The organism is Pleurocapsa sp. FMAR1 (assembly GCF_963665995.1).
Classification (GTDB): Bacteria; Cyanobacteriota; Cyanobacteriia; order Cyanobacteriales; family Xenococcaceae; genus Waterburya.
Genome location: NZ_OY762512.1, coordinates 1 through 57,671 on the forward strand (window position 1 = coordinate 1; position 57,671 = coordinate 57,671).

Consider the following 57,671-nt stretch of genomic DNA (forward strand, 5'->3'; position numbering starts at 1 on the left):
TTCTCTAACGATTTTACGTGCTAGCTGATGACCATGTTCAGCAATTTGACGTACTTGAGCATCAATGCGAGATGCTACTTCTTCAGAATATTCTGCACGAGAGGTTAGACCAGCACCCAGGAATACTTCATTACCTTGTTGTCCACCCAACGCCACAGGACCGAGGTCACTCATGCCGTAGATAGTGACCATTTGTCTTGCCATTTCTGACACCTGCTGCAAGTCACCACCAGCACCAGTAGTTACTTCATCGTTACCAAAGATTTCTTCTTCGGCTGCACGACCACCCATAGCACCAGCAATTCTTGCCATTAGCTGTGAGCGACTGATTAAGCCTTGTTCTTCATTTGGTGTAAACCAAGTTAAACCTTGAGCCTGTCCACGAGGAATTAGGGTTACTTTTTGTACTGGGTCGTGGTCTTTGACTAAAGTACCCACGATCGCATGACCAATCTCGTGATAAGCAATTAACCGCTTGCTTTTACCATCGGTTAAAGGAGTACCCTCCATACCAGCGACAACGCGATCTACCGCATCATCAATTTCAAGAATGGTAACAGCTTGTTTGCGTCTTCTAGCAGTTAAGATGGCTGCTTCATTTAGCAAGTTGGCAAGGTCTGCACCAGAGAAGCCAGGGGTACGACGAGCGATCGCATCTAAGGAAACTTCGGGAGCAATTTTTTTATCACGAGCGTGAACTTCTAAAATTTCTAGACGACCTTTAATATCGGGGTTATCTACCATTACCTGACGGTCAAAACGACCAGGACGCATTAAGGCAGAATCTAAAACATCGGCACGGTTAGTAGCAGCGATAATAATAATCCCTGTATTACCCTCAAAACCGTCCATCTCCGTTAGCAGTTGGTTGAGAGTTTGTTCCCTCTCGTCGTTACCGCCACCAATACCAGCACCCCGCTGACGACCCACTGCGTCAATCTCATCAATAAAGATTAAGCAAGGAGCGTTTTCTTTGGCTTTTTTAAATAAATCCCGCACACGAGATGCACCTACGCCGACAAACATTTCCACAAATTCAGAACCAGAGATGCTAAAGAAAGGAACAGAAGCTTCACCAGCGATCGCTTTTGCCAAAAGAGTTTTACCAGTTCCAGGAGGACCGATTAACAATACCCCTTTAGGAATTTTTGCCCCAACTGCGGTAAATCTTTCGGGCTGTTTTAAGAAAGTAACTACTTCTTGTAGCTCTTCTTTGGCTTCGTCAATACCCGCCACATCATCAAACATGATGCCTGTTTTGGCTTCCATTTGGAACTTAGCTTTGGATTTCCCAAAGTTCATTGCTTGTCCAGGACCACCAGGCATACTGTTGGAACGACGGAATAAGAAAAACAATGCTCCAATTAAAATTATTGGAAACAGAAGATTACCTAAAAGTCCCCATACTGCACCTTCATTACCAGTCGGATGATAATCGAAGTTAATATCTGCATCGCGCAACTTGGTAATAAGTTCAGGGGAGTTAGCAGGTAGGTCAACTCTTAGCTTTTGAATGCGGTTGTCAAGTTCTGGGTCAATCGCATCGACAATTGCCGTTCTCCCATTTTCGTACAGTTCTACCGAAGAAACCCGCCCTGAATTGAGATAGTCTAGGAATCGTCCGTAGGTCATACGAGTGTTAGCAGTATTGCCATTTAAGCCACTGCTAGCAGTTGGTGCGGAAAAAGTTCCCTGCCAAAGGAAAAATCCGACTACCAATAAAGGTAATGTCCAAAGTAATACAATTCTCCACGAAAAATCTTTCATAAGTTAAGTAATGTTCTAAATTGAATATTTTTAAGATTATTTTTTGCTCTTTAGCAGAAATGCTTCGTCGCACGGTGTATACGCTACTTCCATTTTTTCACAACTTTACTAAGATTTTACTGCTCAAGTTATTCTTATTTTAGTGGTGTTATTATTTTTGGCGAACAGTCAGTCAATCATTTAGTGCATCTTACTTTGGTAATGCAAAGCGTAAACGCCTTTTCTCTGTCAAGTTTCTTTGCTTTGTATTATCTCTAGCTTAACTAAATTTAACATAATTCTCATTTTTAAGGCAAAATTTATCACAAAATTACAAATCGGCATAAACATTTTGCACTCTAGAAGACATTTTTGAGAATTAAATTTGAGAAAGTGTGTAATTCAGATTTGCTGTAATAAAATTTTGGATAAGGATTGAACTAAGAAAGCTTGTGCTAGTTCCACACTAAAATATGAAGCTTAAAAGTAAAATTTTGCTGGGCTATGGCCTGTCTTTGGCTTTAGTTATCTTAGTCGGTGGTTGGGGTGTAGTTAATCTGCGTCGCTTGGGTAAAGCTAGCGAAGCAATTTTAAAAGAAAACTACCGCAGTATCCTGGCAGCGGAAAATACTATTGATGCACTTGAGCGACAAGATAGTGCAATTTTATTATTTCTCTTGGAAAATAAAGAACAAGGTGGTCAGCAGTTTCGGAACAACCAAATCGAATTTCTCAAGTGGTTAGGACGAGCAGAAGGTAACATTACCATTCCAGGAGAGGGAAAAATCATTGCTAGCATTGAAGAAGCTTATCAAGATTATCTAACGGCTTTCTTTAGACTACAGCAGCAGAACAACCCAAATACCGAAGACTACTACGAAAGAATCGTACCTATTATTGAACAAATACGCGATCGCTGCGCTCAACTGCGGAATATAAATCAATCAGCAATGGAAGCAGCTTCAGCCAACGCTCAACAGGTATCGAGCCAAGCGATTTGGTCGATGGCGATCGCTGGGGCTACCGCAGCAGGAATTAGTTTGGGATTTAGTTTGCTATTAACCCGTCGCATCGTTCAACCCCTGACAGAAATGACTACTGCTACAGAAAAGATTGCTAGGGGTGAGTATGATATTGCACTCCAGGTTAAATCCGAAGATGAATTAGGAGTGCTGGCGCGAGAAATAACTACCATGAGTCAAAAACTCAAGGCATTTCGCGATCTCAACGTGGGTAAAACGATCGTCGAGAAGCAGCGTAGCGAAGCAATTGTCCAGAGTATTGCCGACGGCATTATTGTCGTCGATAGCGAACTTAGAATTATAGCGATCAATCCTATTGCAGCCAGTATTGCCAATGTTAAGTCAATGCTGGCGACTAATAATCATTTTCTGGATGTCTTTGATAATCGCCAACTGTATCAACATCTTAGACATACTGCCGAAACAGGAACACCTCCCCAGTTAGAAGACGATATTTTAACGGTTGAGCGAGAAAAACATACTCTGTACTATAAGTTTGCTATCACCCCCGTAATTAGTGAGACAGAAAAGACGATTGGAGCAATTTTGTTGTTGCAGGATGTCACTAAGCTCAAAGAATTGGATAATCTTAAAAGCGAGTTTGTGGCTACGGCCTCTCATGAGTTACGTACTCCCCTGACGGGAATGGCAATGAGCCTCAATTTACTTGCAGAAACCACAGAAAATAAGCTCTCTGAGTCAGAATCAGAACTATTAGACGCCGCAGTCGAAGACGTGGAAAGGTTGCGTAGTTTGGTTAACGATCTGCTGGATTTATCTAAGATTGAGTCGGGAAAAATAGAGCTAGACTTTATAGATGTTGAAGTTAACTTTTTGTTAGATAAAGCAATTTCCGCTTTGCAGATACAGGCAAAACAAAAAGAAATAACCCTAGCAAAGCAATCTCTATCTGAGGAGATACGAGTAAAGGCAGATGCCAATAAAATTATTTGGGTATTAACTAATTTAATTGCTAATGCACTGCGCTATAGCGAAGCAGGAGAAGAAATTAAAATTGGTGCAACGTCTAGAAATAGCTGGGTAGAAATATTTGTTACCGACAAGGGAGCGGGTATTCCTTTAGAATTTCAAAGTAAAATATTTGATAAATTTGTTCAGGTCGAAACCGAAAAAGATGTCGGTGGTAGTGGTTTGGGTTTAGCTATTTGTAAGGAAATGGTTCAAGCTCATGGAGGTAGAATATGGGTAGATTCTACTGTTGGTCAAGGAAGCACATTTACCTTTACTTTACCAATCAGTCACGGAGAATAAAATTATAGGAGAGCAAACTAATGTCGCAGGCAAAAATTCTGGTAGTTGATGACGACAAAAACATTAGACGTACCGTGAGTATGGCGTTAGAGTCTCTTGATTATTTTGTACATACGGCATTTGATGGTAAAGATGCCATGTTGCAGTTAACCAACGAGCAGTACGATCTGATTATTACCGATCTGAAAATGCCTGGGATGAACGGCATGGAACTGCTGCAACAGGCGATCGCCAAATATCCTGAGATTAAAATTGTCTTGATCTCCGCTCACGGCACGGTAGATAATGCAGTAGGAGCTATGAAACTAGGCGCAGTAGATTTCTTGCAAAAACCTTTTACGCCTAAAGAACTAAGAAATCTAGTTCATAATGTTTTAGAAACAGAATCAACTGAAGCAGAGTCAGTATCAGAATATAAAGCTAGTTTAAAAGCTGCTAGAAACTCAGCTAGAAAACGAGATTTTGATAATGCGATCGCTCAAACAAAAAAAGCGATCGGTTCAGATCCCGCTAAACCCGATGCCTTCGATTTTTTAGGACAGCTACAGGAAACTTTGGGAGATTTTGCTAGCGCAATCAAAAACTACCGCGTTGCTATAAGTTTAGATCCTACCTATCAATCTGCAAAAGATAATTTAGATAGAGCCACCAGTAATTCTAGTAATAGACCAAGCCTTTGATGAGGAAGTAGAAAGTAAAAAGTAGGAAGTAGGAAGTAATAAAAACTTTATTTGCCAAAAAAATTTAGAAAATATCGGATAAGTCCATAGTCAATCCTGGTAATATGTCTTCGCCAGATAAGTTGCTGGGATTACTAATTAGTTCTTTATCTTCGCCGAGGCGATATATTTCTACTTCTTTGGCATCGGGATTGATTAACCAACCTAATTTTACACCGCAGTCTAGATACTCTGCCATTTTCTGTTGAGTGGTTGACAGGTTGTCGGTAGGAGACAGTAACTCAATAACAAAATCAGGATCTATCGGTGCAAAGCCTCTTTTCTGTTTATCGCCCAAACTATTCCAGCGATCGCCTGCAATCCAGCTAACATCAGGAGAACGAATTGCACCATTTGATAACCTGAAGCCTGTAGAAGAATCAAACACTACTCCTGTTTTTGACTGCCGATTCCATAATTCAAATTGAAACGCCAGGTTCAGGTTTTTTTTTCCGCTTTCGCTTCCTGTTGGCGACATGATAATTAGTTTTCCATTAGTATCGGTTTCAAATCTAAGATCGGGATTTTCTCTACATAGTTGTTCTAGAGAGCGATCGCTAATTGAGTCAGTGAAGGCTTTTAGGTTAAGGGTATAAGTCATATCATTTAACGTTGAGCATTTATCAAAACATTATAAGTTGGAGATTTTAAGAGCGATCGCTGATTGTATCAGGAAAAGCTTTTATTTTGTGGTTTTACTGGCGAGCAACTTTAGTTTAATAGTTCTTGAAGAAAGCTATTCAATTTTGATTGAGGTTTAAATAACCTTATATTTCCTTTTTCACACCCTGTCGCTAGCATTTTGCTGTTGGGACTAAATGAAACTGTTTGTATTGCTTCACCAAAATCTATAGTAGAGATTAATACTCTGGTGTCTAACTTCCATAGTTTCAAAGTTTGATCCTTGCTACCACTGGCTAAAATTTTGTTGTCTGCACTTATAGCGACAGAAGTAACCTCATCACTATGCCCCTCCAGGGTAGCTACCTCTTTTCCTGTATCAACTTGCCAAATTTTGATAGTCTTATCTTTGCTACCGCTAGCAATCAATTTACTATCGAAGCTAAAAGCTATTGAATAAACTCCACCAAACCAATCAGAGTGACCTTTTATAGTAACGCTTCTATTTTCTGATAAAAACCATAGCTTAACCGTTTTGTCATTAATATCACCGCTGCTAGCTAAAATACTTCCATTAGGGCTAAACAAAACGGCGACAACATTATCTGTGTGTCCTGTTAAAGTGCAGACTTCTTTGCCTGATTTTAACGACCAAAGTTTGACTGTTTCATCATCGCTTGCAGAAGCAATCAACTTGCCATTAGGATGAACAGCTACTGAATTTACTGCTTTTTGATGACCAGTGAAAGTGTAAGTTAGTTTTTCAGCCTGTAAAGACCAGAGTTTAATTGTTTTATCTTCTTCTGCACTAACTAGCGTTTTATTATTTCGATTGAAAGCAATACAATTAGCGTAATCTGATTCAAAAAAGATTGTATTGACTAATTTTCCTTTTTCTAATTGCCAAACTTTTATAGTCTTATCCTTACTTGAGCTAGCCAAAAGTTTACCGTTGTCGCTAAAGCAAATAGAATTTATTCTTTTAGAATGCGCTTGAAAATTTAAACCGTGTATTAATTGATTAACAGTCATTATCCAAATCTTATAAGTCATGTAAAAATATAATTCCCTTAAAACTTGAATAACTAACAAATTTAATGCCTAAACCCCATATACTCTAAAAACCGTAGTTTTTATTCTTCTGGTTCAAGATATTTTTTGACCTATAGGCTTATTGCTAATTGAATTGGTAAAGGCTTTGAGATTAGAGGTACAAATTATCTCATTTATTTTCAACATTCATGACTATTAGCAATTTAATTAACTTTATCGATCGCCATACAAATAATGGTGCTATTTATCCAAATGAACCTTGGGGTGAGGAAGTCGGAGTTAAAGAGGAAGGTATTGCATTTGTACGTTCGTTTTCTACTGGTGATTGGTTGGCTTTACGTAATTTGAATTTAAAAGAAAAAAGCAATTTTTGGATTGAGTGTTTAATTCATCTTCTTGATGAAGCTTATACAGAAGAAGCAAGACAAATGATAATTAATATTGCGTTGACTGGTACAGAAGAGAATTTTTTCGATGCCATGGAATGTATTCGGAGTTTTAGGCGAGACGTTGATATATACACTTGGTTGAAGCTTAAGAATCGTGCTTCACAAATATCGAGTAGTAGATTAAATAATAAATCTAATAACTGTTAACTATTAGGAAAATGAATTACTAAAACAGAAGTGGTAGATTAAGAACGAGCAACTGCCTCTGCTAGTTTCCCTACAGTAGATTTGCTATTAGTTCTTTGATTAGAAGTATTGGTTGCTAAAATTACGAGGTCGTTGCGATGAATCTTGCCACATACCTGCCTGACAAAATTTGCCTATAACTGAGCAATGAAGGCATCTTGGAAGCATTGACCTTAACTAGTTTATCGCGAACATCCTCTAGATTTCAGGCGCGTTCGGCTTTTACTGATACGGGATTTACGACGGCAGAATCAGAGGCAATAGTTAAGCACCCCCTACGGCGACGTATCATTATGTGGCTGATGTTTTTAGGTAATGCAGGATTTATTACCGTTATCTCTTCTTTAGTTCTAACTTTTGTTTCCACCTCTTCCCCTGGAGATGGACTATCTCGCTTGTTTTATCTGCTAATTGGCATTGGGGTTTTGTGGCTATTGGCTACTAATCGCGCTTTTAACCGCATTTTAACTCGTCTGGTGAGAAAAGCTTTACGTCGCTGGACGGATCTAGATTTGCAAGATTATGCTCGTCTTTTGCATTTGAAAGGAAAATACAAGGTGATAGAAATTGAAAGAGTTACGATTAGCAGATGAAGGAATTGCTGTTTTGGGTATTGAAAGACGCGATAAGTCTTTCGGCATGACTCCGCAACGCATTTACATTGGCGCACCCTATGGAGATACCTGTATCTATCCTGGGGATATTTTAATTGTTTACGAACGCAAGGCCGCTTTGGTAGAGTTAGATGTCCGTCTAGAAGGTATTGAAGGGGAACAAGCGCATCAAAAAGAGTAATCCAACAACAAATTCAGCAACAGCAAAATAACTATAATAACCAGGCTGTGAAATAGAAAAGCGCAGTAAGAGAAATTAAACCTTAATTACTGATTCTAAAATTGGCTAAGTATTTAAGTATTTTGGCGAATAGAGATCGCTTGCTAGACTTTTTTTTCATTCTTTCAAGAGAGTCTTTAAGATATTCACGTCTCTTGTCCAAACTTAATACAAGAACCAATGCCAATAAAGCTACTTGAAAAGGGAACATAGAAAACACTATTGTTTGTGTAGTCAAATATGGAATGAATTAAAGGAAAAGCAAAATATTCTCCATTGTTCATAATAGTTTTTGGTTTGTAAGCTATTAAAAATTGTTTGCGCGTGTTTTTTAAATTCTTCTTTGTGTTTACCTTTAATTTTATCTGCTTCAATATCTATCAATTTGACGATAGCTATCTCACGTAATTGCTGTTCTATTCTTGTCATATTCGCATGAAAATTATACAAATAGCTTTAAATATTCAAAGCTATTTACAATAAAGATATTGATTTTACTACTAATAAATTAAAAACTATGGAAAAATATTGAAATATTACTACAGCTTAATATATCTCAGCATTTTTAATAATTAGTGGTGATGCAGAAATTGAAATTCAACTAGAATACAAATTCTGGATTTTCATGTTTGCCGTTTATTTAATTGTCATACCCGATCGTTTCGCAGCCAGAACCTATCAATCTCTACCCATCTAATCTCTATCCTTGTGCCGATTTATTTTTTAAATCTCATTGCTACCGTTTGATAAATCAATCTAACTTTGGTGGCAATATTTTACTTTTAAGAGTTTATTTCCAATGGCATCTCAATACATCGTTGTGGTCGGATGTGGGCGTTTGGGGTCGATTTTAGCTTCTCGTCTCAGCAGTCAGGGTAATAGCGTAGTGGTAATCGATCCTCACGAGAGTTCTTTTAACAATTTGAGCAGCGATTTTAGCGGATTTCAGATTACTGGTGACGCTTCTGAGCTCGAAATATTACGCAGTGCCAAAGTCGAGCAAGCAGACTGTTTACTTGCCGTTACCGATAAAGATAATATCAATTTGATGGTGACACAAATAGCAAAACAAGTATTTCAGACTTCGATCGTTTTGGCGCGGGTTTTCGATCCTGCACGGGAAAAGATTTACCGCGACTTTGGTATCGCTACTATCAGTCCGACACAGCTTTCTGCCGATGCTTTTATGGCTAATCTTCCTAGCTAAATTAAAAATATATAAACCATGAAAATTATCCTAATCGGCGGGAGTAAATTAGCTTATTTTCTAGCCAAACAGTTTGCCAGCAAGAATTACTACACCACTATTATCAATGCAGATTTAGAAGAAGCCAAGACCTTATCACGGAGTTTAAAAGCAACCGTCATACATGGAGAAGGCAGCGATCCTGCTACTCTCTCTGAAGCTGGTGCATATCAGGCTGATGTGGTTTTATCTTTGACGACTCAAGATGAAGATAATCTGATTGCCTGTCAAATTGCTCAAAAAGAATACGGCGTGCCTCGTACCATTGCTCTAGTTAACGATCCTGAAAATCAGCAAATCTTTGAAAAACTAGGTATTACCGTTGCTTTTTCGGCTACCCAGATTATTGCTAGCTTAATCGAACAACAAACGGCTACAGGAGATATTCAAAACTTACTGCCTATAGCAGATGGGAAAGTTAACGTAACCGAGATTGCACTAGAAGCAGATAATCCAGTAGTGGGTAAAACTATTAATGATGTACAGCTTCCCAATGGTACTTTGATTGCCTGTATTCTGCGACAGGGTGAGGTAATTGTTCCTAGTGGGGAAAATAGTCTACAGGCTTTAGATCGATTGGTAGTTATCGGTCAACCAGAAAGTTATGGACAATTAATGCGGTTGTTGTGCAGTGAGTAGGGTTCTAGTAAGTTTATCTGTTAAGACAAAAGAGTAAACTGCTCGTAAGTAAAAAGTAATAGAGACGTATGTTAAGTCTTTATATATAAGAAGTAATTTAAACTTTTAAACGGCTAAAGAGTTTTTGAGGAGTGTAAAACAGTGTTACTCGAAAGGAAAAAAACTAATCGCTACAGTCAGTTTTTACGTCAGCGATATCGGGCAATTTTGGGCTATACGGGTTTGATTTGGGCGATCGCAGGAGTAGTTATACTTTCTCCTCTATTAGCACTTATTTTTTATCCTGAAGAAATTAACTTGGCTTGGGGTTTCGCCCTACCAGGAGTGATTTTAACCATAGTTGGTGGCTTGTTATGGTGGTTTCTCGCACCGAAAAGAGTAATTAGTCTTTCTTTGCCAGAAGGTTCGGTAATTGTATTTTTAGCTTGGTTAGTGGCGATCGCCGTCGGTACAATTCCCTTCATCCTGATTCAAGGATTAAACTTCACTCAGGCTACATTTGAATCTACTAGCGGTTGGACGACTACGGGGTTATCTGTAGTAGACGTTACCCAAGCTTCTCACCTAGTTTTACTTTACCGCAGCAACATCGAGCTTGCAGGTGGTGGTGGGTTTGCCATTATTGCCCTAAGTGCTATTTCTGGGCTTTCAGGTGCAGGATTAACCTCAGCAGAAGGTAGGACTGAACAGCTTGCGCCCAACGTCAGGCGATCGGCTAAATTGGTTTTGAGTATTTATTCAGGCTATGCCGTAGTCGGTATTTTAGCATTGTGGATCGCGGGAATGGGTTGGTTTGATGCGGTTAACCATTCTTTTGCTGCACTGTCTACGGGTGGCTTTTCTACCCGCACCGATTCGATTGGCTATTGGGACTCTCCCTCCGTTGAAGCTGTTACTATTTTTCTGATGATTTTAGGTACGCTTAATTTTTTAACTAGCTATTTTTTATTGACGGGTAAATTTAAGTCTGTAATTCGTAATGGTGAAGTCAGATTAATGGCTTTAATTATACCCCTGTGCGTCTTGATTATATTTTTTGGTGTTGCAGTTAGCCTTTATGACACATTAGGAAAAGGAGTCAGAGTAGCTATTTTTGAAGTAGTATCTGCTCTTTCTACCACAGGCTTTTCTACGGTTGGCTATAGCGATTGGAATAGCTTAGGCTGGACAATTATGATTATTCTGATGTTAATTGGTGGCGGTACAGGCGCCACCGCAGGCGGGATCAAACAGTTTCGGGTTTACGCACTATATCGGGCGTTGCTATGGGAAGTAAAACGAATGTTGCAGCCTAAGAATACTGTCACCGAACCTAATTACTGGCAGGGCGATCGCCGTAGCTTTCTTAATGACAATCAAGTTCGTACTATTGCCCTATTTCTCTTTTTGTACTTTTTAGTATTTTCCATCGGTGTAATAATTACTGCTGCCTATGGCAATCCTCTTCCTGATAGCCTATTTGAATATGCCAGCAGTCTTAGCACTGTAGGGCTTTCTATTGGCGTTACTTCGGCTGATGCGCCTGTTGGGTTGCTTTGGACGCAAATTGTAGGAATGTTTCTAGGACGTTTGGAATTTTTTACCGTTTTTGTCGGCATTATTCGGCTGTTTCAAGATCTACCTTCAATTTTATTTAAGTAGGGGTCAACGGCTGTTAACCTTTACATCTGGATATTCATCTCTTCAGCTATTTTCAAGAATTGGGATGATTAGGAAAAGCTACAGAAATGTGTTCCAGCAATTTTCAAAAAATTGCGCCCACTAAATTATTTAGTAGACGCGATGTACTATGATTAACGTTTACAATTGTTAATCTAGAGCTTAAAGCAATATATTAGTAGGTTTCAACGTGCCAGCGGTGTTCTTTTTTCATCGCTTTGCGATATTCATCCCAGTTAACGCCATTTTTCTCTGCTGCTGCGCTGAGTGCTTCATCAATACCACCTTCCATGCCTTTTAGACCACAAATATAGGTATGAGTTTTAGGATTTTGGATTAACTCCCAAAGTTCGTCAGCGTGTTCAGCAATTCTATGCTGAATATACATTCTTCCACCTTCTGAATTCTTTTGCTCACGACTAATGGCATAGTCCATGCGGAAGTTGTCAGAATGTTTCTCAACCATTTCTTCTAACTGTTCTTTATAGAGAATATTCTCAGTTTTGGGAATTCCAAAGAACAACCATGAAAAACCTTTAAAGTTATAGTCAGGGTTTTTATCTCCTTCTAAGAACATTCGCCATAGGTAGGCACGAAAAGGAGCAATACCTGTGCCTGTGGCAATCATAATTACGTTTGCATCTTCATCATCGGGAAGCAGCATTTCCTTACCGACAGGACCAGTAATAGCTACATCATCACCAGGCTTGAGGTTACACAAAAAGCTGGAACAAGTTCCTTCGACCTGTTCTCCTGTTTCAGGATCTTTGTATTCTAATTTACGTACACACAAAGACACAGTTTTGCCGTCTAGATTATCTCCATGACGAGTCGATGCGATCGAATATAGTCTCAACTTGTTAGGCTTGCCTTTATCATCCTCACCTGGAGGAATGATGCCAATACTTTGACCTTCGGCATAGTACAAGTCTCCACCAGAAAGATCAAATGTCATGTGGCGACAAGTACCAATACCGCCTTCATCTACTAAGTCATAGATATCAGTACATTTACCAACGTATGGTTCTTTAGGACGGTAAATATTAACGGGAACTTTCTTTTTCTCTGCTTTTTTTGGTTGTGCTTGAGTCATAGGTTTTTTATCCTTGGATGCGGCTTCAGCTTTTTTCTGGGTTGCAGGTTGGCTAGTCTGTGCTGGCACATCACTACCAACTGGCTTAATACTGATTACTTTTCCACCCAAACGGTTGATACGTCGCATCTCTTGATTCATTCGACTGTAGGGAACAGTAATGGACACAGTACCGCTACTGCGAATAGGAACGTTTGTATCAGTACCGTTTTGAGATAGACCTTCTACCTCATAAATAAATAAACGGTTTTTGTACTGTGAATTGCTGCTAGAAAAAGCTGCACTAGAGTTATACATTACGCTGACTTTTTTCTCCCAATTTAAATTTAAACTATTAAATACCTTACATAACTGAATTCGTCTTCGTACTCTTGATTGTGATGAGCAGAAATCTAAAAGCAGTAGTTTAGAATGTTTGTATTGTATCAATAGAGTGTCGTTGAGAGACTATTCTTCATTCATAAGTCAGCAAGATTTTGGGTGAAAAATAGTATCAGAGATTAGTCCTTGAGTACAATGTATATTCTTGACCAAATAAAAATCTGTAGTTTTCAATTCATTTTAATTTTTTTTTAAGCTGGCAAATTGAAAAACCAGCTTCTAATTTGATTTTTAAGGCAAGCAGCTTAAAGCTATTTTCTCTTGTAGAGGTGGTTAGGTTCTGGTAAGATCCTTCAATGTTAGTAGTTAGCATTTAATACTAAATTAACTGACTAAGGATCGAGCTTATCCAAAGTCGCTTTCGTAAATAAAACAGAAAGCGACTTAAGAATAAATCACTAGAATAGAATTGTTATGTTTATTACGTGTCCAAAACCACGTTAGAAAATTAAGCTTTAGTTTTCTTTCTTAGGTAGGAATTGCAGGTAAACATAATTCTGTGTCTCAACTCCTTGGGCTTGCTTAATAATCATGAATTAAATATCTAGTTTTGTAGAAGAGGAATTTTATGACCGCCGATTTTGACCGAGTGGTGCTTATCGGAGTTGCAGGCGACTCTGGATGTGGCAAATCAACATTTTTGCGCCGTTTGACTGACTTGTTTGGTAAAGAATTTATGACCGTGATTTGTCTTGACGACTATCATAGTCTCGATCGCAAGGGTAGAAGAGCAGCCGGTGTTACGGCTTTAAACCCTAAAGCAAATAATTTTGACCTGATGTATGAGCAAGTTAAAGCTCTTAAAGAAGGTAGGGCGATCGATAAACCAATTTATAATCATGAAACTGGTGAACTCGATCCCCCCGAAAGAATTAAACCTAATAAAGTAGTTGTAATCGAAGGACTACATCCTTTATACGATGAAAGAGTACGCGAACTGGTAGATTTTAGCGTTTATCTTGATATTAGCGACGAAGTTAAAATCCAGTGGAAAATTCAACGTGATATGGCTGAACGTGGTCATACTTACGAAGATATTTTAGCTTCAATTAAGGCTCGTGAACCTGATTTTAAAGCCTATATCGAAGTACAAAGAGGATATGCTGATGTTGTAATTCAAGTGTTGCCAACTCAGCTAGTACAGGACAAAGAAAGCGAGCTGCTTAAAGTTCGTTTAATTCAGAAAGAAGGCGTAGCCAACTTTGATACTGTATATCTATTTGACGAAGGTTCTACTATTGACTGGCGACCTTGTGGACGTAAGCTTACTTGTGCTTACCCTGGTATTAAAATGTACTATGGTCCCGATAGCTTTTACAACAACGAAGTGTCTATTTTAGAAGTAGATGGTCAATTTGGTAATCTCGAAGAAATGATCTACATTGAAAGCCATTTAAGCAATACCAGCACTGGTCACTATGGTGAAATGACTGAACTGTTGCTAAAACATAAAGATTATCCTGGTTCTAATAATGGAACTGGTTTATTCCAAGTATTAGTTGGTTTAAAAATGCGCGAAACTTACGAAAAGCTTACAGCTAAAACAACTGAAACAGCCAACGTATAAACTTTGTAGCTAAATTTAATAATTATCTTATAAGTCGCGGGATATTTTAACGAAGTATTCGCGGCTTTTTGCTTGCTGTTTTGAGGTTGGTGATTCAAACTTAATCCCCTTGGAAGAATCAGAGTGATGATAATATATTCAAAATAATAGTATTGTGTAATTATGTGACTTCTAAACCGTTAGTTAGCGATAAGCCTACGGCATGGCTTCGCTACGCACCATTAAAAAAATTACCAAGCAGGCAAAACTAACTTCTTCCTACTTGGTATTTATGGCTATGGCTGGCGTGTTAGCAGCAGTTGCTTTATTAACTGACTCAGTACCCATTTTGATTGGTTCGATGGTTATTGCTCCTGCATTACCGCCTTTGGGTTTAGTTTCTTTGGCAATAGTAGTTAGAAAGCCTCGGTTAGCATTAAGAGGTTTGACTACCGCATTTCTCGGCTTTTTAATAGCAATGGCTTTTGCTATGTTAACCACCTGGATCTTAAATATTACTCAAGTAATTCGCGCAGAAACTAATCTGCTCAACAAGAGCTTATTAGAAGAACGAGTAAAGCCAGGATGGTATAGCGTTATTGCAGCAATGGCAGCAGGTGTTTCTGGAGCGGTCGCTCTAATTAAGCAGAAAACAGATACTTTGGTGGGAGTAGTGGCTGCTTTGGCTTTAGTCCCAGCGGTCGCAGCTGCGGGTATTGCTTTTTTATCCAAAAATCCTGTGATAGGTTTTGGCGGTTTGTTTTTGTTGGGAATTAACGTGGGATTTATCATTATTTCAGGAGTTCTCACGATAATTGTGCTGCGACCCGAACAACGCGAATAATATTTTATTGATAACGACTGTTGCCAGAATTAATTAAAATCTGGTTTTAGAAGATCCCTTAGTTTGTATAACTCTTGCAGGAGCTTGATCATAGATTATCTTACTGGGGTGCTAGGATTCGAACCTAGGAATGTCGATACCAAAAACCGATGCCTTACCGCTTGGCGACACCCCAACGTTTTACAACAGAAACAGTATAGCAACTTTATCCCTAAGCTTGTCAAGTAATTTAGCAGAAAAACTTCAGTTAGTTTTAAGAAATATACTGTTGAATTTCTTTAACGGCTTGACGTAATCCAAAATTATGGATTGAACCGACGTATCCAGCATAAAGACACTCTTTTCTAGAGTTGCCAATATAGACATGATTTATGCCTAATAGATTGTTCCAGGTGTGCAAGGTAGTACCGTCAGCAAAGCTAGCGATAATTTGCGATCGCCCAAAGTTATGATAGCCTGCATCAGTCATACCTGGTACAGAACGTAAACGTTTAATAAATTGGCTAGCGTTGTCTTCAGCGGGTAATCCTAGTTGAGGGTTTTTCCAAAATTCTTGAATTATAGGAATTATATCAGCATGATATCTCATGGCATCATGCTGAACACCAAGAATCAGCAGCCAGTTAGCATAAGCAAACTTGGTGTTTTCTACCGTTACTAAACCATCGCTGCCGAGATCGATGTCGCTAGCAACCGAAAGAGTGGGAATTTGTTGAGCAATTCTTTCAGCCAGATCGCGACGATTTTTGCCCAAATCTCTAGCTGTACCAACACCAATACCCAGAGGATCGATGATGCGAGCTATATTTGAGCCACCAACGGGAGAGCCAAGTAAGATCAGGGAATGAACCTTATGCCACCATTGAGGATTGCGATTTAGCACTTCTAACCATAATAATCCCCCCATAGAATGTCCCATAATTTTGATCGGCACATGGGGATAATTGTTAATTACTTGGGTGGCAATTTGCTCTAATCTTTTAATTAAAGGCTCAATTCTAATAAAAGTTTTGATCAATCCCAAGCTAGGTGCGATAATTAATGTAGAAGAATTAGCTGTTGCTATTTGTGCTAATTTACCAATTGCTTTGCCCGTATCAGCCCAGCCATGTTGAGCAAACAGTAAGAATTGGGGATTATCATCAGTCATAGAAGTTATAGACCGCATCATTCTTATAAAATACGGTCTATATTTTAACCCTAAAAAAAAGTTATTGACTTACTGCGCTTTTGGGTTGAGTAAAACAAACAAGTTTAATCTGAAAAACTAATAGCTGATAGCTGATAGCTAAAAACTAATCGATTAACAACGTAGTCTATCAAGCATGAAAACTGCTGTAAAATCTAAACGGTCAAAATATCTTTCTCTTTAACAGCTAGCAAATCATCAATTTTCTGGTTAAACTCATCAGTAACGCTTTGAATTTCATCCTGCAAATCTCTAGACTCATCCTCAGAAATATCGCTGCTTTTTTCCTGTTTACGCACTTCGTCGATCGCATCACGACGAATATTACGAATTCCCACCTTACCTTCTTCAGCTAACTTGCTTGCTGTCTTAACTAGTTGTTGACGACGCTCTTTGGTTAAAGGAGGAATGTTAAGCCTAATTAAATTTCCATCGTTATTGGGAGTTAAGCCAATATCAGAAAGAGAAATTGCTTTTTCAATCTGTCCCATACTGCCTTTATCGTAAGGCTGAATCATGATTGTTGTCGCGTCGGGAGTACTTAAGTTAGCCAGAGATTTTAAGGGAGTCTCTGCGCCATAATAGTCCACCATAACGCGGTCTAATAAAGAAGTGCTTGCCCTTCCTGTACGAATAGTGTTAAAAGACCTTTGAGTTGCCTCAATTGTCTTTTGCATACGTTCCTTTATTTCAGATAACTTCACAGCTTCCTCCTACAATAGTGCCGACAGATTCCCCTTTAGTAGCACGCATAATATTACCATTAACAGAAAGATCGAATACTAATATAGGAATATCATTTTCTTTACATAAAGCGATCGCCGTACTGTCCATTACCTTTAATTCATTGGTTAGTACATGATTGTAGGTCAAACTTTGATAGCGATGAGCATGGGGATTCTTTTTGGGATCGCTATCATAAATCCCGTCTACTTTAGTAGCTTTAAAAATAATTTCCGCATCTATTTCTGCTGCTCTTAGTGCAGCAGTGGTATCAGTAGTAAAGAATGGATTTCCTGAACCTGCACCAAAGATAACCACTCGCCCTTTTTCTAAGTGACGAATTGCCCGACGACGAATATAGGGTTCAGCGACTTCCTGCATCGAAATAGCAGTTTGTAGTCGATTGGCAATACCAATTCTCTCTAAAGCATCTTGCAAAGTCATGGCATTCATAACAGTGGCGATCATGCCAATATAATCAGCCGTAGCCCTGTCCATCCCCGCAGCCGAAGCCTTCATCCCTCGAAAAATATTTCCTCCACCGACAACAATGGCAACCTGCACACCGCTTTTGGCAATATCTGCAACTTCTTGAGCAATCTCGGCGACTACTGCGGGATCAATGCCATAGCCTAAGTTGCCCATCAGAGCTTCGCCACTTAGTTTTAATAAAACCCTCTGGTAACTCATTCTTAAAAAAAGTAAACCCCGATCTTTCTTGTTATTTATCTCCCCATAACATATCAGCTTTCTGTCTGGTTTGGGATATCAAAACTTACTTCTAAAGTCAAGACTTTCTAGAATTAATCAACAGCTATTCAAGTTTTCAGCTTATTTTCAGCAAGTCTTGTGAAATTTAATTATGGAGTTAAGGTAGAGGCAATATTCCCTCTCAAAAGTTATGAAAATCAAAGATTTGAGAATCGTCATCCTCCTTTTGCTCGGAGTGATGTTATTTGCTGCACCAGCCCAAGCACAATCAGCAGCCAATAGCGGGAGTTTCCATCCTCAAGAACTATTACGTAATGCCCTGCAATGGGTTGATGATTTAGGCGCGATCGCGCCTATTGCCTTTATGTTAATTTATATTGTGGCTACGGTGGCATTTCTGCCTGGTTCAGTTCTTACCCTTGGTGCAGGGGTAGTATTCGGGATTCTTAAAGGTTCAATCTATGTTTTCTTTGGGGCAACTATTGGGGCAACTTTAGCATTTTTAGTGGGTCGTTATCTAGCAAGAGGCTGGATCTCCAAAAAAATTGCAGGCAATCAAAAATTTAAGGCGATCGATCAAGCTGTAGGCGAAGAAGGACTTAAAATTGTGCTTTTGACCCGACTATCACCTATTTTTCCGTTTAATCTCTTAAATTATGGATTGGGTGTTACGGGAGTATCTTTAAAAGATTATGTTTTGGGTTCAGTGGGCATGATTCCAGGCACAATTATGTATGTTTATATTGGTTCTCTAGCTGGAAGTATTGCCACAATTGGTGGAGAAACACAACTTGATGCTAATCCTATTGCTCAATGGGCTATTCGCATTATTGGCTTTGTTGCTACAGTAGCAGTCACTCTCTACGTTACTAAGATTGCTAGAAAGGCTTTAGATGAGTCGATTGATACGATTGATGGAGGTGAAAAACAAGTTTAAGTAATAAGTAATAAATTTTAAGATCGCAAATTTACATTGAGCGTAATTAATTATGAATAATCAAGATCATGCAGTGACCATTTCGCCAATGGACGAATATAATCAGCAGTTGCTGGCTAACGTTCATCCCCCAGACTGGGCAAATCCTAAATCCGTAGATTGTTATGATTTGGTTGTGATTGGTGCAGGTACAGCAGGACTAGTTACAGCCAAAGGTGCAGCAGGATTAGATATTGGTTTGAAAGTCGCCATGATCGAAAAAAACCTCATGGGCGGAGATTGTTTAAATGTAGGCTGTGTCCCCTCAAAGTGCCTAATTCGTTCTTCCCGTGTGGTAGCAAACATGAAAGAGTCTTTAGCTTATGGAGTTAAACCCCCAGAAAATATTGAGGTCGATTTCCCTAAAGTAATGGCAAGGATGCGTCAGGTAAGAACTAAGATTAGTCCAGTAGATTCGGCAGTAGCAGCTAAAAAAGCAGGGGTTGATGTTTTTTTTGGTGAAGCAAGTTTTGAGAATGAGAATACTATTATTGTAAACGGGCAAACCCTGAAGTTTAAAAAGGCGGTAATTGCCAGCGGTGCGAGGGCAGCAAAACCCAGAATTGAAGGGATAGAAGAAGTCGGATATCTAACTAACGAAAATGTTTTTTCCCTCACGGCATTACCTAAAAGGCTAGCGGTAATTGGCGGAGGTCCAATTGGTTGCGAACTAGCTCAGGCTTTTAATCGTTTGGGTAGTGAAGTCATTTTATTTCACAAAAATTCTCATTTACTCGATAAAGAAGATCCAGACGCAGCAAAGATAATACAACAAGCATTTGTCAAAGAAGGTATACGCTTAGTTTTAAACTGCCAGCTACAGAGAGTTGAGCAGAGTGTGGAAGGTAAAGTGATTAGCTTTAAAGGTGATGGTGAACCCGAATCAATTGTAGTCGATGAAATTTTGGCTGGTGCAGGTAGGCAGCCTAATGTCGAAAGTCTCCATTTAGAGGCAGTGGGAGTAGAATATGATCCCCGAAAAGGAGTAAAAGTAAATGACAATTTACAAACTTCCAACTCCAAAATTTATGCTGCGGGAGATATTTGTATGAATTGGAAATTTACCCATGCTGCTGATGCTGCTGCGCGAATTGTGATTAAAAACACTTTATTTTCTCCCTTTGGTTTGGGCAAATCGAAGCTGAGTGATTTGGTTATGCCTTGGGTAACTTATACCGATCCTGAAATTGCTCATGTGGGAATGTATGAATCAGAGGCACAGGCAAAAGGAATTAGCTGCAACACCATTAAAATCAACTTTGATGAAGTTGATCGCGCCTTGGCAGATGGAGAAACCGAAGGCTTTCTGAAAATTCTCCACAAACAAGGTTCAGACGAAATTTTAGGAGCAACCATAGTCGCCCCTCACGGTGGAGAAATGATTAGTGAGATTACTACAGCGATTATTGGCAAGATGGGCTTGAGTAAACTGGCTACAGTTATTCATCCTTATCCCACTCAAGCAAGTGCTATTAAACAGGCGGCTGATACTTATCGTCGAACTTTATTAACTGAAAGAACTAAAAAGTTATTGAGCTTTTTGAGCAAATTGTCTTGACCAACGCTCACAGATTAGTTACTTATTGGTGTGCATTGAGAGCAAATTTTAATTTGAATATGTTTTTGTATGCCAATGAGCAAAAATGACCAAATAAATGTAGAGCATGATCTATATCTTGAAGAAAAATCTTTAGTCGATCTGCGTACCTATGACCTTTCTAACTTTGAGCGGGGTAGATCGACCTGGGTTGTAATACTATGGTGGCTAGTTCAGGCGATCGCTTTTCCTCTAAGTCTTCATAATTTAAACAATTTTCGCTGCTTTTTATTGCGTCTTTTTGGGGCAAAAATAGGCAAAGGTGTAGTAATTCGCCCTACCGCTCGTTTTACTTATCCTTGGAAAGTAGAAATCGGTGATTATAGTTGGGTTGGCGATGACGTTGTATTTTACAGCGTAGATCGGATTATAGTCGGCTCTCACTGTGTCATTTCCCAAAAATCTTATCTTTGTACTGGTAGTCACGACATCCAAGACAAATCATTTGCTCTTATTACCGCACCCATCACAATTGGTAATGGTGTTTGGGTAGCTACCGACTGTTTTATTACTGCGGGCATAAATATCGGTTCTAATAGCGTTATTGGAGCAAGAAGCAGCGTCATGAAGAGCATTCCTGCTAGAAAAGTTGCTTGGGGAAGTCCCTGTGTTGCTCATTATTCTAGAACAATTACTTAGAAAAGCAAAAGCTACCTACTCAAATAGGATTTAGATATAAATACCCTTGAGCAAAATCAGGTTTTAAAGTCATACCTAATATTTAAGGTCTTAGTTATGATAACCAACCAAAACGCAACTAATGAAATATGTAGACCTGCAACGAAGGCTAAAACAATATCAAATTGCATAAATAGTAAAAGTTAAGTTAAATTCTTCTTTAGCAATTTTAGAAGCAGAATATCAACGCTGTTTAGATCTAGGGCTATCACAAACTGATTTAGAACGATTAGCTTCTATCCGAGAAGGTAAAAACTTAGAGCTTATTTCGACCTTGGATATTTATACGTGTCCAGAGAATTTTGCTGAAAATTATTAAAGCCAAAACTTACGCTTTGGAAGAAGTTAAACATCTTCAAGAACTTAAACTGTCTTCCCCTATTTTTGAAAACAAACAATATGACTTTATAACCAAAAATTCTTGGTCAAAATGCGTTTGCTTTATCGATAACTTAACCAAAAACTCACAAGAGTTTCTCAAATTCAGCAAGACTTAGAAGCTTTTACTACTGCAAAAAGAAGCAGAAATAGAACAGAAAAATAGCTAGATTGAGCCAACAGTTAGAAAATTGCGATCGCGAAATTAATCATCTACAATCTGAATTAAATAAAGGTCTTCACGAATTAAAATTAAAATATCGCTGGTTGATTGCCCAGTTTATTCAAGAGCGTGCCGCCAAGCAACAAAGCGATCGTCAGAATAAAAGTCTACAAACTTGTCAGAACTTGTTTAAAAAAGCTCAAAGAAAGCTTAATTCTCTACAGTGTGAAAACCAGCTACTAAGACAGGAAAATGTTTATCTACGTAATAATACTAAAATGCTGCGGGTCTAAATAGGCAAAAGGCAATATTATCTCTTACCTATTTATTACTTCTTACTTAAAAATAGCTGGTTTGCGATCGGAATTATTAGGACGAGCAGGCACAGAGCTACTTTTGGTTAGTCGCTGTCCTGTACCACCATCAGCAGGATCAAGAAAGGGTTTAAGATTAATATTTTTAGGTGAACGACGGCTGCCATTGTTACCAGAATTACCACCAATGACCTTACCCACTTCATCTAAAATATTTCCCCCAGATTGACCATCGCCAAAGGTATAAACACCCTGGGTTTGTTGACCATCATCAGCAACTAATAAGTTGTCAAAAATTAGATCGCGAGTCAACTTAGGATCTTGTCCAGGGGGAACAGTCAAAATTAGACGGCAGTCAGTAGGATCTAGTTGAGTTGTCACACAGATAGTATCGTAGCCATTTTCAACGCCAGTCGACAACTCTAGAAGTCCATCTTGACGATAGGTTTCAAAACGGCTGGTGATAGCGTCACAACGTTTTTTAGGAGTCCAACCACCACCTAATTCACTAGGAATTGCCCAAGGATATGCTTGGTTGGGTTGGCTTTCAGGGGAGTACATTACCGTATATTCATTATTAACTAATTGGCAGGTAAATCTAGTATCAGCACTGCTGATAGAAGTAGAAGGAGGAGAACTAGGACTGTTGGGTTGATTAATTATTACTTCTGGCGGTTCTTTAGTTTGGCTAATAACCTGACGTAACTGCTGAATGCTGTTGAAGTCTAGATTTTTTACAGGTAGGGCATTGGCATTGCTGGCACTACTCCAAAAAACTAATGCCAAGCTAGGAATGCTAGCCAAAGAAACCAATGATTTTAAATGATTGTTTGAAGAGTTCATAAATTGTAGTGACACTGTATTTATTTTCTGAGATTCTACAAGATTAGCGATTTAAAATACCAATAGTGCAAATTGTTTATTTTGCGCTTTATATAGTTTTGACGATCAATAAAGGCAAATGTTTCTGAGCAACCCTAGAATTATATATTTACGGATGTTACGCCTTAATTACGGAAACATATTGAAATCTCATTTAGCTGCGTAACATCAGCGTCCGAAGAAAAAATATTGATAAATTTGATAGCATTACCTGAATTTTGGGGAACTATAGAATTGAGATTAGCTTAATTTAATTTCAGATCGCAACATAGGTTTTTTATCACTATTTGATGAAAAGTAACTACACCTAAATATTTACTAAAAAGTCCTTATTTCAACCGCAATAATGTTGAGCAGCATTTTGTTAGTAAACTGCGATTACTTTATACGAGGAAGTTTATAATGACGACTGCCAAAACTGAAGCTGGTTATACTCAAACTCATATTCAACACTTTACGGCTACTAAACAAATTGAACTTTTTGAGTCTCTCAAAGAATCTCGGTTTAGCGGTCAGTTAGTCATCTCCGATACTCAAAATCGTACTTGGGTATTTTATCTGTATTTAGGGCGTATTGTATACGCTAGCGGCGGGATACATCCCGTTAGAAGATGGAGAAGACACGTTGTTGCTTATTGTCCAGAAAGATTAGCTCATGTCGAAGAAATTCAGTTAGCTCTAGCTAATATTGCCCAAGAAGAATCTAGAATTTCTTGGGAATATCAGCTTTTATCAGTTTGGATCGATCAAAACAAAATCAGTCGCGATCAGGCTACAAAAGCAATTACGGCTACGGTAATTGAAATTTTGTTTGATGTGACCCAAGCAATGGATGTGACTTGTAAATCAATCGAAGACAATTTACTAACCAATAGGTTAATTTTGATCGATGCCGAACAAGTTATCAAAGAAGCAAACAAGCTGTATTCAGCTTGGCAAGATGCTAAGATAGCAGACCGTCCTGATATGGCTCCCATTATTCGTCAGCCAGAAGCCTTACAAAAAAGAACTTCTGCCCAAGTTTATCAAAATCTGACTCACTTGTTGGATGGTCAACAAAGTCTGCGGGATCTAAGTGTGCGGATGAAGCGAGACGTAGTTACCGTAACTCGCTCATTGCTGCCATATATTCAGCTAGGTCTAGTGCAGCTAGGTGAAATTGACGATATTGCGCCTCCTGTATCTACGCCAGTTGCTCAACAACTATTTAAAACAAAAACTCCTCGTCGTGTAACCATTGCCTGTATTGATGACAGTCCAGTTGTCTGTAAAATAATGGAGAGCATTATTACCGAGGCTGGATACCAATTTGTGCAGGAAATGGATGGCTTGAGAGCGATCGCGGTTTTGCTCAGTCGTAAACCAGATTTGATTTTTTTAGATCTAGTCATGCCAAATACTAACGGCTATGAAATTTGTTCCCAGCTACGCCAACTGTCTTTTTTTAAAAGCACTCCCATCGTCATTCTTACAGGTAATGATGGCATTGTCGATCGAGTTAGAGCCAAAATGGTAGGCTCAACAGATTTTTTGGCTAAACCTGCTCAACCAGAACAGGTTTTAGAAACTATTAATAAATATGTAGTCCAGAAGAAAAATTAAGCGAACAATATTTCTTCAGCAAGAAGCTTGCTGTTTGGCAAAAGAAAATATTAAGCAGTTTTTACTTATTGTTAATTTGATTCTATTAAAGGGAACTATATGTATTGTCCACAAAAAAATTAATCTTTTGAATTTAAAAGTAGGAAACGACAACCGCTCAAAATTATTAATAACTGGGAATAACAATTATTATGGGATATACATTGATTGTTGATGACTCGGCTACGGAGAGCTCGATTATTACAGGGTGTTTAAAAGAAGTTGAAATTAATATATCCGTTGCTTTGAGTGGAGAAAAAGCATTAGAAAAAATTGAGCATAATTGTCCTGATTTAATTGTCTTAGATATCGTTCTACCAAGACGTAGCAGTTTTGAGATTTTTCGCCAACTCGAAACCTCGAAAAATACTAGTAAAATACCGATTATTCTTTGTTCTACCAAGGGTACGGAAATGGATAAATTCTGCGGCAAAATAGCAGGGTGCTGATGTTTATATTCCTAATCCAATAGATCGAGAAGAATTAATTCATACAGTGAAAAAATTGATTTATTAGAGGCGTTTTCACCAAGAAAAACTAAGATAAAAAATCTAGGTAGTGTCAAAGAGGTAATGAAGCATTATAGTAATGTACAAAGTACCAGATAGCACCTAGATGATTCTCCAACGATTTAGAAAACGATAAAGTGTCTTGGCGAGCATTCCCTAAGCGATCGCTTATTAAAAATAAAAGAAATTGAGTCAGCAGTTGATAATAACAATTTCGAGATAGCTAAAACACTTAGTTTAGAATTTATTAATAAGTTTGGCTCAGAAACCACAGCAAAACATAATTTAGAAAATCATATTCAGCCTCTTTTAGAACGTCAAATTTGGCAAACTCAAAACTGGCAAGAAATAGTCGTAAAAACCGAACAAATTTGGTTGGAACAACAGAATATTGATTCTCTACATAACTGGGCGATCGCTAGCTATTATCTTTCTCAGATAGATTCAAACAAGTTAGGCTATTTTGTAATTGCTTGGTTAACAGCTTTAGCCAATATAGACTCAGATCCTAGCTTACAAAATGTTCCCTGGTTGGGAAGCAACTCTATAGATATCAAAGATGTTTCCGCCAAACTAAAGCAAGTATTAGAAAATACGATCAATGCTGTTAAAGATGAGGATATTGATAAGTATTTAAAACTACGAGATGTTTATCGTCGAGACATGGTGACATTATCTTTAATGCAGCAGAATAATTGTGGCATAAGAGTTAAGCAGCAATTGTTTATTCTTCCTGGCTATTATGAGCGTTTTCGTATTTTGCCGAACAACAAGCTATACAACTTGCTCAAAAGCTAGATGACAAAAAAATTAGTCTCCAGCAAGGATTAGATGAACTAAAAAAAGTACAGGATATTGACCGCAAAAATAATACTATCCTCAATCTAATTGAAACAGTCGAAATTCAACTAGAGCTAGAAAAAATAAATCGTGCTATGCAACAAGAATTCAAAGAAGGTGTTCAAATAGCAAAAAGATCGCGTCATGAAAAAGTTCGCTTTAGAGTTGCTGAAGTTTGTGTTGATATTATTTTAGAAAGCTCAAAGAGCGGTAGTTTGAACTATCAACAGATGAACTTTGCCCACACGAACCAGCATTTAGACCTGTTTACAGTCAGTTGGGAATTTATTAAGGAGAAAACCAAAATCATGAATAAACAATCGCCAACACCTAATCCTTATGATGTTTTAGAAGTTTCATCTGGAGCATCTAACAAAGAAATCACTGTCGCCTTTGCCATGGCAATGAAGCGTCGTCAATATCCACCAGATGCGATCGCTCTTGCTCGTAAAAGTTTAATGAATCCCGAAGAGAGGATTATTGCCGATTATTTACGTCCTATTATCGGTACTGTTAAACGTTTTAAACGCAGCGATCTATTTGCTTTAGATAGACTAGCACCCAAGCTAGAATTTTTATCAGAATTTGATTGTTTAGATAGTGCGATCGCCTACGTAAACCGTGCCACCAGGCTTTTAGGAGATGGTTTAGCACTGGTCAGAGAAATGTCTGATCTACTCAAACACAGCAATACGGAAATTCTGGCAGCTAGCCTTAAGTCTCCTGAAGAAGCTGCTGCGACCCTGCAAGCAGGAGCGCATCACCTCACCGTTCCTATGTCAATTTTACAGGCAATGGCAACTCATGATTTATCAGATAAGACCGTAACTGAGTTTCTAGATAAGGGAATCGGTATTTCTATTTAGAGACAAAATTACAGGCGCACTTAGGCATATAATCGCGAAGGACTTGTCCGTTTATCCTTATGGAAAAAGGGCGTGACCTCCGCATCTAAGAGTTTGATATTTTATTTTCTAGAGTTACCTTACTTAGGACTAGCAACAGGAGCAGCGTTTTTAGTTTTGCTAATAAACTCATTTTGTAAAATTGCTACTGCTCTTGAATATTGAGGATCTGCGTCTGTACCAATCAAGCTGGGATTAATACTTAAATCAGTTTGCTGCTGACGATTTAAATCCACTGTAATATTTGGAGCAATACCTTTTTTATTGATGTCTACACCATTGGGAGGATAGTAGTGAGCAATAGTCACTGCTAAACCAGAACCATCGGAAAGAGAATGAACTGACTGTACTGTACCCTTACCATAAGTGCGACTACCTACAAGCTTGGCTCGATGATTTTGTTTTAAAGCTCCTGCTAAAATCTCGCTGGCACTGGCAGAGTAGCCATCAACTAGCACTACTAAAGGCAAATCAGTTAATGCTTTACCATTAGCTGCAAATTTATCGTTACCACCTTTGCGATCTATGGTAGAAACAATTGCTCCTTTTTCCATCCACAAACGGGCAATTTCTACACCAGAAAACAGTAAGCCTCCTGGATTTCCCCGCAGATCTAAGACAAAGCCAGAGGCTTGCTTAGAACTTAAATCTTGGATCGCTTTCTGCATTTGTTCTGCTGCGTGGGAGCTAAATTCATCTAGCTTGATATACCCTACTTTGGAGTTTCGTTCTTGATTAAGAGCGTAGCTAACCGAAGGAAGTTCAATTTGCGCTCTGGCAATGGCTACATCAAAAGTTGGCTTTTCTGGACGAGCTATGGTTAATTTTACTTGGGTACCGACTTCACCCTTGATTTCTGCCGAAGCTTGTTCTAACGACATTGATTTTGTCGGCTTGCCATTAATGCTTTGTATATAGTCTCCTGCTTTTAATCCCGCTCTGCTTGCTGGTGAATTTGGAATAGGTTCAACCACAACTAGCTTATTAGTTTTTTTGTCCGTTCCCAAACGAATACCAATACCTGATAATTCTCCTGAAGTTTGGCTAGTTAGTTCTGCGTATTCCTCTGGATCTAAAAATCTGGTGTAGGGATCGCCCAAATCTTTGAGAGATTTACGAATAGCCTGATATGCAGCTTTATTATCACTATATTTATTTTTTAATAATTGTTGACGCTGAATTTTCCAGTCAATATGGTTAAAGTCAGGATCTACATATTCGCTATTGATAATCTGCCATACTTCATCAACAACAGTTTTAGGGCTATTTTCTAAAGCGGCGGCTACAGGTGCAGTATTTTGGGGTATTAACAAAGAAGCTGTTGTCAAAGCAACGCCTAATGTAATAGTTCTTGAACAATGTTTTTTAAATCTTAGTGAGCTTAAAATAAAACCAAAACGCTTAGAAGAATAGTTCATGAGCTAGCTAAAGTAAGAAGGATGATTTTGATAAGTTACCCTGGAAGATGAGTTTCTAAACTTTCGATAAAATAGTATCTCAGTTATTTGGCAGAAATAGTAAAAATAGTGTTGATAGATGACTAAGATTTTAAAATCAGACTAACCTATTTACATCAGTATAACTGAAGTCTTTTTATACGATGCCAAAATAACTTCAAATTACTGCTCTGATATGTAGGTATAGCATCTTGCTGTTGTTACAGACTGAAAATAGTAGATTAGATATGCCTAACTTAAGATTAGGCGGCAATAAAATCAAGTATAATTTGGCGCGGGAGATCCCCTAAAGCTCTGAATTCTTTATTTTTTGGCGAATACCCGAAACCATTTTTTATCTCTGCCAAAGTCAATAAACCAAAATCATCCCCTTCGTTAAGTTCTAAATTATCTATTGTGACACAGAGGTGACAAGAAAAAACATAACGCGCGTATTTGTTGTCATTATAAGAATTAAACTTGGTTAATTGCTCAACGGGATAGTTAATCTCTTCGATTAATTCTCTTCTTAGTCCTGCTTCTGGATTTTCTCCTGGTTCTATATGACCTCCAAATAGTCCCCATACCCCTGGATAAATAATACTAGGAATGTTGTCTCGCAACTGCATCAAATACTTCCCGTCTTGATGAATTATCGCGATCGCTATTGGTATTAGATGCTGAACAGAGCGATCGCTCATAAAACTTAGTTGATTGATAATTTATAATTATGGCATATACTATTGGCGATCGCTGCTTGGAGGCTTCAGCTGTTCTAATTCAACCACATAAAAGTCTCCTAATTCTTGTTTGGCAAATGGTAAACTTTGATAATTAATTTTCCCTTTGATGCTGATTAGCTGATTTATCTTTGGGGGAGTTTGAGACGTAACGACCCAGACTTTACCAGTGGCATCTTCTATTTGGTAGGCAGTTTGATCGATCAAAGGAGCCAAATGTACCACTTTTCCCGTCAGAAGTACGGTTTTGCCTATTTTCTTCGCGGAAATTTTTTGAACAGAAATCAATGATGCTTGACAACCAATTAAGCTACCTAGCAATATAATCCCAAGGCTAATCTGCTTGAATCTATCTGCAATTAATTTAGGTCTTAAATTGTCAACTAACATTTTTTCTCATCCATACAGATAATCAACATGGCGATTGGGTATGCTTCCTAAACGGAAGCACCCCTCGCCATCAAATTCCAGCTTAACTTTTTTGATTTTTATTTAATTTTAAAATTAGCCTATGTCTGCCTCAAACCCTCGTCTGCTAGATGGTAAAGCCTTAGCCAAAAAAATTCTGTCAGAATTAAAAATCAAAATTGACCAGTTCCAGCCAAAAATTGGTCGTCCTCCAGGTTTAGCAGTATTGATGGTGGGAGACAATCCTGCTAGTGCTGTTTATGTTCGTAATAAAGAAAAAGCCTGTCAAAAAGTGGGGATTGCGACCATGGGTCAGCATTTTACTGGCAATGCTACCCAAGCAGAATTAGAACAGGTAATTGCTCAATTAAACCAAGATGAGCGAGTAGACGGTATTTTGGTGCAGCTTCCTTTACCAAAGCATTTAGACTCTATTGCTTTACTGCGCTGTATAGATCCTGATAAAGATGCTGATGGTTTACATGAGGTGAATTTGGGTAAGCTGGTGCGTTCAGAGTCTGGTTTACGTAGCTGCACTCCTGCGGGGGTGATGAAGATTTTAAAAGAATATGATCTCAATCCTGCGGGCAAAAAAGCTGTAGTGATAGGCAGGAGTATTTTAGTCGGTAAGCCAGTGGCTTTAATGCTCTTAGAAGCAAACGCCACTGTTACTATTGCTCACTCTTATACCTCAGACTTGGGTGCAGTATGTCGTGAAGCAGATATTTTGGTTGCAGCAGCAGGCAGACCAGAAATGATTACCCGCGACATGATCAAACCTGGTGCAATAGTTATTGATGTGGGTATTAACCGAGTAGAAAAAGAGGGAAAATCAAAGTTAGTAGGTGATGTGGCTTTTGCTGAGGTTGCAGAACTAGCCAGCTATATAACTCCTGTTCCTGGAGGAATAGGTCCGATGACGGTAGCAATGCTGCTTAGTAATACAGTGCAAAGTTATGCTAAAAAGGCTAAAGATTAGTTATTTGACGTAAAAACGTAAATTCGTTTCGATGATACGTCTAATGTGAATTAGTGGTGACTTTTATATTGAGTGCATGGGTTTCGGTGCGGCTTGACCGTGAATGCCAAGACTCTAGTGAAACTTGGAGTCGTAAGCTAAATGATGCTGGTGAAATCTACAAATTAATTGAAAACGATAAAACCCCAGGATTCGATCTTTATGTAGGATCTAGAAGGGCTTGTGGTTATCTAGCAGATTTAAAAGGTAACGATTATTCTCTAATATCAAGATCAGATACTGCTTTATTAGTTTTGGGCTATTATCTACAGAGGAAACTTGAGTTACTTAGCTACTAAGAAAAAACAGAATTGCTTTTTAGTTTACATTAAGATTTCATAATCTTGTTCTGTATCATGCCGATTTATTCAACTGTTTGGTAAATTCTTCACGACTATCTAAAATAGCAAAGTATTTATCCATACTAGTTAATTCAAACAAAATCTTAATTTGTTCATTAATTGAGCATATAAAAAGACTGACATCAGCAGCTTGTAAAGTCTTCAAAGCTTTTACCAAAGCTCCTAAACCAGAACTATCCATAAACGTGACTTCCTTAAAGTCAACTAGAATAGTGTGTACACCACTTTCTACACTTTGGTCAATTTGGTATTGAAAATCTGCTGCTTTGGTGCCGTCAAAAATACCTATAGGTTCAATTATTTGAACAATAGAATTCATATATTAAAAGTAGTTTAATCTTGTCAAGACAAAAGTAAGTATAACAAAATAATCGAATTTATAACAGAGAAAAACTTAATATGCAATACGCAAAATGGCATATTTATCTCTAAGCTTTTTCTATTAGCATTGCAAATTAATTGTCTAGATTATTCTTTGTTACCTTGATAATAAGTAATCAAGAGATAATTTAGACAAAAAAGGAATTATAAATTTAATGGAAGCGTATGATGCGATCGCCATTGGTGCTGGTCATAATGGATTAGTCTGTGCTGCATACCTACTAAATGCTGGTTACAGCGTCCTGTTGTTAGAGAAGCGTCCTGTACCTGGAGGGGCAGCAACTACCGAAGAAGCAATTCCCGAAGAAGCTCCAGGATTTAAGTTTAATCTATGTGCTATTGACCATGAGTTTATTTTTCTTGGTCCTATTATTGAAGAATTGCAGCTAAATAAATATGGCTTGAAGTATCTTAGCTGCGATCCTCATACTTTTTGTCCCCACCCAGACGGTAAATACTTTTTGGCACATCAAGATTTAGCTAAAACTCAAGCAGCGATCGCCCGTTACAGCGAACGAGATGCAGCTAAATACGTTGAGTTTATTGGTTATTGGTCAAAATTAATGAGTGCGATCGCGCCTTTTTTTAATGCTCCACCTCAGTCTATCTTCGGTATTGCTAAAGGCTATAAAGGCAAAAATCTAGCAGATATTTTGGCGATCGCAGGCTCTAAAGATAAGGCGTTAAACTTTATCCGCACCATGATTACCGCTCCAGAGGATCTGCTCAATGAATACTTTGATACTGAACTTGTCAAAGCTCCCCTGGCTAGGTTGGCAGCCGAAATTGGCGCACCGCCTTCCCAAAAAGGCATTACCGCAGGTTTAATGATGTTGGCGATGCGTCATCACCCAGGCATGGCTCGCCCTCAAGGTGGCACAGGAGCATTAACCCAGGCTTTAGTTAGGTTAGTCACCGCTAAAGGTGGCAAAATATTAACCGAACAAATGGTCAAAGAAGTGATCGTCGAAGATAACCGCGCTGTTGGGGTAAGAGTAGCTGGGGGCAAGGAATATCGAGCTAATAAAGCCGTAATTTCTAATATTGATGTCCGTCGGCTGTTTTTACAGCTAATCGATCGAGATGCAGTTAAGCCAGATTTAAGAGAAAAAGTCGATCGCCGTATTACCAACAACAACGAAACCATACTCAAAATCGACTGTGCTTTATCCGAAGCTCCCAAGTTTACAGCATATCAGGACGATAACAATGAGCATTTAATCGGTACTGTGTTAATTGCCGACTCCGTAGCCCATGTTGAACAGGCACACTCTTTAGCCACCATGGGACAAATTCCTGATGCCAACCCGTCGATGTATCTAGATATTCCCTCTGTTTTAGATCCTACCCTCGCCCCAGAAGGGAAGCATACCCTTTGGATTGAATTTTTTGCGCCCTATCAAATAGCTGGCAAGGAAAATACTGGTTTATACGGCACTGGCTGGACAGATGAACTAAAAAACCAAGTCGCCGATAACGTTATTGATAAGCTTGCCGACTATGCCCCTAATATCAAAGATTCAATCATTGCCCGTCGGGTAGAAAGTCCCGCCGAGTTGGGAGAAAGATTAGGTTCATACAAGGGCAATTATTATCATTTAGATATGACCTTGGATCAAATGATCTTCTTACGTCCTCTGCCAGAAATTGCCAACTATACTACCCCAATTAAAAACCTTTATCTTACAGGGGCAGGAACTCACCCAGGAGGATCGATTTCGGGGATGCCAGGACGCAATTGCGCCCGCGTATTTCTCAATCAGCAACAGCCTCTAGTTAAGGCACAACAGTCGGTTAATTCTCTGTTGCGATCGCTTTTAGGCATCAATGAAACATGATCATCACGGTATATACTCGTAGATATTTTAAAAATACTTATGATAAGTACATCCAAACTCTTTTCTCGACGAAATTTCCAGAGAATTTCCTTAGCTACGGCTACTTTAGGTTTTGCGATCGCTCTCAATAGCTGCGGAACACAACAATCAGATCAATATGAGGCAACCGCCACATCTAAAATTACTTGGGCAGTAAACTACTCTAACGATCCATCGGGGGATAAGCAATCTAAAATTGAGGAGTTTGAATCGGTTTCTTTAGTTAACCGTAACGGAGAAAAGCCAGACGGCGCAGTATATCAAGATGACAAAGGCATTTGGTGGCCCAAAGAACCTCCTAAGCCTACTCTTGATGAAATAGAAGCAAAACAAAAAAGACCCACTGATAAAATTGGCAAACCTGAACGACTGCGAGAGGTCGAATATCGAGTCAAGTTTGACCAAGATGGAGAAAGATTGAATTTACCAACTAATTATGATGTTTATCGACAGGTAGTCAAAGCTTATCCTGATACGCCTTTAACTTTTACTATGGGACTGAATAACGGTTCGGTAACTAAAGCTACTCCTCAGTAAGTAGTTGGACAAAATTAAATTCAAGGTTGATGCTCAAAGTTAGAGGTCAGAGGTCAGAGGTCAGAAGTCAGAAGTCAGTAATAATTAACTGTAGTTCTTTCTGTCCATGTACTTAACAGAATTGATGATTTATAACATTGGTGGCATGGTTAGACCTTGAAGCGATCGCTCGTCCTTTAAATTTTTACCCTGAATTAATACTCCAAATCCACCCAAACCTGTAGGATCGATTAATTGATGTAGAGCATCACGGCGTTTAAATATTTCTGTGATCTCATATTTACCGCTAGAAAGGTCATTTAGGCGATCGCCCAGACCTAAAGCCATCAAAAATAATCCCTGTTGAGTAAAGCCTAAAGTTTTTAGATTACATAACTCTCCTTGGCGTTGCAAGGCAGTAAAATCTACATGAGCCGTAATGTCTTGATGACCTAAATTAGCGTAGGGATTGTTGTGACGACGATGTTGATAATAACATTGAAGAGTTCCTTGGCTACGGGCAGGGCGATAATATTTATCTGCGGTATAGCCATAGTCCACAGTCAAGATATATCCTCGTTTTAGTTTAGCTGCTATTGTTTTTAGCCAGTCAAGAGCCTGAAGATTGATTTCGGTATAGTAATCCTGGGGGTATTGTGGTTCTAGTAAATCAATATTTACTAAATCTAGATATTCAGCTAATCTGGCTGTAGAGAGAGAATCAATAGTTTCGCTTAGTCGATCTTGCTCTAAGCTTAAATATACTTCCTGTAACCGATTTTGACTTTTGGTTATTCGATGTACGGGAAAAGCATCTACTAATTCATTGGCAAAAAAGCACCCCGTAATACTCTCACTGCTGATATCTGACCAATTTTGCCAACTAAGTTGAGTAAATTTATTTTCAGCCAAACGTTTTTGCTGTACTCTAGTTAAGGCAGTGGATTCTTCGACAATAATATATTTTAAAGTCTTAGTTAAATCAGCTTCACTTTCTTGCAGATAAAGCAGAATATCCTGAGCAAGTTCACCATTACCTGCGCCCATTTCCACGAGATAAAAAGGATCGGGACAGCCTAAATTTGTCCACATCTGCTTAAATTGAATTGCCAATAACTCGCCAAAATCTTTGCCCAGAGAAGAGGATGTAAAAAAATCTCCTTGGGCACCGATGGTTACTGTTCCCGAATTGTAGTAACCATACTGCTGATGATATAAAGCCAACGCCATATATTCAGCAAAAGTGATTTGTTGTTTTGGGGAACTTTTAATTTTGGCAATAAGAATTTCGCGTAATTCTTGAGAGATCATTAGCAATCAGTAATTATTAATCAGACTATTATCAAGGTGTCACATCTGTACTCGGATCTGCTTTTGATTGATGTAAGCTGTGGAAGAATTTATATTATTATCTGACAAAATTACCCTTTGAGTAACATATACTCGCATTTTGAATAAATAAGATATGGTGTAAATTGATTTTAAACAATCAAAAGTGAATGAGTGGTTTAAGAAATAAAATTAAAGCAGCTACCCTAGTCGATATCCTCCGTAATCAGGCTGACGAAAAGCCTCATCAAACTGTATATAATTACTTGATTGATGGCGAAACAGAAGAAGCTAGCCTTACCTATGGTCAGTTAGAAAAGAAGGCAAAAGCGATCGCTGCCTATCTTCAATCTGTATGTTCTCCTCAAGATCGGGTTTTATTGCTATACCCCTCTAGCTTAGACTATATTACTGCTTTTTTTGGTTGCCTTTATGCTGGAGTAATTGCTATTCCCGCTTATCCCCCCAGACCTAACCGCTCCTTAAACCGCATTCATAATATTTTGCAAAATGCCCAGACTAATCTGGCGTTGACCAATACCGAAACACTATACGGTCTTCAGCGTCAATTAGAAAATACCACAGAGCTACAAAGCTTACACTGGATCGCGACAGATACAATCAACAATGATTTGGGGCAAAATTGGCGCGAACCAAACATTTCTGAAGATAGTATCGCCTTTTTACAATATACCTCTGGTTCAACGGCAGAACCGAAAGGGGTCAAGATTGCTTATCGAAACTTGCTACACAACATGGAGGCAATCCATCGCTGCTTTAGGCACTCTCCTGAAAGCAACGGGGTAATTTGGCTACCTCCGTATCATGATATGGGTCTAATTGGCGGTATTCTCCAGCCTCTTTATGGCGATTTTCCTGTGACCTTAATGTCGCCGTTGATGTTTTTACAAAATCCTCTACGTTGGCTCAAGGCAATTTCTCGCTGTAAAGCTACCACTAGTGGCGGTCCTAATTTTGCCTACGATCTTTGTGTACGCAAATTTAAACCAGAACAGCTAACGGACTTGGATCTTAGTAGTTGGCAAGTAGCATTTAATGGTGCAGAGCCAATCAATCATGAAACTCTCAATAAATTCGCCGCTACTTTTGCACCCTATGGTTTTAAATATTCTGCTTTTTATCCCTGCTATGGCATGGCAGAAGCCACTTTAATTATCTCAGGTGGTTCAAAAAACGCAGCAGTAGTCACCAAAACCGTGCAGGGAAAAGCTTTAGAACAAAATCAAATTGTGCTTGCCGATATGAACGAACCTCACCCCCATACTTTAGTAAGCTGTGGGATGGGTTTAAACGATCAAAAAATTGCGATCGCCAATCCTGAAACTATGGTTAGCTGTCAGCCAGGAGAAGTAGGCGAAATTTGGGTATCTGGCTCTAGTATTGCCCAAGGCTATTGGCGACAACCCCAAATAACTAAAGAAACTTTTGCAGCCTATCTTCAAGATACTAAAGAAGGACCTTTCTTACGTACAGGTGATTTAGGCTTTATCGATCGAGGGGAATTATTTTTTACTGGTCGTCTCAAGGATATGATTGTGATCAAAGGTCGCAATCACTATCCCCAAGACATAGAAAAAACCGTTGAAGATACCAACTCTTGGATAAGACCAAGCTGCGTTGCTAGTTTTTCCGTCAATATTCAAGGAGAAGAGAAACTTATTGTTTTAGCTGAGGTTGAGCGTCGTTACTGGAGTAGCAATCGCTCTGTTAAAACTGCTTCAAATGGTAGTTCTTCCGCCAACGAAATGATTAATGTTAAAGATTTAATCCAAATCATTCGACGAGAGATTTCTAAAAATCACGACTTACAGGTATACACTACCCTTTTGCTCAAGCCTGGTAGTCTACCTAAAACCTCTAGCGGTAAAATTCAACGTCATGCTTGTCGTACCGAATTTCTTGCCAATACTATAGAAGGTTTACCCGTTTAGAGTTTGCCATCTACTTAACGTGAGTTTGGGTTAACAAGATTAGTCTGTTGAGGTAGCTTAACTAAAAGCTAATAGCTGATAGCTTTTAGCCATAAATTTAAACAAAGCCAATTTACATTAAGTTAATAATGAGTTCCTGATTTACGGTGATGAATTGCTGTTACAGCATCAGACTGGAATACTTTTCCTTGTTCGGCAACAGCATAAATTAACCAATGATCTCCGCATTCCATACGATTAGCAACCTGACACTCTACATAAGCCAGAGTATCGCTTAAGATAGGACAGCCATTGGTGGCTTCTTGTGTGGCTACCCCTTCAAAACGATCTTCACCTGGAGCAAAAGGCTTGAGGAAGTGTTTCATTAAGCTAATGTGTTTTCCTTCAGGTAAAACATTTAGGACAAAGTTGTTGCCCGTATACAGTAAAGACTCGATCGCTCTTTCTTTGGCTACAGCGACGGTTAAACCAGGAGGATTAAAGGTGGCTTGAGATACCCAAGAAGCTAACATTGCTCCCGACACTTCTGATTTTTTGGTAGTGACAATACACATTGAACCTACCAGCCTACCTACCGCTTGCTCTGTACGATCGACATCGGCGGTAATTCCCTGAGCTTTTCTGACTTTTTGGCGATCGCGTTTGGCTTTTTTTAGAGCTTGAGCAAAATCTGTTCCTGCTTCTTCACAGGTTTTTAACACGGCATCGGTAGGGGTAAATTTAACGCGAATAGGTTCAAAACCGAACCTGTAACCAGCGTTACGAAATTTGGTTTCTAATAAGTCTACAGCTTCGCCACTCCAGCCAAAAGAACCAAATGCTCCTGCTAGCTGAGTTTTGGCGGCATTAGCCAGTACAATTCCTAAAGCTGACTGTATTTGAGTAGGAGCATGACCTCCCAAGGTAGGCGAACCCATAATAAAGCCCGCAGACTTGTCTACCGCCGATTTTATTTCCTCTGCTTTGGCGGATTCGGCATTAATCGATTCTACCGCTACTCCCGCTTTAGTAATGCCTCTGGCGATCGCACCAGCAATAGTAGCAGTGTTACCATAAGCAGAAGCATAGATTAAAGCCACGTTTAGTTCTAGTTCGTTTTGCTGTTGCGCCCAGGTACGATAATCTTCTGTCAATTCAATTAGACTATATCTAACTAATGAACCGTGGGCAGTAGCATAGACACGGGCAGGTTTATCGGCAATTTTATCTAAGCTAGCAATAACTTGACGAGCATGGGGAGCCATTAGACAATCAAAGTAATAACGGCGATCTTCTAAATCTACTGCCCAACCTTCGTCAAAAATGCGCTCGCCACATACATGACAGCCAAACAGCTTATCAGTATAAAGAACCTCCGTTATGCGATCGTAAGTACAAAGATGGTCGGGATAACGAGGATTTTGGGTAGGAATAAATTCTAAAATATGCCCTTGACCAAGATCTAAAGTCTCCTCCCCTTTGATGACTTTCAACTTTAATTCTTGTTCTGCCCAAATTTTACGCAGAGATACTGCACCTGGATTGGAACAGACAATCGTAATTTGGGGAGCAATTTTTAATAAAGCCTTGAGGGTGCTGGCGCGATTTGGGTTGATATGCCCTAAAATCACATAATCAATTGTTTTCGGGTCAATTCTTGCCTGTAGAGCATCAAGAAAAATAGTGGTAAAAGATTCCCCTGGCGGATCGAACAAAGCCGTTTTATCCCCTTCAATTAGATAGGAATTAGCAGTAGTTCCTTTTTGCAGAGCGTATTCAATTTCAAACTTAAGACGCTCCCAAGTACGCGATCGCAATACGCGGGTATTCGCAGCAATGGGAAATACCTGAACATCCTTGGCTTTATTTACAGAGGGCATGGTTTATTTATAGTGTCTTTATTATTTTTAACTTTAGTCTACCAAGTTAAGTTTTACGCTCGATGTGAATTAAAAAAGTCTTATTCTTACTCTTTTACAATTAGATTTATCTGTAAAAACCATATTTATTCCTGGGGGAACTTTCCCCCAGACCCAAGGTGCTGTGGGGCGAATGCATTCGCCCCTTTATAAGCGCCGTCCTGCTGGGGACGTGACGACCCTCCCCAGACCCCTTCCGTAAACTTAAACCCTGACTTTAACCTTAGCGAATTGTTTTTAATCATCTATCTAAATGGGTTGGAGAACTCAAACTTGTTACACTAAACCTCTCTAAATTCATCAATCCTGGGAAACTTTCAATTATTCTCCTTAACTATTCTGACCACAAACGGCGACGCTCTTTACCTTTCAACTGTTGATGAGTATCACGCAATAATCTAGGAATATCTAATTGTTCTGGACAACGAGGCAAACAATCACCACAGTCGGTACAGTTATTGCCCTTTTTACCTGGAAACCAATGTCCCGCATTTTCTAGCATTCGGTAACGGTATTGCCCATAGTCCTGCATATCGTAAGCAGTAGTTAGATTACGCAGTCTCAAGATCTCAGGAATATTAATTGTTTCAGGACAGGGTAGACATTGATAACACTGACGACAAAGATCTGTAGCTAAAGTAGTTTCTAACTCTCGTTCTAGCTTGCTGAATACTGCTTTTTCTTCCTTCGTTAAAGAATAATCGGCATCAGCAACTTGCAGAGGGGTAACTAATTCTTCTGGAGTAGCAGCACCAACGCTCAGGGTTGTAATACGGCGATCGCTTAATAAAAAACGATAGTTTAATTCTAAAGCAGTAAAGGGAGAACATAGCTCGGCTAACTTTTGAGGAGGAGTATATAACTTACCCCCTTTATCAGCAGGAGAAATAATGAATATGCCCATGTCCTTGGCAGCAGCCAAGGCGATCGCTTTGGCATTCCTTTGAAAGAAATAATAGTAGTGCAGGTTAACAAACTCAAATAAATCAGTTTCGATTGCTGCCAAAATCAAGTCTAAACTGCCATGAGTCGAAAAGCCTAAATGTCTAATTTTTCCCTGTTTAATTGCCGTCTGTATCGCTGCTAGACAACCATTGGGCTTTATTGCCCATTCTAAATGTTCCCAGGTGTTAATACCGTGAATTGCCAGACAGTCTATATAATCGACTTGCAGCCTGGCTAATGACTCATCGATCTCCAGCTTAATTTTTTCTTTGTCCGTAGTGGGAGATAACTTGGTGGTGAGATAAATTTGCTCACGAGGAATAGCTAAATCTTGTAATGCTTGACCCAGGTATGCTTCGCTCTGACCGTATCCCTTTGCAGTTTCTAGATGATTAATCCCCAGCGCAACTGCACGGGCGACAGTTTGACGGCTGGTTTGGGGAGAAGCCAAACGCATTGTCCCCAAAGAAAACACCGATAAATTAAGCTTAGTTTTACCAAACCATCGCTGTCGCATAAATATGACTCGCTACTTGCTACTTGAGCGAAGCGATATCAAACTAATGTTTTTCTTCATAACCACCCTTTTTAATAAGTTGATCGGGACTTAGGCTAGAAATAAACTTTCTAAAAGCTTGTCTTTCGGCATCATCCGCATCAGTATCCACGGGAATAGAAGCATCGGCAATAACTTCTTCTAATACCCAAATAGGACTATTGGTACGAAGAGCGATCGCCACAGCATCACTAGGACGACAATCAATTTCTTTTTTGATTCCATTAAACTCAATGCAAAGCACTGCATAAAAAATGTCATCGGTAAGAGAATGAATAATTACTTTGTCTAATTTGACGTTACAGTCATTTAAGATGTTGGCAAATAAATCATGAGTCAGAGGACGAGATGGGCGATGTCCTTCTAAAGCCTCAATAATTGCCTCAGCTTGGGCTTGTCCAATAAAAATTGGTAACGCTCTACGCTCTGAACTGTCCTTGAGCAGAATCATAGGACTGCGACTAGCAGCATTTAAAACAATGCCTGTAACTTTCATTTCAATCATGGTTTTGTCCTCTGAGGTAGTAGATCGGCAGGAGTTAATAGCTAAGAAAAATAGATAAGAAATTTAAATGTATCTACTCTTAATACTTTAGATATGTTTTAAGACTCTTTCAACCCTATTCAGGAAAAAAAAACTAGAACAGAAAGTCTTAAATGTTAATGTTTAATCACAGTATGCCTTAGTTTTTTTCTGTTGCCTGTAGTATTCAAGAAAAAATAATAGTTAAGTTATTTAAAGTTACAGATTTACACATAATTATAATGTTTACAGGTTTAGTACAGTCATTAGGCTCAATTGAGAGCCACAGCCAAGATTCCTTCGAGGTTTCAATTGCCCAGAACGCTTATAAGTCAATTATTTCAGATTTGGCAATTGGCGATAGCGTCGCTGTCGATGGGGTATGTCTAACAGTAGAAACAATTTTAGATCGGGGCTTTATTGCTACGGCATCCCCTGAAACTTTAGAGAGAACAACTTTGGGCGATCGCGAGAACGCTTCTAAATACGTTAACCTAGAAACCTCTCTGCGTATGGGCAGCAAAATTGGCGGACACTTCGTTACAGGACACATTGACGGTATCGGTTGCTTTATAGAATCAGTTTCTACTGCCACCTCCTGGAAAATTCGCTTTGGTATGCCCACAGGCATGAGTGAACAATGGCAAGAGAGAATAGGACGCTATCTAGTTTCTAAAGGCAGTATTGCCGTCAACGGTATTAGTCTTACCATAGCTGATTGCGCCCCTGATGGTAGTTGGTTTAGCGCAGCCGTAATTCCTCATACTTATGCCGAGACAAATCTAAGTTGTTTGCGATCGGGCAATTTAGTCAACCTAGAAAGCGATATTTTAGGCAAATATGTCGATCGATTAATCTCTCATCGTTTACCTGGTCATCATCAGCAAGAAGAAATTAGTTTATCTTTCCTAGCTGAACATGGCTATGGATAATCCGAAAATAATAGCAATTGTCTTAAATATTAAATAATTTGAGTCTGAAAAGGCGATCGCTTTTATTTTTTAATTATATTATTGACTAGCGATCGCTCGATTGATGCAAAATGTCTACTCTACCTATTTGAGAAATCTGCAATAATCTTTGTTGCCAACGAATCAAGAACAAGAATGCAGCCACTGCTACGCCTATCGACTGCCCTAACCACAAGCCGACACCACCCAAATCGAAATAAAAGCCCAGCAGATAGCCTGAAGTTAAGCCAATAATCCAAAAAGCGGGAATGTTCAGCAGCACTGGAATGCGAGTATCTTGAAGTCCTTGTAGCGCACCGTAGGTAATTTTTTGCACCGCGTCTAATATCTGAGACACCGTAGCGATCGCCAGCATCGGCAAAGCTAAACGTATAATTTCTGCATTAGCAGGATCGTTAATATCGATATATAGGCTAATAATCGCTGTAGGAAACAAAAGCATGACGATAGTTATGGCGATCGCAAATATCGCTCCCGCGCTAATACTTAGATATCCTGCTCGCTTAATTCCCGCTAAGTTTTTTTGTCCAAGCCATTGTCCGACTCGAACTGTAGCTGCATAAGACATTCCTAAAGGAATCATAAAGATTACGATCATAGTTTGAAAGACAATTTGGTGTGCAGCCAGCACTTCTACTCCCAATGTTCCCATAAGGAAACTTACAACCGTAAATAAGCCAATTTCTAATGCCAAAAATATCCCAATAGGAAAACCAATTTTACCTAATTCCCAGATAATTCTTGGTTTTAGGTGATGTAGCTGCTTGAGAATCTGATAATTTCTCAGTTGCGGATGTTTGAGAATATAGATTAGTAGGGCAAAAAACATCCCCCAAAGAGTTACGGTACTTGATAGGGCTAATCCTGCCAATTCTAGACGAGGAAAGCCAAATTTTCCGAAGCCCAAAACATAGTTACCCATAATATTAAACAGAGTGCCGACAACTACGATATACATCACGGGATGAGCATGAGATAGTCCAGATACCATACCCCGCAGCATAGCAAAGCCGATAACAGGAAATACGCCCCAAAGAATAATATCTAGATAGGTATTAGCTAGAGTAACGGTTGCTTCTGGCTGTCCCAATTGCAGCATGATTGAGTCGAAATGAGCGATCGCGATCGTAATTGGTATTGATAGCAGTAAAGATAACCAAAATCCTTGTCGTGTTAGATCCTCAATCCTTCTTTGGTTTCCTGCGCCGTTGGCTTCAGCAATCAAAGGGCTTACCGCCATAACTATTCCCGCAGCAACATTGGCAATAGCAAAAAAGATTAAAGCAGCTAATCCCCCACCTGCTAAAGTTTCTACCCCTAGTCTGCCCATCATAATCGTGTCAAAAAATCCTGTCAAAGATTGAGCCACTTGTGCGCTGGCTAAAGGAATAGCTAACTGGAAAAATTGCTTGATTTCGGTGCGAGTTGAACAGTTAAGCGTCATCAGTCACGAATCTATTATTACTTCTGACTTTTGATGTTATGCCCTTGTGGTGCTTTTTACTTATTTCTACTTCGCCCTAATAATTTATCTCGTAATTTCAATCAGGCGATCGCGATACTTAGCAACTTCTCTTCTTTCAATTTTTAGGCTGCGGTAAATATCATTGAGAGTTTTGAGTCCGTCCAGTGAAGTCTTGATTAGCTTGTGCCACTAAAATAATGTAAGAATACCAGTAGTTTGGTCGTTATTTAATGCCTCAATATCATCGTAATGATTTCGCAAAATCGCTTCAATATTAGCTGTTTTACAGTTGCCTCGTATAATCCAAATAATTTTGGGTGGAAAGCCTCTCAGTGTACAAACATCGCTAAAATCTGCATCTTTGGTAACAATTAGAAAACCTTCTTTTCGCGCATATTCCCAAACTTCAGTATCTGAAACTCGATCGAGATTTAAATTGTAAACGTGATTAGAACCAGCATAAAGATCTCCCAGGTGATTTATCAATACTGGAGACAAGTTCTGATCGAAAAGCAGTTTCACGCTTTTATGACCATCAATATTTTTTCTCTGTCGGCAGCATAACTCAGGCAAGCCCGAATGTCGTCCTCAGTTAAATATGGAAAATCCTCAAGAATCTCTTGATGAGACATACCTGCTGCTAGATATTCCAGAATGTCGTAAACTGTAATTCTCATCCCTCGAATACAGGGTTTTCCACTCCGCTTACCTGGTTCTATAGTGATTATGTCTTCATAGCTCATTACTTTTACCTCGCGAAACCATGCTAAGACCTAATTCTAATCTATGAAATTCTTCTAAAGTACTCTTGTGCGAATTACTTATTTTTACTTCGCCCTAATAATTTATCTCGTAGTTTTAAAATGCGATCGCGATACTTAGCAGCCTCCTCAAATTCTAAATCCTTTGCTGCTTGTTTCATTTTGGCTTCTAGCTGTTCTATCAAAGCGGGAATCTTTTCTAGAGGCAGATCGTAAGATTTCTCATAAACTTCTTCTAGTTGTTCAGAATTTAAACGACGAGAAATATCCAGATAAGCTAGGATCGAATTCTCTTCATTTTTGATAATTGGCTTGGGAGTAATATTGTGACGTTTATTGTAAGCCACTTGAATATTACGTCGTCTTTCTGTTTCTTCAATTGCCCTTGCCATACTATTAGTCAAGTTGTCGGCATACAAAATCGCCTGTCCTTCTATATGTCGTGCAGCCCTACCGATGGTTTGAATGATCGAACTTTCTGAACGCAAAAATCCTTCTTTGTCCGCATCGAGAATTGCTACTAAAGATACTTCAGGCAAATCTAAGCCTTCCCGCAGCAGGTTAACCCCAATTAAGACATCAAACTCACCTTTACGTAAAGCCTGAAGAATTTCTATGCGTTCAATTGATTTAATCTCTGAATGCAAATACTGTACCTTTACATTTCGTTCGGCAAAATATTCGCTAAGATCCTCCGCCATTTTTTTAGTTAGGGTAGTAATTAAAACTCTTTCTCTCTTGGCTACTCTTTCATTAATCTCACTTAAGAGATCATCGACTTGTCCTTCTGTAGGGCGAACCAAGATCTCAGGATCGATCACTCCTGTAGGGCGAATAATTTGCTGCGCCACTCGATCTTCTGACTGTTCTAATTCCCACTTAGCAGGAGTAGCCGAAACAAATATACACTGGCTAACTTTCTCCCAAAATTCATCTGCTTTGAGAGGGCGATTATCCGCAGCCGAAGGTAATCTAAAGCCATGCTCGATTAAAACCTTTTTCCGCGCCTGATCACCGTTATACATCCCACGTAGTTGAGGTACGCTAACGTGAGACTCATCAATAACTAGCAACCAGTCATCGGGGAAATAATCCACTAAACATTCTGGAGGTGCGCCTGGTTTTTTTCCTGCTAAATGCCGAGAATAGTTTTCTACACCATTACAATAGCCAACTTCCTGCAATAGTTCCAAATCGTAACGGCACCGTTGTTCTAATCGCTGTGCTTCTAGTAGTTTATTATCAGTCTCAAGCTCAATTAAACGGGCTTCTAATTCATCCTTTATATCTTGAATAGCCTTTTCTAATCTTTCTTGGGGGGTAACAAAGTGACGGGCAGGATAAATACTAACACCGTTCATACTCTGCAAAATCTCTCCTGAGACGGGATCGACATAGCGCAAGGCTTCAATTTCATCGCCAAAAAACTCAATCCGAATAATGCGATCTTCATAAGCAGGGACAATTTCTAATACATCTCCCTTAACCCGAAATCGTCCTCGTTCAAGTTCAATATCATTACGAGAATATTGAACTGTAACTAAATCTCGTAATAATTCCCGTTGATTTACTTCCATTCCCAACTTTAAAGACACGGCTGCTTTAAGATACTCCGCGGGCATTCCCAAACCGTAAATACAGCTAATCGAGGCGACGACAATTACATCTTTGCGTTCAAAAAGCGATCGCGTTGCCGAGTGACGCAACATATCAATCTCATCATTGATAGATGCCGTCTTTTCGATATAGGTATCGCTAACGGGAATGTATGCCTCTGGCTGATAATAATCATAATAACTAACAAAATATTCCACCGCGTTATCAGGAAAAAACAGGCGCAACTCGTTACACAATTGAGCAGCTAAAGTTTTATTGTGTGCCAGAACTAAAGTCGGTTTCTGCACATTAGAAATCACGTTGGCAATCGAAAAAGTCTTACCTGTACCTGTTGCCCCTAATAAAGTCTGGAAGCGGTTATTTGCCTGTAATGACTCCGTTAATTGCGCGATCGCACTGGGCTGATCTCCTTGGGGTTCAAAGGGTGCTTGCAGATTAAATAAGCTCATTTAGAAGATATATTTATACGGTCATAATCTATAAAATAACGCAAATATAACTATTAGTTCATCTGTTTTAACATAAAATCAAAGTAGAGCAACTTCGGTTTAATGTTAGTACAGGACAAGTCTCAATTTCCGAGACGCTTAATAGTTTTTTATCATTGGTAAGCAGAGGACAATCTAGCTTCAAAGCAGTTGCGGCAATAATCGCATCTGGCACTCTAAGATTATATTTTTTTCTTAAGGCGATCGTTTCTTTCTTAAGTGGATTCTTAAGTTCGACAACAGTTACATCATTAACGAAATTTTGAATTCCCTTAATTTCATTTGCCTCGATGCTTGAATATGAAAGTAGTTCGCTCAATTATCACTGAGATCTAACTACTGCTTTTTTTCCAGAGGCTTCAATAAATAACCTCCTAAATGATACAGCACCACATTAGTATCTAGGACGACAAAAAAACTACCACTCACTACGAATACGTTTCTGAAAAGTTAGTGGATCTTCTTTTAAGGCTATACTTCCCACGTGCTTATCTAAACGGCTTGCAGGTTTTACTTCTCCTAAAATTTCTTGAAAATCATCTTCTAGTAATGTCACTTCTTGAGATCCTTTATAGGACACAGTAATCTGAATATCCTGATTAATTATGCTTGTAGTCAGTTCCATGTCTAAATGCACTGTACCATCATAGCCAGTGTGGGCTGAAACACTTATTTCTTGGTCAGGCATTCTCTCAAAAGCGGGATCTAATTCAACGATACAAGGAGTATTCTTTTGTTTAATTTTCTTAATAAGCTGGTCAATAAACAATTTCATCAAATGATTAATTATTCTAAAGAGCTACGATATTTTAATTGTTATAAAACAAGGCTATTGAGCTTTTGATTACTTCTTTACTCTTAGCTTATTCAAGTATATATAAAAGTCAAGTATAGTGTTATATAAAGGAAGGTATAGTTATATAGATTATATAAAACAAGGCTATTGAGCTTTTGATTACTTCTTTACTCTTAGCTTAGTCAAGTATATACAAAAGTCAAGTAGTTATATAAGAGTATGTTAGAGCAGAAATCTAATCCCAATTCCTCTAATTTTGAAAAAAGCGAGCAAATAAATGTCAAAGAACTAAAACAGCTTTTAAATTCTGAAAAATCTTTGCCTAAATTAGTTAGCAGCACAGGCGAAGAGGTAGTTCTATCTAAACCTGTATATGATTTACTTTATCAAGTTCTAGAGGCAATGGAAGCTGGTGTTGAAGTTACTGTTTCGCCGATAGATGAAGATATGACTATTGCTGAAGCAGCAGATGTTCTGAATGTATCATCTTTTTATTTAGAAAAACTTCTAGATCAAGGAAAAATTACTTTTAAAGCAGTGGGAGTTTCTAAGCATATTAATACTAAAGATCTTCTTGATTATAAAAGTAATAGAGACGTAGAAAGACGTAAAGGTTTGAGTGAGTTAACTGCTTTCTTGCAAGAAGAAGGATTTTATACAGAATAATTTGAGTTTAATTATCTTAGTGCGACTGATGATATAGTCAGTAAACATGATCTAAGACACTAGCTGTAGAGTCCATTTAGGCTAAACACTGGCTTACACCCCTATAAACTCTAATTTATTCTGATAGACTGAATGGAGTTTAACTGGTTATTTTGAAATTAGCCAAATTGAGTTTGTGAAAACTATAGTAGTTCTCGATGCGTGTGTTCTTTTTCCTAAGCCTCTTGGTGACACTTTATTGCGTATTGCAGAAGAAGAATTGTATCGTCTTCATCTGTCACAAGAAATTTTAAACGAAACTACTCGTAATCTTGTGAAAAAAAACAGGATGAGCGAAGAGAAAGCAATTAGATATCAGCAGCAGATAAAACAATACTTTCCAGAATCAATGGTTGAAGGATATGAATCATTGATCCCTTCTATGACCAATGATATTAAAGATCGTCATGTATTAGCAGCAGCAGTAAAAAGCAAAGCCAATGTTATTGTTACATTTAACTTGAAAGACTTTCCACCAGAATTTTTGCAGCCTTGGGGAATTAAAGCACAACATCCAGATGAATTTCTACTTGAGCTATTTTCTGATTTTGAGATGAATATTGCTGTGGAGATTGTTAGACAACAAGCGGCTGACTTAAAAAAACCATCAATGACAATTAAAGAGCTTATTGTGCTTTTAGATCGCCAAGTTCCAAATTTTGCCAGATTGATATTATATTACAGATATAGCGATCGCATTTCTCAAATTGCACTAAAAACGCTTGAATTATTGGGTGAAGAAAAGCGAAACAAAATTTTGTCTTATGAAGGAGAAGAATACTATTTCGAAATAAGAGATAAAACCTTGACTATTAAGCAGAAAGCTAAGGGAGAAATTTTTAGGGAAACAGAAAATACCGTAAACTGCGATTTTACTTTTCAAGACTTGGAAAAATTAGAGGAATTTAAACAAAAGCTAAACAAGCAGTTTAACGAATCAATTACCAAAAATTAATTCTAATCGTTGTTGCGATCGCTTTAACGCTTCAGTCGGAGTTTGTTTACCTAGAAGACTAGCTTCGATCGCTCTGCCTAAGTTCTCTGATAGTCTATTATATTGAGGAATAATCGGACGAGATTTTGCCCACTTCATTTGGTCAAGAAATACTTTTACCACAGGGTTTTTGTTGACAAAATCTTGATATACTTGACTCTGTTGTGACTTGATATTCACGGGTAAATAGCCTGTTCTTAAAGCCCAATCGGTCTGAAACTCTTGGCTGAGGATATATTCTAAAAATTTTAGGCTGGCTTGTTCTCTTTTCGGGGTGGTTTTAAACACAAATAGATTTTCGCCACCAATTACCGCGGCAGGCTTTTTATCGACAGGGATAGGAAAGACATCATAATCTATATTGGCTAATTTTAACTCAGCCAGTGTCCAAGGTCCTGTAATTTGCATTGCCACTTTACCAGCGATAAAGTCATCAGTTTCGTAACCCCTTTCAGGTGGGGACAAAACGGCTACCCCAGATTGAACTAAATCTAATCCTAACTGTAAGGCTGCGATCGCGCCATCGTTAACTAAATCTGGTTGACCATTTTTTAATAAATCACCCCCAGCACTATAAATAAAAGGTAGCCAGGCAAATACATTCCATTCTTCTTTACCTAGAGATAAAAAGATACCGTGTCGATCTATGCGTTTATCGTTATTAGTATCTTGGGTTAATGCTTGGGCTGTTTGTTTTAATTCTGTCCAAGTTCGAGGTATATCGCTAATTCCTGCTTGTCTAAATAAACTAGGGCGATAAAATACGGCAGCATTGTTAGTAGCTAAGGGAACAGATAAAATATGTCCGTCTAACTTCATCGAGTCGAACATGACTGGATCTATTTCTGATTTTAGCGGTGAATTATCCAGCCAGTCTTCTAACGGTAATAATGCACCCAACTGAGCAAGTTTACCCGTAATTTGGGGAACAAACCAGAGAATGTCAGGAGGTTGATTACTAATAGTAGCAGCCAATATTTTAGGGAGTTGAGCATCGGGTTGACCAATATATAAAGCCTCGACTTCAATATCTGGGTTTTTTTGGTTAAACTTGGTAACTAATCCCTGAAAAATATCGCGATTTTCAGGGGGATTAATACCATGCCAAAAAGTTATTTTGGTAATTTTCTGTTTGCTTATTTGCCCTTGGTTACTGCAACCGCCGAGTAATAACAAACACAAAAGGCTGCAAACAAAGAAGACTATGATGCAAATTTGATAGTTGAATTTATAATTACTTTTCGATAACTCTCGATTAAACACCATTAGCATAGGTATATTGAGCAAATTTTGGTAATTACAAATATTTTAAAGACTTAAAAGTCAACGAGATAAGAATCTTTAGTATATTAGCCGACTATTAAATAGGATAATCTGAGAAAAAGATGAAGCGTAAAGCCTTTAAGCGTAAACTTTACCATATTTTAGAAGATGTTGACTATGGTAATTGGATTAGCAGATTAGACCAAATTTTCTTTTCTGTCTTAATCTTGCTAGATATTAGTGCTTTTATTTTAGAAACTTCACAACCAATAAATCAAAATTATCACTGGTTGTTTAGAGGCATTGGTATCTTTTCTACCGTAGTTTTTACCGTAGAATATGGATTGCGTTTGTGGCTATGTACTGTTGAACATCAATTTCGACATCCCGTATGGGGTAGACTGCGCTACGCTTTTACGCCGATGGCGATTATTGATTTTATCTCCACCTTTCCTTTTTACCTGTTGTTGGTGTTTCACAACTTAGCTGTGCTTAAAACCCTAAGACTGCTTAGATTGGCGCGGATTCTCAAAATTGGTAGACACTCAAAATCCGTTCGTTCTTTAGTTAGAGTAATTATCAGTAAGCAGGAAGAACTATTTATTACCCTGTCAATTATCGCTTTTTTACTAATAATTGCTTCAAGCTTAATGTTTTTTGCTGAACACGATGCCCAACCAGAAGCCTTTTCCAGTATTCCTGCTGCTATGTGGTGGGGAGTTGTCACCTTAACCACTGTTGGCTATGGCGATATTTATCCAGTTACCGTCACTGGCAAATTATTAGGAGCAAGTCTAGCCTGTTTTGGTATTGGAGTGTTTGTTCTGCCCGCAGGTATCGTTGCTTCTAGCTTTGCAGACGAAGTTAGTAGGGATGAAATAAATCCTGCACGTACAGTCAAAGAAAATCTTGAATCAGAGTCAATAGATCTCCAGAATAATAGCTTTTTTGAGCAGCAACCCAGCCTAAATCAATCATTGCAGCAAATACAGGCAGATGCCAGATTATTGAAACATTGCTTGCAAACTGCACAGACAGAACTAGGAGATATAGAATCTAGTCAAGATGCGATCGCATCCTGGGCAATGTTTCTTTATGTTCAGGCAAAGCAAGAATCTGATTTATCAAAGCTAGTAAATAAGAAATAAATTATTGATAATTTAGGATTTTTTAGCTCTACGTTGGGCATCAGGACAAGGAGGAGAGGCAAGAGTGCCATCTAGCCAGCCAGCAGCCTGATTGAGATGCTGTAAAGCTTCTTGGGGTTGCTCTTTAAGTAAAAAAACCAGTGCAGAGGTTAGCTGTTGTTTTGCCTGGGCTTGTCGATTACCTTTTAAGCGATGCCAATCTTGATGGGCAATTAAACTCCGTTCGACTAAAGCCTGAGCTAGTTCTAAATCGGTTAAATTAGCAGAAACTTTGCTTTGATTGGTGGATATCGGCGTTACTTCAAACATGGGTTAATATCGTGTCGATCTAAATATATTGCTTCACCTTTAATTTTAACGATGTCATCTCCTCAATCTGGCAATACGCAAGAAAACGAATTAGAAAAAATCTTAATTGAAGTAGAAACATCACTTCTAAAGTTACAGAAACGTCATGCTCAAGTTAAACAAGATTTAAAAGCGCGATCGCACCTTTTAGAGCGTCAACAAGAACTCAAACAGCAGCAAAAAGATAAATCTATTCCTCAACCCTTAAAGACTGAACTACGCAGCCTTCAGCAAGAGCTTGATGGCTTAGAGCTAACTCTCGAAAGCGTTTTGCTGCCCGATATATTTTGGCAGGTAGTACGCTTTGTCTTTTTGGGAATTGCGATCGGCTGGTTTCTGCATATTTGGGCAACATAAAAGGATTAAACATTGTAGGGTGGGCAATAAAAGCTTATTGGGAGGTAAGATATAAAAATATTTTTTGCCCACCAAATATAGTTCCATCTACTAATCACTGCTTAGTATTACCAGAGTAACGTAGCTGATAATTTAGACTTAAAAGCTTAAGCCACAAACCAGGATAGTTTTTTTCTAACCATGGTTGGGATTTGGCGATCCAGCCAGGAAACCATCTAGCTAGCAATAAATTTCTCAGAGCATCTAGGTTAAAAGCAGCATACGAACCTAGCCAGCGCATCATGTCTTTGCTTCCCGCCATTTCCCAGATCCAAATTAACAAGGCGGGATTTTTGCGCGCAGCAATTAAGGCTAATCTGGTAAAGGTCAACCAGTCAGTGCGATCTTTAATAAAAGTATTGGCAACCTCGGTTGGCTCATCAGCTAGTAAGCCAAAAAAGGTATTTAACATGGAGTTGATTCTTTGGGGAGGTAAAGTTTTGCCTGTAGGCACCATCATTCCTCTAGAAAAGAGCCAGGTAACAGCAATATTGCTCTGATAAGCTCTAATTTGGTTTAAATGCTTGGCAGCAAGTAGATCGTTTTGCAAAGCGGTATTTAACATGGTTGTAAGACGCTCTAGATTACGTACTAAAGAACCAAATCCCGTAAAAACTAGCGGAGACTGTAATGAAGCAGCATCGCCAATGGCTACTAAGCGATCGAATGCCACAGTGCGATCGCGATCGCCTACGCTAAAATGACCAGGAATATAGCCAAAGGTTGGCTTTTTCCAGACAAGTTGTTCTACATCGCAACGGCGGTACTCTGGCAAAATGGTAAAGAAGTCTTCGTACATTTCTAAAAGAGAACCAGGGTTTTCTGGATGCACCTGATGGTAGTGAAACAGATAAAAGGTTAATTCTCCATTTCCTGCGGGAAACAATTCCCAGATTAACTGTCTGCCTCTCGATATATCTCCATGAGAATTTAAGACATCTCCATAGTCTTTGTCCCAAACTTCAGGGGCAAAACCGCTTTCGATCACTGCCCCCACTGTAGGGCATACACTATCAAAAGTTCTACCGCCATTTAGTTGCCAAGCAATAGGAGAGGCTGTTCCCATTGCATCTATCAGTAGCCTAGCGGTTGCCTGCTTATTCTCTTGGGTAGGCAAATGAGTTAACTGTACTGTAATTTCAGTTTCAGAAACATCAGCCCGCACAAATTCTGTCTCATCCCAAATATCTCCCCCTGCCTGACGCAGTTTATCACCACAGAAATGCAAAAGCTTCTCCGCATCAATTGCCACGTTTAAAACTTCAGGAGTATGTAACACCGAAGCTTTTAGATGATTGGGATTATAGGCATCAAAGAATTTACTAAAACCGTCAATATATTCGGCTGCAATTACTGACTCAAAATCTTCTGGGGTAAATAAACCCAAATTAATCAAACTCTGAAACTCATCACGAGAAATATTCCACTCTCGATTCATTCTGCCAAAAGGCAGTCTCTCCACTAACAGCACTCGATAGCCTTTTTGTGCCATTACCGCAGCATGAATTACCCCCAAAGCACCACCAATATAAATTAAATCGTATTCTTTCTCTGGTGCTGAATCAGAATTATCTTTAAAAATTACTTCTTTTGGCTGTTGAGGATTATTGACGCTATCTCGCCAGCGTTTTTCCCACCAGTAAACTCGATTGAGATCGTATTCTCCATTGGGCATTTTCTGGAAATAATGTACTGTCTGGGGATAGCTGTCAGCTAAAGCCTCAAAGATAGACTGCTGTGATAAATCTATATCTGGGGGAATAGGATACTTTTGAGGAAATGCTGCCTGAATTTCCCTGACTAACTGCTGCTTAATTTGATTCGCTGCTGCAATTGGTTTACTTCCCCATTGAAAAACTTTTAAATAGGTAGTACGCTGTAGCTGCCAAACAAAAATAGATAATTCACCGTTAGGCAAGCCATCAAACTGAAGACGAATGCCGTCGGGAGTAGCAGTTTTTTTACCCTTTATGGGTTGCCATTCTTGTAACCAAGTTTTTACCGCTTCTATATCGACAGTAGGTATTTCCGTGTACAGTAACTCTTTCATATATAAAGATTATTTTCTTTTTAAAAAGATTTTAAAACAAAGTTGAATTAGGTAGGAATGGGCTACACTTGCGAGGTAATTTGACCGTTGGTCAGATAAGTCTTCTTGTTAGTACACAATAACTAATTTGTCCTCATATTGCTGTTTTATATTTATGGATTATCCCATTCCCGCTAACACAGAAGAAATATTGGCACTAAGAAATAGTTCCGTTAATGAAGAAGTTATTGCCAGTGCGATCGCAGGTGTGATACAAATAGCTCGTCAACAAGGACAGTCTCTAGAAGATTTGACCGCAGGAATTCTCAAAGACGACAGCCTTTTAGAATTAGATCGACGCAAGTGGTTGAGTGAATTGATTGCCCAGGCTTGGATCATGTTGCCTTCTTTAAAGGATGAAGGATGAGGAATGATGTTCAAACTTGTAGCAAATCTATTATATGATGCCAGAAAAAAAATTTCGTTTTGCTAGCGATGCAGCAGGAAGAGAATACAAAAAATTACCAGCGAATATTCAAAAAGACTTTGGTAGTAGTTTAAATCTAGTCCAGAACAACATAAAACCTTTTCTACCTATAACTCAATTAAGCAGTATCGGCGCAGGAGTCTTCGAGCTAAAAATACAGGGGAGTCCAGCCTATAGATGCGTATACATAGCAAAATACGCAAATACTGTTTTTGTCTTACATTCATTTGTTAAGACAACTAATAAAACAGACCAGCAAGCAATAAACACAGCTACTAAGAGATATAAGGAATTGATGGCTAAACTAAGCGCGATTGCAAATAGAAATAAGAGTGGAAAATGATTACGCAAGCTCAGGGGCTTTAAATTCAAATCTTATGCTGCCGTCTTCTAAATTGACAATACTAAACGGAACGCTTAGAAGATCGAGCATTGTCATCAAAGAATCTATAGTGAACATATCAATTTTACCTGTCATTAAATGAGAAACTCTAGACTGATCTACCTGTAATCTTCTAGCTGCTTCGGTTTGTGTCCACTCGGCTCTTTCAATTATGTCTCTAAGAAACGCAGTTATTCTAGTTTTAGCTACCATTTTACTGGCTTCTACAGGTGTTTCTGTGACATGAAAAGGACTTTCATATGATTCAAACTCGTTATCAAGATCTACACTTGATAATTCAAAATTTGTGTTTATGTCCATAGTTTTTACCTCGAAAATAGTTTTCCAGAGATTGCCGACAATTATGTAAAATTTTACATAACTGAATACACATATTGGCACAAATTAAGCACAATAACCAGCTTTACCCCTTCCCAATAGCTGCCTTATATATGCTTTAAATCCTAATTTAGTCTGTTAAAAGCGATCGCTCTTAATAGACAACAAAGAATTTAAGCACGAACTTTTTTCAACATCACTGAAGTAAAAGCTACAGCTAATATCAATAAGAGAAAAGTTACTACAACTAAAGCTGCACCATAGCCAAAATCTAAATAGCGCATTACCGTTGAGTAAATATAGATTGAAACCGTTTCCGTAGAACCTGCTGGACCACCGCCCGTCATGACCTGCACTAGATCAAAAATACCAAAAGATTGAGCAAATCTAAACAGCAAGGCAATTAAAATCTGAGGCATCAGTAGGGGTAAGGTTATTTGATAGAAACTCTGCCAGGGACTTGCCCCATCCATTCGATGAGCTTCATACAAATCTTCGGAGATAGATTGCAGTCCAGCTAATAAAATAATGCTAATAAAGGGTGTTGTTTTCCAAACATCAGCCACGATTAAAGCCGTCATGGCCAAAGCAGGTGTGCCTAGCCAGTTAATTCCCGTATCAATCAATCCTAAACGGGTGAGTATATCGTTGACCACCCCATATTGATCGTTAAAAATCCAAGCCCAAGCTAACCCCATGACAGCGGTAGGTAAAGCCCAGGGAATGATCGAGATTGTGCGGACAATTCCGCGACCAAAAAAAGATTTGTTTAAAACTAAGGCAATTCCCAAGCCTAAGATCAATTCTAGGGAGACACTGATTACCGTAAAGACAGAGGTATTAAATAAACTTTGCCAAAATCTGCCATCCCCTAGCATTCTTTGATAATTACCAAAACCTGCAAAAACTGGCTGTAGTTGTGTACCTAAGTTTTCGGTAAACCAGCTTAGATAAAAGGCTCTAGCAATGGGATAGATAAATACCAAACCCATTATCAGTAAAGCTGGAAACAGTAAAAGCCAGCCCGTTAGTTTTTCTTGTTTATTAAGCATTGTTCATGATTATTGTTATTTTCCTTGTCTTTCATCCCTCATCTTTTTAATAAGTTGCGGGTTTCATTGGCAGCAGCTTTCATAGCTTGTTTAGGAGTCGAACTGCCTGTTATGATTGCACTAAGATAACGCTGAAGAATATCTGAAGCTTGAGCATACTGAGCAATAGGCGGGCGTAAGGCAGAACTTTTAACAACATCTAGTAGCTTGGGATAATAATTGTATTTAGCCACAATTTCAAGGTCATTAAATAAAACTGTGCGACTGGGAACAAAGCCAGTTTCTAAGACAAATTCTCGCTGTGATTCCTCACTACTAAGGAATTTCATTACTTCCCAGGTTTCATCTGGATGCTTGGTGCTTGTAGAAATACCTAATCCCCATCCTCCAAGGGTTGCACCGCTATTTTTGCCTGGGGCATGAACCATTGGCTTAATGTTAAATTTTCCTGCAATGGGAGACTCTAACGCCAAGCTGTAGACGTAAGGCCAATTCCTTAAAAAAACTGCCTTGCCATTCTCAAATAAACGGCGGGTTTCCTCTTCGGCATAGGTAGTGACACCTGGAGGAGAAACTTTTAGCGCGATCGCCTTATGTAAAAATTCTGCCGAGGCGATCGCTTCTGGTCGATCTAAACCAACTTCCAAAGTGTCAGGATCGACCCAAAAAGCTCCATTCCCTGCCAATATTTCCACAAACATGGCAGCTAATCCTTCATACTGCTTCCCCTGCCATACATACCCCCAGTTGGCTAATCCCTGCTTTTGTAAGTCCTGAGAAATTTTTAGTAGTTCATCAAAGGTTTCTGGCGGTTCATATCCAGCTTGTTCGAGTAAGTCTTGGCGATAATAAAGCATTCCCGCATCAGAGCGAAAAGGAAGACGATACAGCCTGTTTTCAAACATACCTCCTGCAATATCTGTCTTTAGATATTCTGCTGCTTCAGCAGCCGACAGGCGATCGCTAATATCTTTCAACCAACCCGCAGCAGCGAATTTGGAAGTCCAAACGATATCCATATAAACTAAATCGTAAGGAGAATTACCCAGTAAAAACGAAGATGTATATAAATCTTCTACTTGGTTACTATCACTGGGAGCTTCGACAATTTGAAAGCGAATACCTGAATGCTGTTGATTGAATTTAGTTGCCAAAGGCTGTAGCTGCTGTGCTTCATCAGCTCTGACTAAAGTTTTGATCGTCACAGCTTGCTGAGTCCAAGCAGGTAAGATTACGAAAAAAGTTAAACCCAAACCAGCCAGTAAAACAATTAAAAAATAAGTTTTAATAAATTTAAAGGTGTTTTTTCTGATTTTTCTTATCAGACGAAGAATTAACATTATTTATATCTATTGAGCTAAATGATTAGTAATGTTGGCAATAGTTTCAGATGTGTGCTTACTTTACAACGAAGTCCCCTTGACAATCAAAAATTAAAAATCTTTAACAGAAAAGTCATCAAAACACCATTTACTAGGAAACTTCCGTGTTTATACGAATGTATGCAAATTTTATTAGCAGTAACATTTGTTTAATCAAAAGGTAATCCACTATTTGCAAGGTGGTTTTACACAGTTTTTTAAAATTAATTTCTCTTGCTCTACAACCCTGCATTTCTAGCCAAAGCAGGGTTTTTTGTATATATTTGACTTTTTTCTATTACTTTGAGCTTA

General features: G+C 38.7%; 58 protein-coding genes, 1 tRNA gene and 1 pseudogene. 30 read left to right on the forward strand and 30 right to left on the reverse strand.

Annotated features, from left to right (window positions below; translation table 11 throughout):
- Positions 1-1,767 (reverse strand): ATP-dependent zinc metalloprotease FtsH2 (gene ftsH2, locus SLP02_RS00005; RefSeq protein ID WP_319418607.1); only part of this gene is annotated, 1,767 nt, incomplete at its 3' end.
- Positions 1,768-2,219: 452 nt separating this feature from the next.
- Here ftsH2 and SLP02_RS00010 point away from each other — a divergent pair.
- Both SLP02_RS00010 and SLP02_RS00015 read left to right on the forward strand, forming a co-directional pair.
- Positions 2,220-4,040 carry a HAMP domain-containing sensor histidine kinase gene (locus SLP02_RS00010; RefSeq protein WP_319418608.1) on the forward strand — a complete coding sequence of 607 codons (1,821 nt, stop codon included), beginning with the start codon at positions 2,220-2,222 and terminating at the stop codon, positions 4,038-4,040.
- A gap of 20 nt (positions 4,041-4,060) precedes the next feature.
- On the forward strand, positions 4,061-4,720 hold the full coding sequence (locus tag SLP02_RS00015; protein ID WP_319418609.1) for a response regulator: 660 nt from the start codon (positions 4,061-4,063) through the stop codon (positions 4,718-4,720).
- Positions 4,721-4,784: 64 nt separating this feature from the next.
- Here the strand turns inward: SLP02_RS00015 and SLP02_RS00020 are convergent, their stop codons facing one another.
- Together SLP02_RS00020 and SLP02_RS00025 are read right to left on the reverse strand one after the other, a co-directional pair.
- A complete protein-coding gene (locus SLP02_RS00020) occupies positions 4,785-5,360 on the reverse strand; it encodes a Uma2 family endonuclease (RefSeq protein ID WP_319418610.1) in 576 nt (191 codons plus the stop codon).
- A gap of 110 nt (positions 5,361-5,470) precedes the next feature.
- Positions 5,471-6,412: a WD40 repeat domain-containing protein gene (locus SLP02_RS00025; RefSeq protein WP_319418611.1), complete on the reverse strand. Its 942-nt coding sequence runs from the start codon at positions 6,410-6,412 to the stop codon at positions 5,471-5,473.
- A 209-nt stretch (positions 6,413-6,621) separates the two neighbouring features.
- Between SLP02_RS00025 and SLP02_RS00030 the strand changes: the two genes are divergently transcribed.
- The 3 genes from SLP02_RS00030 to SLP02_RS00040 all read left to right on the forward strand — a co-directional run bounded on the left by SLP02_RS00030 (position 6,622) and on the right by SLP02_RS00040 (position 7,863).
- The gene (locus SLP02_RS00030) at positions 6,622-7,029 is read left to right on the forward strand and encodes a hypothetical protein (RefSeq protein WP_319418612.1); all 408 of its coding nucleotides are present in this window, start codon (positions 6,622-6,624) and stop codon (positions 7,027-7,029) included.
- Between the two features lie 197 nt (positions 7,030-7,226).
- Positions 7,227-7,661 (forward strand): hypothetical protein, encoded by a 435-nt coding sequence (locus SLP02_RS00035; RefSeq protein ID WP_319418613.1) that lies wholly within the window; start codon positions 7,227-7,229, stop codon positions 7,659-7,661.
- On the forward strand, positions 7,636-7,863 hold the full coding sequence (locus tag SLP02_RS00040; protein ID WP_319418614.1) for a hypothetical protein: 228 nt from the start codon (positions 7,636-7,638) through the stop codon (positions 7,861-7,863). Before SLP02_RS00035 ends, SLP02_RS00040 begins: the two co-directional genes overlap by 26 nt.
- A 185-nt stretch (positions 7,864-8,048) precedes the next feature.
- On the opposite strand, the gene SLP02_RS00045 is transcribed toward SLP02_RS00040, so the two are convergent.
- Entirely contained in the window at positions 8,049-8,186 is a 138-nt protein-coding gene (locus SLP02_RS00045; protein WP_319418615.1) for a hypothetical protein, read from the reverse strand.
- Positions 8,187-8,701: 515 nt separating this feature from the next.
- Here SLP02_RS00045 and SLP02_RS00050 point away from each other — a divergent pair.
- The 3 genes from SLP02_RS00050 to SLP02_RS00060 all read left to right on the forward strand — a co-directional run bounded on the left by SLP02_RS00050 (position 8,702) and on the right by SLP02_RS00060 (position 11,428).
- Positions 8,702-9,109, forward strand: coding sequence for a potassium channel family protein (locus SLP02_RS00050; protein WP_319418616.1), 408 nt, complete (start codon positions 8,702-8,704; stop codon positions 9,107-9,109).
- Between the two features lie 18 nt (positions 9,110-9,127).
- Positions 9,128-9,787 (forward strand): NAD-binding protein, encoded by a 660-nt coding sequence (locus tag SLP02_RS00055; protein WP_319418617.1) that lies wholly within the window; start codon positions 9,128-9,130, stop codon positions 9,785-9,787.
- Between the two features lie 141 nt (positions 9,788-9,928).
- A complete protein-coding gene (locus tag SLP02_RS00060) occupies positions 9,929-11,428 on the forward strand; it encodes a TrkH family potassium uptake protein (RefSeq protein WP_319418618.1) in 1,500 nt (499 codons plus the stop codon).
- A gap of 193 nt (positions 11,429-11,621) precedes the next feature.
- Here SLP02_RS00060 and petH read toward each other — a convergent pair whose 3' ends face one another.
- Complete coding sequence (gene petH / locus SLP02_RS00065) at positions 11,622-12,836, reverse strand: ferredoxin--NADP reductase (RefSeq protein WP_319418619.1); 1,215 nt, start codon at positions 12,834-12,836, stop codon at positions 11,622-11,624.
- Between the two features lie 652 nt (positions 12,837-13,488).
- Here petH and SLP02_RS00070 point away from each other — a divergent pair.
- Entirely contained in the window at positions 13,489-14,487 is a 999-nt protein-coding gene (locus SLP02_RS00070; RefSeq protein WP_319418620.1) for a phosphoribulokinase, read from the forward strand.
- Positions 14,488-14,689: 202 nt separating this feature from the next.
- On the forward strand, positions 14,690-15,310 hold the full coding sequence (locus tag SLP02_RS00075) for a DUF389 domain-containing protein (RefSeq protein WP_319418621.1): 621 nt from the start codon (positions 14,690-14,692) through the stop codon (positions 15,308-15,310).
- Positions 15,311-15,413: 103 nt separating this feature from the next.
- Here SLP02_RS00075 and SLP02_RS00080 read toward each other — a convergent pair.
- From SLP02_RS00080 to pyrH, 4 genes are all read right to left on the reverse strand, one after another.
- Positions 15,414-15,485: transfer RNA gene (locus SLP02_RS00080), tRNA-Gln, on the reverse strand.
- Positions 15,486-15,563: 78 nt separating this feature from the next.
- Positions 15,564-16,481, reverse strand: a complete 918-nt coding sequence (locus tag SLP02_RS00085) for a serine aminopeptidase domain-containing protein (RefSeq protein WP_319418622.1) — start codon at positions 16,479-16,481, stop codon at positions 15,564-15,566.
- 173 nt (positions 16,482-16,654) lie between these two features.
- A complete protein-coding gene (gene frr / locus SLP02_RS00090) occupies positions 16,655-17,203 on the reverse strand; it encodes a ribosome recycling factor (RefSeq protein WP_319418623.1) in 549 nt (182 codons plus the stop codon).
- A complete protein-coding gene (gene pyrH, locus SLP02_RS00095) occupies positions 17,190-17,912 on the reverse strand; it encodes a UMP kinase (RefSeq protein ID WP_319418624.1) in 723 nt (240 codons plus the stop codon). The genes frr and pyrH overlap by 14 nt, the downstream gene beginning before the upstream one ends.
- Positions 17,913-18,123: 211 nt before the next feature.
- Here pyrH and SLP02_RS00100 point away from each other — a divergent pair, with 211 nt between their 5' ends.
- From SLP02_RS00100 to SLP02_RS00115, 4 genes are all read left to right on the forward strand, one after another.
- Positions 18,124-18,870, forward strand: a complete 747-nt coding sequence (locus SLP02_RS00100) for a TVP38/TMEM64 family protein (RefSeq protein WP_319418625.1) — start codon at positions 18,124-18,126, stop codon at positions 18,868-18,870.
- A 49-nt stretch (positions 18,871-18,919) separates the two neighbouring features.
- Positions 18,920-20,467 (forward strand): mercuric reductase, encoded by a 1,548-nt coding sequence (locus SLP02_RS00105; protein ID WP_413467295.1) that lies wholly within the window; start codon positions 18,920-18,922, stop codon positions 20,465-20,467.
- Positions 20,468-20,542: 75 nt separating this feature from the next.
- A complete protein-coding gene (gene hpsU, locus SLP02_RS00110; protein ID WP_319418627.1) occupies positions 20,543-21,145 on the forward strand; it encodes a hormogonium polysaccharide biosynthesis acetyltransferase HpsU in 603 nt (200 codons plus the stop codon).
- Positions 21,146-21,733: 588 nt separating this feature from the next.
- On the forward strand, positions 21,734-22,018 hold the full coding sequence (locus tag SLP02_RS00115; RefSeq protein WP_319418628.1) for a hypothetical protein: 285 nt from the start codon (positions 21,734-21,736) through the stop codon (positions 22,016-22,018).
- Positions 22,019-22,060: 42 nt separating this feature from the next.
- Here SLP02_RS00115 and SLP02_RS00120 read toward each other — a convergent pair whose 3' ends face one another.
- Positions 22,061-22,882 (reverse strand): COP23 domain-containing protein, encoded by an 822-nt coding sequence (locus SLP02_RS00120; protein WP_319418629.1) that lies wholly within the window; start codon positions 22,880-22,882, stop codon positions 22,061-22,063.
- 441 nt (positions 22,883-23,323) lie between these two features.
- Here SLP02_RS00120 and SLP02_RS00125 point away from each other — a divergent pair, with 441 nt between their 5' ends.
- The 4 genes and pseudogenes from SLP02_RS00125 (at position 23,324) to SLP02_RS00140 (ending at position 26,777) form a co-directional block, all read left to right on the forward strand.
- The gene (locus SLP02_RS00125) at positions 23,324-24,523 is read left to right on the forward strand and encodes a response regulator (protein WP_319418630.1); all 1,200 of its coding nucleotides are present in this window, start codon (positions 23,324-23,326) and stop codon (positions 24,521-24,523) included.
- Between the two features lie 191 nt (positions 24,524-24,714).
- Positions 24,715-25,078: pseudogene (locus SLP02_RS00130) on the forward strand (response regulator transcription factor).
- Between the two features lie 368 nt (positions 25,079-25,446).
- Positions 25,447-25,869: a hypothetical protein gene (locus SLP02_RS00135; RefSeq protein WP_319418632.1), complete on the forward strand. Its 423-nt coding sequence runs from the start codon at positions 25,447-25,449 to the stop codon at positions 25,867-25,869.
- Between the two features lie 350 nt (positions 25,870-26,219).
- Positions 26,220-26,777: a transaldolase family protein gene (locus tag SLP02_RS00140; RefSeq protein ID WP_413467296.1), complete on the forward strand. Its 558-nt coding sequence runs from the start codon at positions 26,220-26,222 to the stop codon at positions 26,775-26,777.
- A gap of 119 nt (positions 26,778-26,896) precedes the next feature.
- Here SLP02_RS00140 and ctpB read toward each other — a convergent pair whose 3' ends face one another.
- The 3 genes from ctpB to SLP02_RS00155 all read right to left on the reverse strand — a co-directional run bounded on the left by ctpB (position 26,897) and on the right by SLP02_RS00155 (position 29,382).
- Entirely contained in the window at positions 26,897-28,234 is a 1,338-nt protein-coding gene (ctpB, locus tag SLP02_RS00145; protein WP_319418634.1) for a carboxyl-terminal processing protease CtpB, read from the reverse strand.
- Positions 28,235-28,515: 281 nt separating this feature from the next.
- A complete protein-coding gene (locus tag SLP02_RS00150; RefSeq protein ID WP_319418635.1) occupies positions 28,516-28,953 on the reverse strand; it encodes an NUDIX hydrolase in 438 nt (145 codons plus the stop codon).
- A 39-nt stretch (positions 28,954-28,992) separates the two neighbouring features.
- Complete coding sequence (locus tag SLP02_RS00155) at positions 28,993-29,382, reverse strand: hypothetical protein (protein ID WP_319418636.1); 390 nt, start codon at positions 29,380-29,382, stop codon at positions 28,993-28,995.
- 121 nt (positions 29,383-29,503) lie between these two features.
- Between SLP02_RS00155 and folD the strand changes: the two genes are divergently transcribed.
- A complete protein-coding gene (gene folD, locus SLP02_RS00160; RefSeq protein WP_319418637.1) occupies positions 29,504-30,379 on the forward strand; it encodes a bifunctional methylenetetrahydrofolate dehydrogenase/methenyltetrahydrofolate cyclohydrolase FolD in 876 nt (291 codons plus the stop codon).
- 56 nt (positions 30,380-30,435) lie between these two features.
- A complete protein-coding gene (locus tag SLP02_RS00165; protein WP_319418638.1) occupies positions 30,436-30,717 on the forward strand; it encodes a hypothetical protein in 282 nt (93 codons plus the stop codon).
- Positions 30,718-30,772: 55 nt separating this feature from the next.
- On the opposite strand, the gene SLP02_RS00170 is transcribed toward SLP02_RS00165, so the two are convergent.
- A complete protein-coding gene (locus SLP02_RS00170) occupies positions 30,773-31,099 on the reverse strand; it encodes an STAS domain-containing protein (protein WP_319418639.1) in 327 nt (108 codons plus the stop codon).
- Between the two features lie 217 nt (positions 31,100-31,316).
- Between SLP02_RS00170 and crtO the strand changes: the two genes are divergently transcribed.
- Positions 31,317-32,999 (forward strand): beta-carotene ketolase CrtO, encoded by a 1,683-nt coding sequence (crtO, locus tag SLP02_RS00175; RefSeq protein WP_319418640.1) that lies wholly within the window; start codon positions 31,317-31,319, stop codon positions 32,997-32,999.
- A gap of 39 nt (positions 33,000-33,038) precedes the next feature.
- Positions 33,039-33,575 carry a hypothetical protein gene (locus SLP02_RS00180; protein ID WP_319418641.1) on the forward strand — a complete coding sequence of 179 codons (537 nt, stop codon included), beginning with the start codon at positions 33,039-33,041 and terminating at the stop codon, positions 33,573-33,575.
- A 129-nt stretch (positions 33,576-33,704) separates the two neighbouring features.
- On the opposite strand, the gene SLP02_RS00185 is transcribed toward SLP02_RS00180, so the two are convergent.
- Positions 33,705-34,865: a class I SAM-dependent methyltransferase gene (locus SLP02_RS00185; RefSeq protein ID WP_319418642.1), complete on the reverse strand. Its 1,161-nt coding sequence runs from the start codon at positions 34,863-34,865 to the stop codon at positions 33,705-33,707.
- A gap of 188 nt (positions 34,866-35,053) precedes the next feature.
- Here SLP02_RS00185 and SLP02_RS00190 point away from each other — a divergent pair, with 188 nt between their 5' ends.
- Entirely contained in the window at positions 35,054-36,835 is a 1,782-nt protein-coding gene (locus tag SLP02_RS00190; RefSeq protein ID WP_319418643.1) for a fatty acyl-AMP ligase, read from the forward strand.
- A gap of 122 nt (positions 36,836-36,957) precedes the next feature.
- Here SLP02_RS00190 and SLP02_RS00195 read toward each other — a convergent pair whose 3' ends face one another.
- From SLP02_RS00195 to SLP02_RS00205, 3 genes are all read right to left on the reverse strand, one after another.
- Entirely contained in the window at positions 36,958-38,694 is a 1,737-nt protein-coding gene (locus SLP02_RS00195; protein WP_319418644.1) for a diflavin flavoprotein, read from the reverse strand.
- 373 nt (positions 38,695-39,067) lie between these two features.
- Positions 39,068-40,195, reverse strand: a complete 1,128-nt coding sequence (locus SLP02_RS00200) for an aldo/keto reductase (protein WP_319418645.1) — start codon at positions 40,193-40,195, stop codon at positions 39,068-39,070.
- A 43-nt stretch (positions 40,196-40,238) separates the two neighbouring features.
- The gene (locus SLP02_RS00205) at positions 40,239-40,739 is read right to left on the reverse strand and encodes a bifunctional nuclease family protein (RefSeq protein WP_319418646.1); all 501 of its coding nucleotides are present in this window, start codon (positions 40,737-40,739) and stop codon (positions 40,239-40,241) included.
- Between the two features lie 260 nt (positions 40,740-40,999).
- Between SLP02_RS00205 and SLP02_RS00210 the strand changes: the two genes are divergently transcribed.
- On the forward strand, positions 41,000-41,689 hold the full coding sequence (locus SLP02_RS00210) for a riboflavin synthase (protein ID WP_319418647.1): 690 nt from the start codon (positions 41,000-41,002) through the stop codon (positions 41,687-41,689).
- Positions 41,690-41,774: 85 nt separating this feature from the next.
- Here the strand turns inward: SLP02_RS00210 and SLP02_RS00215 are convergent, their stop codons facing one another.
- The 6 genes from SLP02_RS00215 to SLP02_RS00240 form a co-directional block, all read right to left on the reverse strand.
- A complete protein-coding gene (locus SLP02_RS00215; protein WP_319418648.1) occupies positions 41,775-43,172 on the reverse strand; it encodes an MATE family efflux transporter in 1,398 nt (465 codons plus the stop codon).
- Positions 43,173-43,382: 210 nt separating this feature from the next.
- A complete protein-coding gene (locus SLP02_RS00220; RefSeq protein ID WP_319418649.1) occupies positions 43,383-43,715 on the reverse strand; it encodes a DUF5615 family PIN-like protein in 333 nt (110 codons plus the stop codon).
- A complete protein-coding gene (locus SLP02_RS00225; protein WP_319418650.1) occupies positions 43,712-43,936 on the reverse strand; it encodes a DUF433 domain-containing protein in 225 nt (74 codons plus the stop codon). Before SLP02_RS00225 ends, SLP02_RS00220 begins: the two co-directional genes overlap by 4 nt.
- A 74-nt stretch (positions 43,937-44,010) precedes the next feature.
- Positions 44,011-46,020, reverse strand: coding sequence for an excinuclease ABC subunit UvrB (uvrB, locus tag SLP02_RS00230; RefSeq protein WP_319418651.1), 2,010 nt, complete (start codon positions 46,018-46,020; stop codon positions 44,011-44,013).
- 67 nt (positions 46,021-46,087) lie between these two features.
- On the reverse strand, positions 46,088-46,378 hold the full coding sequence (locus SLP02_RS00235; RefSeq protein ID WP_319418652.1) for a PIN domain-containing protein: 291 nt from the start codon (positions 46,376-46,378) through the stop codon (positions 46,088-46,090).
- 99 nt (positions 46,379-46,477) lie between these two features.
- Entirely contained in the window at positions 46,478-46,747 is a 270-nt protein-coding gene (locus SLP02_RS00240) for a hypothetical protein (RefSeq protein WP_319418653.1), read from the reverse strand.
- A 327-nt stretch (positions 46,748-47,074) separates the two neighbouring features.
- Between SLP02_RS00240 and SLP02_RS00245 the strand changes: the two genes are divergently transcribed.
- Positions 47,075-47,521 carry an excisionase family DNA-binding protein gene (locus SLP02_RS00245; RefSeq protein ID WP_319418654.1) on the forward strand — a complete coding sequence of 149 codons (447 nt, stop codon included), beginning with the start codon at positions 47,075-47,077 and terminating at the stop codon, positions 47,519-47,521.
- A gap of 175 nt (positions 47,522-47,696) precedes the next feature.
- Entirely contained in the window at positions 47,697-48,515 is an 819-nt protein-coding gene (locus SLP02_RS00250; RefSeq protein ID WP_319418655.1) for a PIN domain-containing protein, read from the forward strand.
- On the opposite strand, the gene SLP02_RS00255 is transcribed toward SLP02_RS00250, so the two are convergent.
- Entirely contained in the window at positions 48,498-49,826 is a 1,329-nt protein-coding gene (locus SLP02_RS00255; RefSeq protein WP_413467297.1) for an ABC transporter substrate-binding protein, read from the reverse strand. The genes SLP02_RS00250 and SLP02_RS00255 overlap by 18 nt on opposite strands.
- 113 nt (positions 49,827-49,939) lie before the next feature.
- Here SLP02_RS00255 and SLP02_RS00260 point away from each other — a divergent pair, with 113 nt between their 5' ends.
- Positions 49,940-50,965 (forward strand): ion transporter, encoded by a 1,026-nt coding sequence (locus SLP02_RS00260; RefSeq protein WP_319418657.1) that lies wholly within the window; start codon positions 49,940-49,942, stop codon positions 50,963-50,965.
- Positions 50,966-50,977: 12 nt separating this feature from the next.
- Here the strand turns inward: SLP02_RS00260 and SLP02_RS00265 are convergent, their stop codons facing one another.
- A complete protein-coding gene (locus tag SLP02_RS00265) occupies positions 50,978-51,274 on the reverse strand; it encodes a DUF6439 family protein (RefSeq protein ID WP_319418658.1) in 297 nt (98 codons plus the stop codon).
- A gap of 51 nt (positions 51,275-51,325) precedes the next feature.
- Between SLP02_RS00265 and SLP02_RS00270 the strand changes: the two genes are divergently transcribed.
- Positions 51,326-51,670 (forward strand): GAS domain-containing protein, encoded by a 345-nt coding sequence (locus SLP02_RS00270; RefSeq protein WP_319418659.1) that lies wholly within the window; start codon positions 51,326-51,328, stop codon positions 51,668-51,670.
- A 94-nt stretch (positions 51,671-51,764) separates the two neighbouring features.
- Here SLP02_RS00270 and SLP02_RS00275 read toward each other — a convergent pair whose 3' ends face one another.
- On the reverse strand, positions 51,765-53,759 hold the full coding sequence (locus SLP02_RS00275; protein ID WP_319418660.1) for an NAD(P)/FAD-dependent oxidoreductase: 1,995 nt from the start codon (positions 53,757-53,759) through the stop codon (positions 51,765-51,767).
- Between the two features lie 154 nt (positions 53,760-53,913).
- Between SLP02_RS00275 and SLP02_RS00280 the strand changes: the two genes are divergently transcribed.
- Together SLP02_RS00280 and SLP02_RS00285 are read left to right on the forward strand one after the other, a co-directional pair.
- Entirely contained in the window at positions 53,914-54,165 is a 252-nt protein-coding gene (locus tag SLP02_RS00280; RefSeq protein ID WP_319418661.1) for a hypothetical protein, read from the forward strand.
- A gap of 34 nt (positions 54,166-54,199) precedes the next feature.
- Complete coding sequence (locus tag SLP02_RS00285) at positions 54,200-54,568, forward strand: type II toxin-antitoxin system RelE/ParE family toxin (protein WP_319418662.1); 369 nt, start codon at positions 54,200-54,202, stop codon at positions 54,566-54,568.
- Here the strand turns inward: SLP02_RS00285 and SLP02_RS00290 are convergent, their stop codons facing one another.
- From SLP02_RS00290 to SLP02_RS00300, 3 genes are all read right to left on the reverse strand, one after another.
- Positions 54,569-54,928, reverse strand: a complete 360-nt coding sequence (locus SLP02_RS00290; protein WP_319418663.1) for a helix-turn-helix domain-containing protein — start codon at positions 54,926-54,928, stop codon at positions 54,569-54,571.
- Between the two features lie 191 nt (positions 54,929-55,119).
- Complete coding sequence (locus SLP02_RS00295) at positions 55,120-55,998, reverse strand: carbohydrate ABC transporter permease (RefSeq protein ID WP_319418664.1); 879 nt, start codon at positions 55,996-55,998, stop codon at positions 55,120-55,122.
- Between the two features lie 38 nt (positions 55,999-56,036).
- Complete coding sequence (locus tag SLP02_RS00300; RefSeq protein ID WP_319418665.1) at positions 56,037-57,338, reverse strand: ABC transporter substrate-binding protein; 1,302 nt, start codon at positions 57,336-57,338, stop codon at positions 56,037-56,039.
- Positions 57,339-57,671: the final 333 nt, after the last annotated feature.

Coding starts and splice junctions, on each gene's coding strand:
- SLP02_RS00010 (WP_319418608.1), top strand. CDS start 2,220: ATGAAGCTTAAAAGTAAAATTTTGCTGGGCTATGGCCTGTCTTTGGCT.
- SLP02_RS00015 (WP_319418609.1), top strand. CDS start 4,061: ATGTCGCAGGCAAAAATTCTGGTAGTTGATGACGACAAAAACATTAGA.
- SLP02_RS00020 (WP_319418610.1), bottom strand. CDS start 5,360: ATGACTTATACCCTTAACCTAAAAGCCTTCACTGACTCAATTAGCGAT.
- SLP02_RS00025 (WP_319418611.1), bottom strand. CDS start 6,412: ATGACTGTTAATCAATTAATACACGGTTTAAATTTTCAAGCGCATTCT.
- SLP02_RS00030 (WP_319418612.1), top strand. CDS start 6,622: ATGACTATTAGCAATTTAATTAACTTTATCGATCGCCATACAAATAAT.
- SLP02_RS00045 (WP_319418615.1), bottom strand. CDS start 8,186: ATGAACAATGGAGAATATTTTGCTTTTCCTTTAATTCATTCCATATTT.
- SLP02_RS00050 (WP_319418616.1), top strand. CDS start 8,702: ATGGCATCTCAATACATCGTTGTGGTCGGATGTGGGCGTTTGGGGTCG.
- SLP02_RS00055 (WP_319418617.1), top strand. CDS start 9,128: ATGAAAATTATCCTAATCGGCGGGAGTAAATTAGCTTATTTTCTAGCC.
- petH (WP_319418619.1), bottom strand. CDS start 12,836: ATGTATAACTCTAGTGCAGCTTTTTCTAGCAGCAATTCACAGTACAAA.
- SLP02_RS00070 (WP_319418620.1), top strand. CDS start 13,489: ATGACCGCCGATTTTGACCGAGTGGTGCTTATCGGAGTTGCAGGCGAC.
- SLP02_RS00075 (WP_319418621.1), top strand. CDS start 14,690: ATGGCTTCGCTACGCACCATTAAAAAAATTACCAAGCAGGCAAAACTA.
- SLP02_RS00085 (WP_319418622.1), bottom strand. CDS start 16,481: ATGATGCGGTCTATAACTTCTATGACTGATGATAATCCCCAATTCTTA.
- pyrH (WP_319418624.1), bottom strand. CDS start 17,912: ATGAGTTACCAGAGGGTTTTATTAAAACTAAGTGGCGAAGCTCTGATG.
- SLP02_RS00100 (WP_319418625.1), top strand. CDS start 18,124: ATGAAAATCAAAGATTTGAGAATCGTCATCCTCCTTTTGCTCGGAGTG.
- hpsU (WP_319418627.1), top strand. CDS start 20,543: ATGAGCAAAAATGACCAAATAAATGTAGAGCATGATCTATATCTTGAA.
- SLP02_RS00120 (WP_319418629.1), bottom strand. CDS start 22,882: ATGAACTCTTCAAACAATCATTTAAAATCATTGGTTTCTTTGGCTAGC.
- SLP02_RS00125 (WP_319418630.1), top strand. CDS start 23,324: ATGACGACTGCCAAAACTGAAGCTGGTTATACTCAAACTCATATTCAA.
- SLP02_RS00140 (WP_413467296.1), top strand. CDS start 26,220: ATGAATAAACAATCGCCAACACCTAATCCTTATGATGTTTTAGAAGTT.
- ctpB (WP_319418634.1), bottom strand. CDS start 28,234: ATGAACTATTCTTCTAAGCGTTTTGGTTTTATTTTAAGCTCACTAAGA.
- SLP02_RS00150 (WP_319418635.1), bottom strand. CDS start 28,953: ATGAGCGATCGCTCTGTTCAGCATCTAATACCAATAGCGATCGCGATA.
- SLP02_RS00155 (WP_319418636.1), bottom strand. CDS start 29,382: ATGTTAGTTGACAATTTAAGACCTAAATTAATTGCAGATAGATTCAAG.
- folD (WP_319418637.1), top strand. CDS start 29,504: ATGTCTGCCTCAAACCCTCGTCTGCTAGATGGTAAAGCCTTAGCCAAA.
- SLP02_RS00170 (WP_319418639.1), bottom strand. CDS start 31,099: ATGAATTCTATTGTTCAAATAATTGAACCTATAGGTATTTTTGACGGC.
- crtO (WP_319418640.1), top strand. CDS start 31,317: ATGGAAGCGTATGATGCGATCGCCATTGGTGCTGGTCATAATGGATTA.
- SLP02_RS00180 (WP_319418641.1), top strand. CDS start 33,039: ATGATAAGTACATCCAAACTCTTTTCTCGACGAAATTTCCAGAGAATT.
- SLP02_RS00185 (WP_319418642.1), bottom strand. CDS start 34,865: ATGATCTCTCAAGAATTACGCGAAATTCTTATTGCCAAAATTAAAAGT.
- SLP02_RS00190 (WP_319418643.1), top strand. CDS start 35,054: ATGAGTGGTTTAAGAAATAAAATTAAAGCAGCTACCCTAGTCGATATC.
- SLP02_RS00195 (WP_319418644.1), bottom strand. CDS start 38,694: ATGCCCTCTGTAAATAAAGCCAAGGATGTTCAGGTATTTCCCATTGCT.
- SLP02_RS00200 (WP_319418645.1), bottom strand. CDS start 40,195: ATGCGACAGCGATGGTTTGGTAAAACTAAGCTTAATTTATCGGTGTTT.
- SLP02_RS00205 (WP_319418646.1), bottom strand. CDS start 40,739: ATGATTGAAATGAAAGTTACAGGCATTGTTTTAAATGCTGCTAGTCGC.
- SLP02_RS00210 (WP_319418647.1), top strand. CDS start 41,000: ATGTTTACAGGTTTAGTACAGTCATTAGGCTCAATTGAGAGCCACAGC.
- SLP02_RS00215 (WP_319418648.1), bottom strand. CDS start 43,172: ATGACGCTTAACTGTTCAACTCGCACCGAAATCAAGCAATTTTTCCAG.
- SLP02_RS00225 (WP_319418650.1), bottom strand. CDS start 43,936: ATGAGCTATGAAGACATAATCACTATAGAACCAGGTAAGCGGAGTGGA.
- uvrB (WP_319418651.1), bottom strand. CDS start 46,020: ATGAGCTTATTTAATCTGCAAGCACCCTTTGAACCCCAAGGAGATCAG.
- SLP02_RS00240 (WP_319418653.1), bottom strand. CDS start 46,747: ATGCCTGACCAAGAAATAAGTGTTTCAGCCCACACTGGCTATGATGGT.
- SLP02_RS00245 (WP_319418654.1), top strand. CDS start 47,075: ATGTTAGAGCAGAAATCTAATCCCAATTCCTCTAATTTTGAAAAAAGC.
- SLP02_RS00255 (WP_413467297.1), bottom strand. CDS start 49,826: ATGCTAATGGTGTTTAATCGAGAGTTATCGAAAAGTAATTATAAATTC.
- SLP02_RS00260 (WP_319418657.1), top strand. CDS start 49,940: ATGAAGCGTAAAGCCTTTAAGCGTAAACTTTACCATATTTTAGAAGAT.
- SLP02_RS00265 (WP_319418658.1), bottom strand. CDS start 51,274: ATGTTTGAAGTAACGCCGATATCCACCAATCAAAGCAAAGTTTCTGCT.
- SLP02_RS00270 (WP_319418659.1), top strand. CDS start 51,326: ATGTCATCTCCTCAATCTGGCAATACGCAAGAAAACGAATTAGAAAAA.
- SLP02_RS00275 (WP_319418660.1), bottom strand. CDS start 53,759: ATGAAAGAGTTACTGTACACGGAAATACCTACTGTCGATATAGAAGCG.
- SLP02_RS00280 (WP_319418661.1), top strand. CDS start 53,914: ATGGATTATCCCATTCCCGCTAACACAGAAGAAATATTGGCACTAAGA.
- SLP02_RS00285 (WP_319418662.1), top strand. CDS start 54,200: ATGATGCCAGAAAAAAAATTTCGTTTTGCTAGCGATGCAGCAGGAAGA.
- SLP02_RS00290 (WP_319418663.1), bottom strand. CDS start 54,928: ATGGACATAAACACAAATTTTGAATTATCAAGTGTAGATCTTGATAAC.
- SLP02_RS00295 (WP_319418664.1), bottom strand. CDS start 55,998: ATGCTTAATAAACAAGAAAAACTAACGGGCTGGCTTTTACTGTTTCCA.
- SLP02_RS00300 (WP_319418665.1), bottom strand. CDS start 57,338: ATGTTAATTCTTCGTCTGATAAGAAAAATCAGAAAAAACACCTTTAAA.